47 protein-coding genes and 1 pseudogene (1 of these 48 only partly in view) are annotated in these 57,671 nt (G+C 46.6%); 26 read left to right on the top strand and 22 right to left on the bottom strand.

Annotated elements, in window-relative coordinates:
* Window positions 1-443, bottom strand: the 5' end (the start) of a protein-coding gene (yegQ, locus tag L5L91_RS05325; protein ID WP_263235830.1) for a tRNA 5-hydroxyuridine modification protein YegQ. It extends 925 nt beyond the left edge of the window; only the first 443 of its 1,368 coding nucleotides appear in the window; it begins with the start codon at window positions 441-443; its stop codon lies off the left edge, out of view.
* A gap of 328 nt (window positions 444-771) precedes the next feature.
* On the opposite strand from yegQ, the gene L5L91_RS05320 reads away from it, so the two are divergent.
* Window positions 772-1,614, top strand: coding sequence for an HDOD domain-containing protein (locus L5L91_RS05320; protein WP_131523262.1), 843 nt, complete (start codon window positions 772-774; stop codon window positions 1,612-1,614).
* A 90-nt stretch (window positions 1,615-1,704) separates the two neighbouring features.
* Window positions 1,705-3,198, top strand: coding sequence for a putative bifunctional diguanylate cyclase/phosphodiesterase (locus L5L91_RS05315; RefSeq protein ID WP_263235835.1), 1,494 nt, complete (start codon window positions 1,705-1,707; stop codon window positions 3,196-3,198).
* A 222-nt stretch (window positions 3,199-3,420) separates the two neighbouring features.
* On the opposite strand, the gene L5L91_RS05310 is transcribed toward L5L91_RS05315, so the two are convergent.
* Window positions 3,421-3,852 (bottom strand): thioesterase family protein, encoded by a 432-nt coding sequence (locus tag L5L91_RS05310; RefSeq protein ID WP_263235829.1) that lies wholly within the window; start codon window positions 3,850-3,852, stop codon window positions 3,421-3,423.
* A gap of 351 nt (window positions 3,853-4,203) precedes the next feature.
* On the opposite strand from L5L91_RS05310, the gene L5L91_RS05305 reads away from it, so the two are divergent.
* Window positions 4,204-5,184, top strand: coding sequence for a chemotaxis protein (locus L5L91_RS05305; protein WP_028761419.1), 981 nt, complete (start codon window positions 4,204-4,206; stop codon window positions 5,182-5,184).
* Between the two features lie 152 nt (window positions 5,185-5,336).
* Here the strand turns inward: L5L91_RS05305 and L5L91_RS05300 are convergent, their stop codons facing one another.
* Window positions 5,337-6,593, bottom strand: a complete 1,257-nt coding sequence (locus L5L91_RS05300) for an adenylosuccinate synthase (protein ID WP_113939327.1) — start codon at window positions 6,591-6,593, stop codon at window positions 5,337-5,339.
* A 140-nt stretch (window positions 6,594-6,733) separates the two neighbouring features.
* On the opposite strand from L5L91_RS05300, the gene L5L91_RS05295 reads away from it, so the two are divergent.
* Entirely contained in the window at window positions 6,734-7,624 is an 891-nt protein-coding gene (locus L5L91_RS05295; protein ID WP_028761417.1) for a LysR family transcriptional regulator, read from the top strand.
* 28 nt (window positions 7,625-7,652) lie between these two features.
* On the opposite strand, the gene L5L91_RS05290 is transcribed toward L5L91_RS05295, so the two are convergent.
* The gene (locus L5L91_RS05290) at window positions 7,653-8,477 is read right to left on the bottom strand and encodes a substrate-binding periplasmic protein (protein WP_263140160.1); all 825 of its coding nucleotides are present in this window, start codon (window positions 8,475-8,477) and stop codon (window positions 7,653-7,655) included.
* Window positions 8,478-8,796: 319 nt separating this feature from the next.
* On the bottom strand, window positions 8,797-9,231 hold the full coding sequence (locus L5L91_RS05285; protein WP_168822865.1) for a PACE efflux transporter: 435 nt from the start codon (window positions 9,229-9,231) through the stop codon (window positions 8,797-8,799).
* 90 nt (window positions 9,232-9,321) lie between these two features.
* On the opposite strand from L5L91_RS05285, the gene L5L91_RS05280 reads away from it, so the two are divergent.
* Window positions 9,322-10,209, top strand: a complete 888-nt coding sequence (locus tag L5L91_RS05280) for a LysR family transcriptional regulator (protein WP_263235828.1) — start codon at window positions 9,322-9,324, stop codon at window positions 10,207-10,209.
* Window positions 10,210-10,308: 99 nt separating this feature from the next.
* Here L5L91_RS05280 and L5L91_RS05275 read toward each other — a convergent pair whose 3' ends face one another.
* Entirely contained in the window at window positions 10,309-10,926 is a 618-nt protein-coding gene (locus L5L91_RS05275; RefSeq protein ID WP_198572928.1) for a TetR/AcrR family transcriptional regulator, read from the bottom strand.
* A 418-nt stretch (window positions 10,927-11,344) separates the two neighbouring features.
* Between L5L91_RS05275 and L5L91_RS05270 the strand changes: the two genes are divergently transcribed.
* The 6 genes from L5L91_RS05270 (at window position 11,345) to L5L91_RS05245 (ending at window position 20,603) form a co-directional block, all read left to right on the top strand.
* Entirely contained in the window at window positions 11,345-12,583 is a 1,239-nt protein-coding gene (locus L5L91_RS05270) for an efflux RND transporter periplasmic adaptor subunit (protein ID WP_263181186.1), read from the top strand.
* Window positions 12,584-12,596: 13 nt separating this feature from the next.
* On the top strand, window positions 12,597-15,755 hold the full coding sequence (locus L5L91_RS05265) for an efflux RND transporter permease subunit (protein ID WP_113939332.1): 3,159 nt from the start codon (window positions 12,597-12,599) through the stop codon (window positions 15,753-15,755).
* Window positions 15,756-16,198: 443 nt separating this feature from the next.
* A complete protein-coding gene (locus L5L91_RS05260; protein ID WP_263146951.1) occupies window positions 16,199-16,876 on the top strand; it encodes a methylamine utilization protein in 678 nt (225 codons plus the stop codon).
* Window positions 16,866-19,172, top strand: a complete 2,307-nt coding sequence (locus tag L5L91_RS05255) for a GGDEF domain-containing phosphodiesterase (RefSeq protein WP_263235827.1) — start codon at window positions 16,866-16,868, stop codon at window positions 19,170-19,172. Before L5L91_RS05260 ends, L5L91_RS05255 begins: the two co-directional genes overlap by 11 nt.
* Before the next feature lie 76 nt (window positions 19,173-19,248).
* Window positions 19,249-20,130: a DUF3034 family protein gene (locus L5L91_RS05250; protein ID WP_263235825.1), complete on the top strand. Its 882-nt coding sequence runs from the start codon at window positions 19,249-19,251 to the stop codon at window positions 20,128-20,130.
* Window positions 20,127-20,603, top strand: coding sequence for a group I truncated hemoglobin (locus L5L91_RS05245; protein ID WP_263235822.1), 477 nt, complete (start codon window positions 20,127-20,129; stop codon window positions 20,601-20,603). The genes L5L91_RS05250 and L5L91_RS05245 overlap by 4 nt, the downstream gene beginning before the upstream one ends.
* 112 nt (window positions 20,604-20,715) lie before the next feature.
* Here L5L91_RS05245 and L5L91_RS05240 read toward each other — a convergent pair whose 3' ends face one another.
* Both L5L91_RS05240 and L5L91_RS05235 read right to left on the bottom strand, forming a co-directional pair.
* Window positions 20,716-21,189, bottom strand: coding sequence for an NYN domain-containing protein (locus L5L91_RS05240; protein WP_006082658.1), 474 nt, complete (start codon window positions 21,187-21,189; stop codon window positions 20,716-20,718).
* A 115-nt stretch (window positions 21,190-21,304) separates the two neighbouring features.
* Window positions 21,305-22,180, bottom strand: a pseudogene (locus L5L91_RS05235) (helix-turn-helix transcriptional regulator).
* Between the two features lie 193 nt (window positions 22,181-22,373).
* Between L5L91_RS05235 and L5L91_RS05230 the strand changes: the two are divergent.
* A complete protein-coding gene (locus tag L5L91_RS05230; protein WP_168822881.1) occupies window positions 22,374-23,285 on the top strand; it encodes a DMT family transporter in 912 nt (303 codons plus the stop codon).
* A gap of 75 nt (window positions 23,286-23,360) precedes the next feature.
* On the opposite strand, the gene L5L91_RS05225 is transcribed toward L5L91_RS05230, so the two are convergent.
* The gene (locus L5L91_RS05225) at window positions 23,361-24,128 is read right to left on the bottom strand and encodes an AraC family transcriptional regulator (protein ID WP_131523569.1); all 768 of its coding nucleotides are present in this window, start codon (window positions 24,126-24,128) and stop codon (window positions 23,361-23,363) included.
* 145 nt (window positions 24,129-24,273) lie between these two features.
* On the opposite strand from L5L91_RS05225, the gene L5L91_RS05220 reads away from it, so the two are divergent.
* Window positions 24,274-25,437, top strand: a complete 1,164-nt coding sequence (locus tag L5L91_RS05220) for a multidrug effflux MFS transporter (protein ID WP_168822883.1) — start codon at window positions 24,274-24,276, stop codon at window positions 25,435-25,437.
* A gap of 79 nt (window positions 25,438-25,516) precedes the next feature.
* Here the strand turns inward: L5L91_RS05220 and L5L91_RS05215 are convergent, their stop codons facing one another.
* The 7 genes from L5L91_RS05215 to L5L91_RS05185 form a co-directional block, all read right to left on the bottom strand.
* Window positions 25,517-28,657 (bottom strand): multidrug efflux RND transporter permease subunit, encoded by a 3,141-nt coding sequence (locus L5L91_RS05215; protein ID WP_263235820.1) that lies wholly within the window; start codon window positions 28,655-28,657, stop codon window positions 25,517-25,519.
* A complete protein-coding gene (locus L5L91_RS05210; protein WP_028761398.1) occupies window positions 28,657-29,766 on the bottom strand; it encodes an efflux RND transporter periplasmic adaptor subunit in 1,110 nt (369 codons plus the stop codon). Before L5L91_RS05210 ends, L5L91_RS05215 begins: the two co-directional genes overlap by 1 nt.
* A 210-nt stretch (window positions 29,767-29,976) precedes the next feature.
* On the bottom strand, window positions 29,977-30,771 hold the full coding sequence (locus tag L5L91_RS05205; RefSeq protein WP_263235818.1) for a substrate-binding periplasmic protein: 795 nt from the start codon (window positions 30,769-30,771) through the stop codon (window positions 29,977-29,979).
* A gap of 248 nt (window positions 30,772-31,019) precedes the next feature.
* Window positions 31,020-32,222, bottom strand: a complete 1,203-nt coding sequence (locus L5L91_RS05200) for a metallophosphoesterase (protein WP_263235817.1) — start codon at window positions 32,220-32,222, stop codon at window positions 31,020-31,022.
* Window positions 32,223-32,530: 308 nt separating this feature from the next.
* Complete coding sequence (locus L5L91_RS05195) at window positions 32,531-33,001, bottom strand: nuclear transport factor 2 family protein (protein WP_263235816.1); 471 nt, start codon at window positions 32,999-33,001, stop codon at window positions 32,531-32,533.
* A gap of 2 nt (window positions 33,002-33,003) precedes the next feature.
* Entirely contained in the window at window positions 33,004-33,696 is a 693-nt protein-coding gene (locus tag L5L91_RS05190) for a DsbA family protein (RefSeq protein ID WP_263235815.1), read from the bottom strand.
* A 185-nt stretch (window positions 33,697-33,881) separates the two neighbouring features.
* Window positions 33,882-34,805: an MBL fold metallo-hydrolase gene (locus tag L5L91_RS05185; protein ID WP_263235814.1), complete on the bottom strand. Its 924-nt coding sequence runs from the start codon at window positions 34,803-34,805 to the stop codon at window positions 33,882-33,884.
* Between the two features lie 274 nt (window positions 34,806-35,079).
* Here L5L91_RS05185 and L5L91_RS05180 point away from each other — a divergent pair, with 274 nt between their 5' ends.
* Window positions 35,080-36,021: a LysR family transcriptional regulator gene (locus L5L91_RS05180; RefSeq protein WP_263235812.1), complete on the top strand. Its 942-nt coding sequence runs from the start codon at window positions 35,080-35,082 to the stop codon at window positions 36,019-36,021.
* A 152-nt stretch (window positions 36,022-36,173) separates the two neighbouring features.
* On the opposite strand, the gene ettA is transcribed toward L5L91_RS05180, so the two are convergent.
* The gene (ettA, locus tag L5L91_RS05175) at window positions 36,174-37,841 is read right to left on the bottom strand and encodes an energy-dependent translational throttle protein EttA (RefSeq protein ID WP_028761391.1); all 1,668 of its coding nucleotides are present in this window, start codon (window positions 37,839-37,841) and stop codon (window positions 36,174-36,176) included.
* Window positions 37,842-38,030: 189 nt separating this feature from the next.
* Here ettA and glyA point away from each other — a divergent pair, with 189 nt between their 5' ends.
* The 9 genes from glyA (at window position 38,031) to L5L91_RS05130 (ending at window position 45,839) form a co-directional block, all read left to right on the top strand.
* On the top strand, window positions 38,031-39,284 hold the full coding sequence (gene glyA, locus L5L91_RS05170; protein ID WP_126492529.1) for a serine hydroxymethyltransferase: 1,254 nt from the start codon (window positions 38,031-38,033) through the stop codon (window positions 39,282-39,284).
* Between the two features lie 330 nt (window positions 39,285-39,614).
* Window positions 39,615-40,064: a transcriptional regulator NrdR gene (gene nrdR / locus L5L91_RS05165; protein WP_006082643.1), complete on the top strand. Its 450-nt coding sequence runs from the start codon at window positions 39,615-39,617 to the stop codon at window positions 40,062-40,064.
* 119 nt (window positions 40,065-40,183) lie between these two features.
* Entirely contained in the window at window positions 40,184-41,362 is a 1,179-nt protein-coding gene (gene ribD / locus L5L91_RS05160; protein WP_263235811.1) for a bifunctional diaminohydroxyphosphoribosylaminopyrimidine deaminase/5-amino-6-(5-phosphoribosylamino)uracil reductase RibD, read from the top strand.
* Window positions 41,363-41,412: 50 nt separating this feature from the next.
* On the top strand, window positions 41,413-42,069 hold the full coding sequence (locus tag L5L91_RS05155) for a riboflavin synthase (protein WP_011919711.1): 657 nt from the start codon (window positions 41,413-41,415) through the stop codon (window positions 42,067-42,069).
* Between the two features lie 95 nt (window positions 42,070-42,164).
* Window positions 42,165-43,268 (top strand): bifunctional 3,4-dihydroxy-2-butanone-4-phosphate synthase/GTP cyclohydrolase II, encoded by a 1,104-nt coding sequence (gene ribBA, locus L5L91_RS05150; RefSeq protein WP_028761388.1) that lies wholly within the window; start codon window positions 42,165-42,167, stop codon window positions 43,266-43,268.
* A gap of 130 nt (window positions 43,269-43,398) precedes the next feature.
* Complete coding sequence (gene ribE, locus L5L91_RS05145; RefSeq protein WP_006082639.1) at window positions 43,399-43,878, top strand: 6,7-dimethyl-8-ribityllumazine synthase; 480 nt, start codon at window positions 43,399-43,401, stop codon at window positions 43,876-43,878.
* A gap of 11 nt (window positions 43,879-43,889) precedes the next feature.
* Window positions 43,890-44,294, top strand: coding sequence for a transcription antitermination factor NusB (nusB, locus tag L5L91_RS05140; RefSeq protein WP_006082638.1), 405 nt, complete (start codon window positions 43,890-43,892; stop codon window positions 44,292-44,294).
* Between the two features lie 78 nt (window positions 44,295-44,372).
* Window positions 44,373-45,329 (top strand): thiamine-phosphate kinase, encoded by a 957-nt coding sequence (gene thiL / locus L5L91_RS05135; protein WP_037392620.1) that lies wholly within the window; start codon window positions 44,373-44,375, stop codon window positions 45,327-45,329.
* A gap of 15 nt (window positions 45,330-45,344) precedes the next feature.
* Complete coding sequence (locus tag L5L91_RS05130; protein WP_263140216.1) at window positions 45,345-45,839, top strand: phosphatidylglycerophosphatase A; 495 nt, start codon at window positions 45,345-45,347, stop codon at window positions 45,837-45,839.
* A 153-nt stretch (window positions 45,840-45,992) separates the two neighbouring features.
* Here the strand turns inward: L5L91_RS05130 and recN are convergent, their stop codons facing one another.
* Both recN and L5L91_RS05120 read right to left on the bottom strand, forming a co-directional pair.
* A complete protein-coding gene (recN, locus tag L5L91_RS05125) occupies window positions 45,993-47,651 on the bottom strand; it encodes a DNA repair protein RecN (protein ID WP_263162017.1) in 1,659 nt (552 codons plus the stop codon).
* A 128-nt stretch (window positions 47,652-47,779) separates the two neighbouring features.
* Entirely contained in the window at window positions 47,780-48,742 is a 963-nt protein-coding gene (locus L5L91_RS05120) for an AEC family transporter (protein WP_263235810.1), read from the bottom strand.
* 290 nt (window positions 48,743-49,032) lie between these two features.
* On the opposite strand from L5L91_RS05120, the gene lldR reads away from it, so the two are divergent.
* Window positions 49,033-49,932 carry a LysR family transcriptional regulator LldR gene (lldR, locus tag L5L91_RS05115; RefSeq protein WP_105251752.1) on the top strand — a complete coding sequence of 300 codons (900 nt, stop codon included), beginning with the start codon at window positions 49,033-49,035 and terminating at the stop codon, window positions 49,930-49,932.
* Window positions 49,933-49,968: 36 nt separating this feature from the next.
* Here the strand turns inward: lldR and L5L91_RS05110 are convergent, their stop codons facing one another.
* From L5L91_RS05110 to barA, 3 genes are all read right to left on the bottom strand, one after another.
* Window positions 49,969-50,202, bottom strand: coding sequence for a DUF3319 domain-containing protein (locus L5L91_RS05110; RefSeq protein WP_131523583.1), 234 nt, complete (start codon window positions 50,200-50,202; stop codon window positions 49,969-49,971).
* 143 nt (window positions 50,203-50,345) lie between these two features.
* Window positions 50,346-50,945 (bottom strand): YjaG family protein, encoded by a 600-nt coding sequence (locus tag L5L91_RS05105; protein WP_028761381.1) that lies wholly within the window; start codon window positions 50,943-50,945, stop codon window positions 50,346-50,348.
* Window positions 50,920-53,721 (bottom strand): two-component sensor histidine kinase BarA, encoded by a 2,802-nt coding sequence (barA, locus tag L5L91_RS05100; RefSeq protein WP_263235809.1) that lies wholly within the window; start codon window positions 53,719-53,721, stop codon window positions 50,920-50,922. Before barA ends, L5L91_RS05105 begins: the two co-directional genes overlap by 26 nt.
* A 100-nt stretch (window positions 53,722-53,821) precedes the next feature.
* Here barA and rlmD point away from each other — a divergent pair, with 100 nt between their 5' ends.
* Entirely contained in the window at window positions 53,822-55,174 is a 1,353-nt protein-coding gene (gene rlmD, locus L5L91_RS05095; protein ID WP_028761379.1) for a 23S rRNA (uracil(1939)-C(5))-methyltransferase RlmD, read from the top strand.
* A 152-nt stretch (window positions 55,175-55,326) separates the two neighbouring features.
* Window positions 55,327-57,534, top strand: coding sequence for a GTP diphosphokinase (gene relA / locus L5L91_RS05090; protein WP_028761378.1), 2,208 nt, complete (start codon window positions 55,327-55,329; stop codon window positions 57,532-57,534).
* Window positions 57,535-57,671: the final 137 nt, after the last annotated feature.

Raw genomic sequence — 57,671 nt, 5'->3', positions numbered from 1 at the left:
TCATCTAAGGACAATTCGCGTGACAGGATCACGCGTTTGATGCCTTGGGTTTGCCAAAACTTTACCGAGGCCCAGTTGATGGCATTCGCTTGCACGGATAAATGCACCACTTGATCAGGAAACACTTCACGCACCATCATGATTAAACCGGGATCGGACATGATCAGTGCGTCAGGCTTCATCGCCACTACGGGTTCCATGTCCTTGATATAGGTTTTTAGCTTGGCATTGTGGGGCGCGATATTGCTCACCACATACAGCTTTTTACCGAGTGCATGGGCTTCTTCAATCCCAGTGGCAAGGTTTTCCATTTTAAAGTCATTGTTACGTACCCTTAGACTATATCTTGGCTGACCGGCATACACTGCATCTGCGCCATAGGCAAAGGCGTAGCGCATGTTCTTTAAGGTTCCAGCTGGAGACAGCAGCTCAGGTTTAAACATAATCACTCTCAAATGGGTTAATAAATGACGCGGTGCGCGGGGGCGGCATTTTACACAATGAAAGTAGGGGTATGCAAATTGCCTTAGTTAACTTTAGCAGTACTTCACATTTTACGAATATAGTGAGTTTGGCTTAGATCAACTGGAGCGGAATATTTCAACTTGAGTGATGATTGAGGTCGATGATCAAGACAGATAAGTAAGGCAAAATTGATAACGCAATCATACAAATTATTAACGTCTGCAGTTTTTTCTACGCATCTAATGACAGCCAACTGATATACTCCAACAATCCAATGTTGATGTTTACAGATTGATGGGAGTTAAGATGTCTACCGAACATCTACTGTTAGTCAGTTTATTAAAAAAACTAAAAGACGATGCCTTAGTACTACCGACCTTGCCTGAAGTGGCGATGCGGGTGCAAGAAGTGGTTGGACGCTCCGATGCGAGCCTTAAACAAGTGGCTGAAGTGATCGGTCAAGATGCCGCGATTTCTGCGCGTATTATTAAGGTCGCCAACAGCGCGTTATATAGCCGAGGCGTACCCGCTGAAAGTATCAACAGTGCGGTTTCTCGTATTGGGTTAATCCAGATTAAAAGCATTGCCACTTCGGTGGCGATGGAGCAATTATTCATTTCCACCAATGAAATGGTGTGGGAAGTCATGGATGAAGTGTGGCGTACCTCAATCGATGTAACTGCTGCGTCTTGTGCCATGCTGCAGATGTACAATAAGCGTCATTCAACCAGTCGGTTAAATTTTGATACCTTAACCTTAGCTGGACTCGTGCATAACATTGGCGCCTTACCTGTATTAACAGAAGCGGAGGCGCATCCCCATTTATTCACTAGCATTGATCAATTACGCGCGCTCGTACGTAAAATGCAAGGGCCTTTGGGTCGTGCTGTTTTGAAAAGTTGGGATTTCTCTACCGAAGTGATGGAAGTGGTTGAGCGTTGGGCTGATTTACCTTATCTACCCGATCATGTCACCTATCTTGACTTTATTCGTGCAGCGGCCTTTTATACCGGTGAATTGCGAGCGGGCACTGAACTAGAGCAACGTCTCGGTGTGTTTGTCGCCCGTGGATTACCTGTGACGACCGATGATTTAGCCAGTGATGAGTTTATGGATAAATTCCATTCAATTAGAGAAAGTTACCAATAATCGTTAGGCCTAAATGGAATTCAAATGGCGCTGATATCTTTTATCGTGTCATTTGAGAAAAAGCTTACGTGGTATGGCAGAGGCCAAGGTATGTTCGTAATCGGGTTAGTTGTCGCTTCTCTCGCTTTATTGATATTTTCATTGTATATCCTGCAGGCAAAATACAGATCTTTACGGTCGCAGCAAAAATTCTTAGCACAGCTTTGTACCCAGCTAGAGCAGCAAAAGGTTGAACGCCAAGCTTTAGACATTGGCATCGTCCCCCAAGCGTTTGCTCCTCTCTACCATACTTTAAATGAATTATTAAAGGCGTTACCGGCAAGTGTGGGCAAGGATAAGTTAACAGGACTTGTTAATCGTGTCGGCTTGAAACGTACTCTTACCGGCATGATGCCGCTGACTCAAGGGACATTAGTGCTAATTGATATTTATCGATTTCGCTATGTGAATGATCTCTTTGGTTTTGTGTTTGGCGATATCCTGCTGAAGCAATTTGCCGAACGCTTAAATAGCTTAAGTTTATCCCCGAGATTAATCGCACGCCTCAATGGTGATGAATTCTGTTTATATTACGAGCAAGCGTTGACTGAGGAGCAATTAGTCCACTTAAGAGGGCGATTGCAAGTGCCTTTTAGCATTAAGAACACACCCGTCAGCGTTAAGCTTCAAATCGGTTGTCTGTATTTACAAGAACACCACGCCGACACGAGTCAGATGTTACGTCGAGTCGATTTGGCGCTGAAGAAAGCCCGCCATTCTCGTAGCGCGATTGCTTACTATGCCCAAAATGATGATATTCGTCAGTTAAGAGAACTGAAAATTATCGATAGTTTGCCTAAAGGTTTGCAACGTAATCAAGTATATATGGTGTATCAAGCTAAACAGGATATTACTACGGGTCGATGTTTTCAGGTTGAAGCCTTGATGCGTTGGGAGCATGACGAACTCGGCATTATTTCTCCTGGAGAATTTATTCCCTTAGCCGAATATGCTGGCATGATTGATTTAGTCAGCCAATGGGCACTCGATCAGGTTTTAGCACAGCAGGCAAAATGGCGCGCGGCGGGGATACAATTGTGTGTTGCAGTTAACCTCTCGACACGGGACCTTGACAGTGAAACCTTACCCCAAGAAATTGCTGCAAGATTAGCCTATTACCAGCTCCCTCCCGAATCCTTGATGATCGAAATTACTGAAAGCACTTTAATGGCGGATTTGACTGAGGCGGTCGAGACGTTAGGAAAGATACGTGCCTTAGGGGTTAGACTTGCAATTGATGATTTTGGTACGGGTCATTCTTCCTTAGCTTATTTAAAGCATTTACCCGTTAATGAAGTCAAAATTGATAAAGCCTTTTTAAAGGATCTGGAGCAGGATAAACCATCGGAATACATCCTCGAAGCCAGTATTAATATTGCCAAAAAACTCGGTTATGAGGTAACTGTTGAAGGAATTGAAACGCTTGAGATTAGAGATAGGTTAGTGGCTATGGGGGTTGATACTATACAAGGTATGTATTACGCGAAGCCCATGAGTGCCGCCGAACTCGAAATGAACTGGGCCCAACTACATAATACAATCTAAACCTTGTGCTCATTAAAGTAAGCGCTCGTTAAATCAAATGCTCGTTAAATCAAATGCTCGTTAAATCAAATGCTCGTTAAATCAAGAGTACTAAGGCTTGCAGCCGAGCCTTAATACTGTCCAGTTATCGTTATTTGTGTTGTACTTCTTTGAGTGATTTTTGTTGCCTTTGCTGATGTCAAAATAAGCTCAGGAAATCGCGCGTACTTGTATGTAAGAGTATTAGCTTTGTTCGCTTGATGTGAAACCAAGACTTAATATGGCGATTAACTCTGCCGGCATAGGCGCTAATTGACGGGCTTGATTCATACACACCATTTCAATGGTTGCCGTAACAGCTGGCTTTTTACCTTGTGGGCGCCAAATCTCCTGTAGCCACACAGTGCGATACTTGCTCTCAAAGTAAAATTTAGTCCGTACATCGATAATATCGGCAAATTCCACCCCCTCATGGCACAGCATATCGCTACGATACACAGCAAAACCCAGTTGGTTTTGTTGCCATAATACACTTAAACGCTCAGCACCAATCACATGTTCACGGGCGCGCTCGAAGTATTTCAAAAAGTTGGGGTGATACACCACGCCAGAAAAATCAGTATCTTCATAGTAGATTTGCACTGGGAAAGAAAAGGTCGGGCTAAATTGCGGCATGGGGTACGGCTATTCTAGATAGTTTTATTGCGCAATAGTTTAGCGGCTTATCTCTTAAAACAAAACCTCTAATGCAGAGAGACAAAAGCGCTGTTAAGGGAAATGTGCAGGCTACTTTAGGTCGGCAACGGCGATGCTTAATCTGGACATGATTGACAATGTGACGACTGAAATAGTCATTAGATTCGATTATGGGACGCTTTTCTGCTTATAGATAAAATGCTTGTTACCCAAAAATATCACGCTAATCAGGCAGTAAAATCACACTATCGTGCCTAATTCATTAATCCCTTCCTATACTGATAACTGCAATCCCTTTCTTACGTTGATTTGCTAGGTTGAGAGCTTTATATGAGCGAAATTAAAAAATCAGAAATATTGACAGAGAGTGGCACAAATGAACTCGAAATTATTGAGTTTCATCTACATAAGACACTTCCCAATGGTGGCCATAAAGTGTGCCATTACGGTATTAATGTCGCCAAAGTGAGAGAAGTAATTAGGGTGCCAGAAACGTCAGATTATCCCAATGCCCAGCGGCACATGGTTGGGGTGTTCTCGCTGCGAGAAAAGTTGATCCCTTTGGTCGATCTAGCCGGTTGGCTCGGAATATCGACACCTGAGGATTTAACCCACAAAGTGGTCATAGTGACTGATTTTAATAAGATGATTAATGGGTTCTTAATCGATAGTGTTCGTAGCATCCATAGAGTGTCGTGGGAGCAAGTTGAATCGCCGAGTCAATTTTTAGAAGCGGGTGAAAATGATTGTGTCGTTGCCGTAGTGCGCCGTGATGGCATGCTCATTATGATATTGGATTTTGAGAAGATTATTGCCGATATCAATCCTGAACTGAGTATGGATAAGTACGATGTCACGCTCGATAGAAGTGTACTGATCAATGATAAAATGCTGGCGAAACGTGAAGCGAAAACGATTTTAATTGTCGATGATTCCGCTTTTATTCGTAAGATGATCGAAAATACCCTTCGTAGCGCAGGTTACAACATTATCACAGCCAAAGATGGTGGTGATGCCCTTGAAATGCTGATGGAATTTGAGAATCTTGCTGACCAAGATAATGCTTCTATTTCTGATTTTGTCAGCGCCATTATTACGGATGTTGAGATGCCTCGCATGGATGGCATGCATTTGGTGAAACGCTTAAGAGAATCCAAGGCGTATCGACAAATGCCAATTGTGATGTTTTCCTCTTTAATGAGTGAAGATAACCGCGCAAAGGCGATGGCATTAGGTGCTAACGATACCATTACTAAACCAGAAATTGGTCGTATGGTCGGTATGATAGATAAATACGTATTCGAAGAGTAATGCCATTTCATTTAGTGGCGATATTTGAATATGGGGTATTCGAGTCATCGCTATCAACGTCTTGAGTGATTCTTCAATGACAAGCCATATCAAAGTAAAAAGCCATATTCACCGAGGCGAATATGGCTTTTTTGTAGGGTAAATGTTGTTTACTAGCGGATGATCATTTGATCGCGCTCTGGTCCAACAGAAACCATGCTAACGCGTACACCCATTAAGTCTTCAATACGTTCAACATATTGTTGTGCGGCGACTGGTAGGCTTTCGAAGGTGCGACAACTAGTAATATCTTCGCTCCAGCTTTGCATTTGCTCATACACTGGGCTTAACGCAGCAGTTTGTGGCCAAATTGGGTTCTCAGTGTGTTCACCAGCATAGGCAACACAGATTTTCAGATCTTTCATGCCAGAAAGACAATCAATCTTAGTCAGGGCAATTTCGGTTGCTGCTTGTAGCTCAACACCATTACGGGTGGCAACAGCATCAAAATATCCCATGTCACGTGGACGGCCTGTCGTTGCACCAAACTCGTTAGCATTTTCGCGGAAGGCGTCTTGCTCTTCCATTGCGGTCACTAACGTGCCTGTGCCGACTGATGAGCTAAAGGCTTTCGCGACAGCAATTACGCGCTCTGGACGCAGAGCTGGTAAACCGCTGCCGATACCCGCGTAAGCCGCAGTCACGTTTGAAGATGTGGTATAAGGATATTCGCCGTAGACTAAGTCGCGGCCAGCACCTAACTGCGCTTCAAACAGTAAGCTAGCATCTTGTTTTTGTAATGCTTTTAATGGCTCTGTCACATTACAAATAAACGGACGCCAAGGTGCCGTCACTTCTAATAACCATGCGGTCATTTCGGCGGCGGTTTGATTAAAATCGCAGCTTGGATAAAGTGCTTTTAACTGTGGCAATTTCCAGTCGAGCATAAATTGAATGCGCTCTTGCAGCACTTCAGGTTGGTTTAACCAGCCGACTAAAATGCCTTTTTTCATCACGCGATCGCCATAGGCTGGTGCAATACCTTGACGGGTTGAACCATAGGCGAGGTCGCCAAGACGTTGTTCTTCTAAGGTATCTTCTAATGCATGTAGAGGTAAGCACAGGGTAGCACGGTCAGAAATGCATAATTTGACTTCAATGCCTGCCGCTTGCACTTCAGCAATTTCTACACTGAGTTTTTCAGGGCTGATCACCATGCCAGGGCCTAAAACTGCAACGCAGTTAGGGTTGAAAATGCCACTCGGTAATTGGTGTAATTTAAAGGTGCCATAGTCGTTGACGACGGTATGACCAGCGTTGTTACCACCTTGAAAGCGAATACTGGCAGCGGCATCCGCGGCTAAATAATCTACGATGCGGCCTTTGCCTTCATCACCCCAATTTGCACCCACAACCACGATCGACGGCATAACAACATCTCCTCATTGATTAAGACGCTATGCTAGACCCGTCATTTAAATAAGAGAAATTAATTATGGTTATCATCCCAATAAGAATTTCATATATCATTGGCTATCATCAACTCTAATACTTTGCAAAAGGTGACGTTATGCTCGATATCCATTGGTTAAAGACCTTCGTGACTTTAGCTGAATACAAGCATTTTGGGAAAGCGGCCACAGCGCTGCACATGACGCAGCCCAATGTTAGCTTGCATATTAAGCAGTTAGAGCAAAGCACTCGAGTCAAGTTGATTGACCGTAATCCCTTTCGATTAACGCAAGCGGGATTTCGCCTGTTAGAGAGCAGTCAGAAGACGTTAATGGAGCTGCAAATTTGTCAGGCGGATCTCAATGCGATTAATGATCTTAGTCAAGGCACATTGACCATTGCCGCCAGCGACATTATCTCGCGGTTATTGTTGATCCAGCCGTTTCAGCTTTTTAAGGCGGAGTTTCCGGGAATAGATTTCTCACTGCTCAACACAACCTCATCACAAGCCTCTGAATTGGTGAAAAATGCCGAGGCAGATTTAGGGTTTGTGATTGCGCAGAAGGAAAGTCAGCCACTGCATTTTACTGAGCTACAACAGATTAAATGGTGTGCAATCGGAGATAATTTACAGCAATGGCAGCAGGCAAAACCCTCTGTGGATACGCCCTTAGCCGAGCAACCGACGTTGATTTTATTAGGACACGATACGCGAACCCGCGAATTGTTAGATCCCGCATTGCCGTCGCTGAACTTATCGAATTACAGAATAATGGAAGTCGGCAGTGTTGACGCGCAAATCGATTGGGCAGAGGCGGGATTTGGTGTGGCTATCGTACCGGAATTTTCGGTTTACACTAAGGCGAATCTCACCACTAAAGTCACTCCTCTACCGCAATTCCCTACAACGAGTTTAGGTTATATTGTGCGCCAGAATCAGATCCTGTCGAAGGCTATTAAGCAACTGTTATATTGGGTGAATCAAGAGATCATTCGCTCGCAGCGGTAATCTATCATTCGCTCGTAGTAATAGGCGATTAGTCAGCGACTAAGAGCAGTTTGTCGTATTGGCCTGTGGCTTTTAGCTGTGATAAGCCAGCGTCGAGTTGGCTTGCTAAGGTTTGTGCTTGCGGATTTCCTTTCGAGAAGGCCAAAAAAATATCGCTGCTGTGGTTAGCAAATGCAGGAATAATCTCATCATCTACCCCCATTTTTTTCAGGTTTTCCTTGGCGACTAAGTCGAACATCAAGGCGGCATCTATGCGACCAATCAATAATAAATTGATCAGCTGTTGTTGGTTGGCGACGGTGACGATATTGAGCTGTTGCTGTTTAACTAATTTGGGAAATTCATCGCCATATTCATAGCTTTTAATCACGCCGATAACGGTGCCTTTAGGTAGCGCCCATTTATTGTCTGCAAGAATAGGTTTTTGTTTCTTTTGATAAAAAGAAGCCGTGGCGATAAATAATGGGGTGTTTCCAAAGATGAAGCGTTGCTCAGTACTGTTCTCGCGGGTGACGTTAAACACCCCATCAACTGCACCTTTTTCCGCCATCATTAAGGCGCGGGAGTAGGGCACAACTAAGCTATTCACTTCAATATGCGACTGTTTAAATGCGGCTTGGATTAAACGATGGGAAATACCTTGACCAAACTGATTGGCGAAAGGTGGCCAACTGTCTTCTGCGGCTAAGGTTATGGCTTGAGGTTGCGATTCTGCTGGTATTGCATTGCTTTCTTTAGCGAGTGCCATGTTGCAAATAATGGATACGAGCAATAAAACGATGCTAAGTATCAATGCTGACGGCAAATTTAATGCCTGCTGCATCCTGAGCCTCATTCTGTTCCCTGCACGCATTTTGCTTCCATCTCCCCGCTTAATATATGGCTTTTATAGCATAAAGAATTATATCTAGACTAATGATTTGAATATTAATTACTGATAGTTAGTCCTTTTGTGATGTTTATAGGATATTTCAACAACCTCAGTTTACTGTGTGCGGGTCTATTATTTTTATGTACTGTGTTTAAGGGGAATTTTACGTTGGGCAACACATGAACTGGCTTAGCTTTCTTGCTAAGTAGAAGAAATTGAAATGGATAATCTGCCATCAAACGAATCGCTAAATTGTTTAGTGAGGTTCGTTTGATGGTGATGTGTGTTGATCTTAGCTGCGCTATTTGACCTTAGTGGCTTGCATAGTAATCCAAGTCTTATAGGGCTGATACTTGTCATAACACCAATGGAATAGGGTGCTGTAGAAGAAGAAAAAGATCAAAAAAACCGCTTCTAAGCCCATGGCTGCCAACCAACCTATCTGTAGAAACCAGGCGATGGTCGGTATGCTAATGAAAATAAGTCCCCCTTCAAATCCAAAGGTATGCAGTATTCGGGTTTTTAAAGTGCGTTGCTCTCGATTTGCGCCAAATACCCTGTCGAATCCTAGGTTGTAGAAGTAGTTCCATACCACGGTATAAAGACTCAAAGCGATACCAACTATGACAAGTTCACTGGTTCCTTTGCCTGATATAAGGGCAGAAACGGGGATAATAATAGCGAGTGCAATCGCTTCAAAGAGTAAGGCGTTAAAGATACGTTCTGTCGTTTTCATGGCTATTTCCCATTCATTTAATGTGACTATGGCCATAATTTTATCTAGTATGGGGATAAGTTATAGTTAGGTAGTATCGGTAAAAGCGATATGTTTAGTCTCGAACAACTCGAAGCCTTTATGGAAACCGTAGAATCTGGTTCATTTTCAAATGCTGCAAGGCAACTTAAGAAAGCACAATCCGTGATTAGCCAGCATGTGATGAATCTTGAAATTGACTGTGGGGTTGAGTTATTTGACCGTTCGGGTCGTTATCCGGTATTAACGGCCGAAGGTAGTAAATTACTGCCCTACGCAAGAGCGACGATTCTTCAACATCGTAGGCTCAAATATACCGCCTTATCGCTCTTCAGTAGTCAATCTTCAGAAGTGTGCCTTGCGATGGATGAAGGCATTCCGATACAGAGAATATCTGAAATTATTCGGTTGTTAGAAGGTGATTTCCCTAATATTGAACTCGAGTTTCTCAGTGCCTCAAGCATAGATATTATCGACATGGTGCATTCGGGAAGAGCATCTACAGGATTGATTTTTAGTGAATTATCTATGCCAAGTAGTATAGATTTTGAGAGTGTTGGGGTGATTCAATTCGATCTTTATGTGGCGAGTTCGCATCCCTTAGCAAAATCAGTTGCACCGAACATGGACTCATTGCGACTGTATCGACAATTACTCATCCGCTCACGGAATACTAAAACCAGTAGTTTTCAGCAGGCGTTCAGTCCTGATGTTTGGTATGCCGATAACTATTACGTGTTATTGGAGCTCGCATTACAGGGCCATGGTTGGTGTCTGTTGCCCGAGCACATGGCGTCCAGTTCAGTTTTATCGGGTAATTTAACTCGCGTCCCCATAGAATTTGAGCAGATAGGCTGGTATGCAAACGTCGATGTGATCCAGCATCAAGATAAAAGTAGCCTGCCATTATTGAAACGACTCAGACAACTGTTTAGAGAACTCTTAGTTGGACAGAAATAAATGGTTGGACAGAAATAAAGCAAAGCATAAATAAAACCCCAGTTAAGTGAGTACTCTACTGGGGTTTAGTTTTTGTGGATCAGGATTGGTGAATCAGGATTAATTATTACGCGGAAAGTTAGCCAGCACTAGTTCGGCCACTTTGCGCAGTTCATTCGGGCAAATTCCACTGGTCGCTTGTACGGCCATACCTTGCAATACAGTGCCTATATAACGGGCAAGCAGCAAGGGATCGGCGTCAGCGGGCAAATCACCTTCATCTTTGGCGCGTTGCAGTCGTTCGCACAGGGCTATTTCTCCGTCACGGCGACGATTAATCAAAGTATCTTTAATCGCTTGTCCTGCTTCACTACAGGTGAGTGCCCCTTGAACAATCAAACATCCCTGTGGATGGCTTTTATCCACCAAAGAGCTTGCCGCACCTAGTAGCATTGACTCGATAACCTGATAGGCGGTTTTTTGTTCAAGTGCCGGGTAGAAAAACGCACAGGGGCGTTGTTCATATAATTCTATCGCCTTGAGAAATAACTGTTCTTTATTACCGAAAGCGGCATAAAGGCTAGGTTTATTAATGCCCATAGCTTGGGTGAGATCGGTTAACGATGTACCTTCAAAACCTTTGAGCCAGAAGACTTCTAAGGCTTTTGCTAATGCATCGTCAGTGTCAAAAGCTCGTGGGCGACCAACACAGGGCGTCTGGGTGACGGTTGACATCATTAGGCTCCTCAATTCTCAATTGCCCCTAGGATAGACATGGGTTTAGTCCCTGTCCAGCCACACTTGCCACCGATGACGGACTTAGGGGGATATGTCTACTTAGTCATTCAAGGTGTCACCTAAGTTCAGCATGTTATCTGCGTTAGTCAGTGTTTGCTTCAATATTCATCAAAATGCTTTGCAGTTCAAACTCGTAGCCTTTTGCCTCTGGACGCATTGCCTGCCTAGGGTAAGTGCACACTTTTAATTAAATACCGATCGGTACATAAATTTGTTGACAGCATCATTTTACGCTATATATTACCGTCCAGTACAGAATATTTTTTACCAGTCGGTATTTAATTGGTTTGGTTTGTAACACAGCTGCATGTGTGTGGTTCGAACAGCGTGAAATGCCCGCCACTTTGAGGATAGTAATATGATGAGTAACAAACCTTTACGAATAATGATGTTAACGGCTGTGGCTGCTTTCGTCCTTTCAGCTTGTGGTGAGCAAACTGCGCAGCAGGGACCTGCACCGAGTGCGCCTAAGGTGGATGTCGCTCAGGTATTACATGAGCGAGTCACCGAATGGGATGAGTTTACCGGTCGTTTACAGGCGCCAGAAAGTGTCACCCTTATCCCGCGGGTGTCGGGTTATATAGACTCAGTAAATTTTAAAGAAGGCGCCTTAGTGAAAAAAGGCGAAGTGTTATTTCGCATCGATCCAAGCGTGTTTGAAGTGGAAGTGGCCCGGTTAAAAGCAGATCTTGCTAGCGCACTCTCTGCAGAGCAACTGGCCACTAATGATTTTGAACGAGCACATAAGTTATTTGACCAAAAGGCGGTCTCGGCCGAATTACTCGATACCCGTGAGTCGAATAAACGTCAGACTGCAGCCGCAGTCGCTTCGGTGAAAGCAGCACTCATGCGCGCCGAGCTTGATTTAGCTTATACCCAAGTGCAAGCGCCGATTGATGGCCGCGTATCCTACGCTAACGTCACTGCGGGTAACTATGTCACCGCAGGGCAGAGTGTGCTGACCAGCTTAGTCTCTACCGCCAGCATGTATGCCTATTTTGATGTGGACGAGCAAACCTACCTTAAATACGTGAAGTTAACCGCGCAGAACAAACGTAACGATCCCCGTGCTGGCGATAATCCTGTTTACATGGCTTTAGCCAATGAGCGCGATTATCACCATATTGGCATGGTCGACTTTGTGGATAATGCGATGGATAAGCAGACGGGTACTATTCGAGTTCGTGCGACTTTTAACAATGAAGACAATAACCTATTGCCAGGCTTGTTTGCGCGTCTTCGTACTGCGGGCAGTGGCGCCTATGAGGGGATCTTGATTGACGATAAAGCGGTTGGCACAGATCTCAATAATAAGTTTGTGCTGGTCGTCGCTCATGATGGCACGGTCGAATATCGCGGTGTGACCTTAGGCGAAAAAGTCCAAGGACTGCGCATTGTAACCCAAGGCTTGATGGCCGATGACAAGATCGTCGTTAATGGTATGCAACGCGTACGTCCTAAGATGCAAATTGAGCCAAACATAGTGGACATGGTCGACAGCGACAAGCTCGAGGCACTGCGCCAAGCCCAGTTAATACTCGATAAAAATCAAGAGCATTTGACGGCGCAAGCGGTCGAAACGGCGAGCCGCGGTTAAGGAATAACACACTATGTTGTCGCAATTTTTCATTAAAAGACCGATATTTGCAGCCGTACTGTCATTGCTGTTTCTTATCACGGGGGCGATTGCCGTTTGGCAGTTGCCTATTACCGAATATCCAGAGGTAGTGCCACCAACGGTAGTGGTCACTGCTAATTATCCTGGCGCAAATCCTAAAGTGATTGCCGAAACTGTGGCTTCACCGTTGGAGCAGGAAATTAACGGCGTCGAAGACATGTTGTACATGTCATCGCAGGCGACGTCCGATGGACGTATGACCTTGACCATCACCTTTGCGATTGGCACGGATGTGGATAAGGCACAAACCCAAGTGCAGAGCCGAGTCGATCGCGCTATGCCCCGTCTGCCGCAGGAAGTACAACGTCTTGGTATTGTTACTGAAAAATCATCGCCAGACTTGACCATGGTGGTGCATTTGTTATCGCCGGATAACCGTTACGACATGTTGTATCTGTCTAACTATGCGGCGCTAAACGTCAAAGACGAGTTAGCACGAATTAATGGTGTCGGCGCGGTACGTTTGTTTGGCGCCGGCGAATACAGTCTGAGAATTTGGCTTGACCCGAATAAAGTCTCGGCGCTGGGTTTATCGCCCGCAGACATTATTGCCGCCGTGCGTGAGCAAAACCAACAGGCAGCAGCGGGCAGTTTAGGCGCGCAGCCCAGTGGCAGTGCTGACTTTCAACTTTTGATTAACGTTAAAGGTCGTTTAACTGAACTGTCTGAATTTGAAGATATCATTATCAAAGTTGGTCAGAATGCTGAGGTGATCCGCCTTAAAGATGTCGCGCGGGTCGAACTCGGGGCAACGAGTTATGCGCTGCGCTCTTTACTCGATAATAAGGATGCGGTCGCTATTCCTGTATTCCAAGCATCGGGCTCTAATGCGATTCAGATTTCCGACGATGTACGCGCCAAAATGGCAGAGCTGTCTAAAGGATTCCCTGAAGGACTCGAATACGAAATCGTTTACGACCCAACAGTGTTCGTGCGTGGCTCGATTGAAGCTGTGGTAAAAACCCTGCTCGAAGCCGTGTTGCTGGTGGTGTTAGTGGTGGTGCTATTCCTGCAAACTTGGCGCGCATCGATTATTCCGCTGGTGGCCGTGCCTGTGTCTTTGGTCGGTACCTTTGCCTTTATGCATCTGCTTGGTTTCTCGTTAAATGCCTTGTCGCTATTTGGGCTGGTGCTCGCCATCGGGATTGTGGTTGACGATGCCATCGTCGTGGTCGAAAACGTCGAGCGTAATATTGCCGCAGGATTAAGCCCAGTAGAGGCAACGCAAAAGGCGATGAAGGAAGTGACTGGCCCGATTGTGGCAACCACCTTAGTGCTGGCGGCGGTGTTTATTCCAACGGCCTTTATGAGCGGTTTAACCGGGCAGTTCTATAAACAGTTTGCCTTGACTATTACTATCTCGACCTTTATCTCGGCGATTAACTCACTCACTTTGAGTCCGGCATTATCGGCGCTGTTACTCAAGAGCCATGATGCACCTAAGGACGGCTTAACGCGTCTAATGGATAAGTTGTTTGGTGCTTGGTTATTTGTGCCTTTTAATCGCTTATTTAACCGTGCATCCGATGGTTATGGCTGGTTAGTGCGTAAGGTGATCCGTTTTGGCGGCATTATTGGTCTAGTGTATTTAGGCATGGTGGCGTTAACGGGTGTGCAATTTGCCAATACACCAACGGGTTATGTGCCCGGCCAAGATAAACAGTATTTAGTGGCCTTTGCTCAGTTGCCCGATGCGGCATCCCTTGAACGTACGGATAGTGTGATTAAGAAGATGTCTGAGATTGCGCTAAATCACCCCGGAGTCGCGCACTCGATTGCCTTCCCTGGCCTTAGCATCAACGGTTTTACCAATAGTCCTAACTCTGGCGTGGTGTTTGTCGCGCTCGATGATTTTGACTCGCGTACCAGTCCTGAACTGTCGGCGAATGCCATTGCAGGACAATTGAATCAGCAATTTGCTGCTATTCAAGACGCGTTTATTGCCATCTTCCCGCCGCCACCTGTGCAAGGCCTCGGCACTATAGGAGGGTTCCGTCTGCAAATTCAAGACAGAGCCAACCTTGGTTATGAGGCCTTGTATCAGGTGACCCAACAAGTGATGTACAAGGCGTGGGCCGATCCTCAGTTAGCTGGCGTTTTCTCTAGCTATCAAGTGAACGTGCCACAACTTGAACTGGATATCGATCGGACTAAAGCGAAACAGCAAGCAGTGTCGCTCGATCAAATTTTCCAGACATTACAAACCTATATGGGCTCGACCTATGTCAACGACTTCAATCGTTTCGGTCGAACCTATCAGGTGAATATGCAAGCCGACGAGGCGTTCCGTCAAAGTCCGCAGCAGATAAGTCAGCTAAAGGTGCCGAATCTGAATGGTGACATGATCCCGCTAGGTTCGTTCATCAACGTCAGCCAAAGTTCAGGCCCAGACAGAGTGATGCACTATAACGGTTTCACGACCGCTGAAATCAACGGTGGTCCAGCGCTAGGAGTGAGCACTGGCCAAGCGCAGGCGGCGATTGAGAAAATTTTGGCTGAAACCTTACCTAATGGTATGACTTATGAGTGGACCGAGCTGACCTATCAGCAAATTCTCGCGGGCAATACGGGTCTTTTGGTTTTCCCGCTGGTGATCATCTTAGTGTTTATGGTGCTAGCCGCCCAGTACGAGAGCTTAAGCTTGCCATTGGCGATTATCTTAATCATCCCAATGACCTTACTTTCAGCCCTCAGTGGTGTGCTGATTTATGGCGGGGATAATAATATCTTCACCCAAATTGGCCTGATAGTGCTGGTGGGGCTGGCGACTAAGAACGCTATCTTGATTGTCGAGTTTGCAAAGGAGAAACAAGACCATGGTATGGCACCTATGGAGGCGATATTAGAGGCAGCAAGATTACGTTTACGTCCTATCTTGATGACATCTATCGCCTTTATCATGGGAGTGGTGCCTATGGTGTTCTCCACTGGCGCGGGCGCCGAGATGCGCCAAGCCATGGGCGTGGCAGTATTCGCCGGTATGATAGGGGTGACTGTATTTGGTCTTATCCTAACGCCGCTGTTTTACTATGCCTTAGCAAAGAGAGGCGGTAAAAAAGCCGATGAGCATAAAGAGATAACAGTCGGTTAAGCTTGTTTTCTATTTGAAAAACACATGAAAGGTCTACATTGAGTAGGCCTTTTTTGTTTATTCACGGCGAGAGCGATTAGATTTGACTATCTTTAGCTGGGGTTAATTAACATTAGGTCAATTGATACTTAGTGATGGTATTCCTCGCCAGGTTAAAACTAAAACCAGAAATGAGGAATATCGTTGGTATTTTCTGGATCATCAATAAGAAACAATGAATAACTATTACCAGACCATTCTGTTAGCTTATAACTTATTGCCACTTGAGCGCGTCATTATCACAGAATGATTAGAATGGTTACTGTTTTACGACTTTTCTATATAATTTGATGATTATTCAATACATTAGTAATGTACAATGCTAGATGAATCTAGATCGTTTTTTTACGCAGAACTCAGCTAAGGTACTTGTTGGCCTTGCATCACTATGCCCGAGGTAACGGATGATTCTATATCGCGTTTTATATGCGTTAGTACTTTGCGTTTTGATCTATTTCACGCCTCAAGTCATGGCTGCTGAACTCAATATTAATGTAGTAGATCTGCAACAACAGGCCATTGCCGATACTGTCGTGGAGCTGATCCCTGCAGTGATGCCTGATAATGCAATACCTGTCGAGCATTATGAAATGTCGCAAAAAAATCGAACCTTTATTCCCTTTGTGCTGGCGGTGCCTAAAGGTGCAAAGGTTGATTTTCCCAACTTAGATCGTACTCGCCACCATGTATATTCTTTTTCAGAAGCTAAACCTTTCGAACTTAAATTGTATGTGGGTCAGGCCGAAGCGCCGATTCAGTTTGATAAACCCGGTTTGGTCGCGCTTGGCTGTAATATTCACGATTATATGCAGGCATTTATCTATGTGGCAGATAGCCCTATTGTCGCTGTGACGGACGAAAAAGGTGAGATCCAGTTTAAGGGACTTACCGCCGGTCAATATAAAGTTAAGCGCTGGCATCCATGGCAGAAGGCGGCATCAGAGCCAACGGATTTACTGATAGTTAATGGTCCTAATCAACTTAGTCTGTCCTTAGACATTGAGCGTCAAGCTAAACCGTCGGCTCCGCCGTCGGGATTTGGTCACTACGATTCTGAAGGTAAGCCATTACATGCTAAATAGTTTTCGCGCTCGGCTGATTTTAGTTTTCTTTATTGTGCTGACGTTAGTGCAATTTGCCACAGCATTTTCTGTGTTGACAGCGACCGAAAAAGATAACTTTTTACAGCAACAGAAAAGCCTCGATATTGGCGCGAATGTGTTTCTCGAAGTGTTATCGAATCGCGGTATTCAGCTCAGTCAAAGTTTGTCCGTACTCAGTGCCGATTTTGGTTTTAAGCGCGCGATTGCTACTGGTGAGCAAGAAACCATTGAGTCAGTGTTATCTAATCATGGATCTCGTATTGGTGCCGACGCCGCTGTATTGCTATCACCTAAAGGGGAGCTCTTGACCTCGAGTTTGCCCGGACTCACTCAGGATGATATTCAATCCTTATTTAATATGACCACCAGCAATCATAATGCGTTAGCTATCCTTAATTTTGATCATGCTAGCTATCAGTTTGTGCTGCAGCCGGTGAAGGCGCCGACCTTAATTGCTTGGGTTGGCATGGGTTTTTTATTGGATGAGAAGGTCGCCCAACAAGCTAAAGCTATTACGGGCATCGATGTGAGTTTTGTCAATCAGGCAACGGGCCGCACTGAAATCGCTTCAACCTTATCAGATAATGAAAAGTTAAGCGTAATTGAGCAGGCGAGCTTATTGCCTAGCTTGCTGAAAATGCCTAGTGAAAGTATTCCCGTAGATCATCTGTCTATGGGCATCAAACTTTATGATCACAACGGCAGCCAATTAGCGCTACTACATCAATCAAACCTTAAGTGGCAGCAAAGTTATCAGCAACTACGCAATAATATGCTGCTGATTTTTGCTTTGACCTTAGCACTGGCGATTGCGATTGCGATTTGGTTGTCGGGCAGTTTGACTGAACCCGTGCATCAACTTGTGAATTATGCCCGCAAAATCGGTCAAGGTAAGCAGCCTGCCAATATTCAAGGTGCGCCAGCAGAACTGCGGGTGTTGGCCAAAAGTTTGTCCTTAATGCGCGATGATATTGAAGCGCGGGAAAAGGATTTAGTCTATCAATCCCGCCACGACAGTTTGACGGGATTACTCAATCGTTTTGCGGCAAAACAGCATTTGGCGGATCTTAACGATAAGTTATCCGGTGCTATGGTGTTGTTAGATATTAAACATTTCCGCCATATCAACGATATTATTGGTTTTGCCAACGCCGATACTTTATTACTGCTTTTTGCTCGCCGCCTAGAGCAATTAGCACCGACACCGGATTTACTGGCGCGTTTAGACGGTGACTCATTTTTACTTCTGTATAGTCAAGGCATTCGCCCCGAGCACTTGTTGAAATCATTGGATATGCTGGAGTCTCCCTTTCCAATCCAAGGCTCAAACATTTCTCTTACCGTGCGGGCGGGATTACTTGAAATCGATGGTAATGGTGCTGATATCGATGTGTTAGTGCGCCGCGCCGAAATTGCCCTCAATCAAGCCTGTCTCGAAGAGCAACGCATCGTCAGTTATCGTCAAGGCGCCGATGAAAAGTATCAGCGTGAGCTGACGATTATCCGTGATTTACCTATAGGTTTAGCGCAAAACCAACTGTATTTAGTGTTCCAACCTAAAGTGGATTTACGCCTAAACCAGTGCACTGGCGCCGAGGCATTGATCCGCTGGCAACATCCTACGCTTGGGTTTGTTCCGCCCGATGAATTTATTCAACTGGCTGAAAACTCTGGCAACATTGATATTGTTAGCCAGTGGGTATTGAAGCAGGCTATTAAACAATTAGTCGCATGGCAGCAGCGGGGTATGGCGCTGAAACTGGCTATTAACCTGTCGGCCCATGATTTAGTCGATACTCGCTTACCAAATCAAATCGCCATTTTACTGAAAGATAATAATCTGCCAAGCGGTGCACTCTGTATCGAAGTCACTGAAGGCGCCGTGATGAAAGATGCACAGACAGTGGTGAGTGTATTACAGCGATTCCGTGACATGGGCGTGTCTGTTGCCATTGATGATTTTGGTACAGGTCATTCATCATTAGCCTATTTGAAAATTTTACCCGTTAATGAAGTGAAAATTGATCGCAGCTTTATCAAAGACATGCTCACGGATAGCCAAGATGTGATGATAGTCGATACGAGTATTAAATTGATCCATGGCTTAGGTTTTACCGTAGTAGCCGAAGGCGTTGAAGAACAAGAAGGTGTTGAGATATTGCGCAATCTTGATTGCGATATCATTCAAGGTTACGTGTTTTCGAAACCCTTAAAAGCGGCTGAATTTGATCTGTGGTTCGAGGCGTTTAACCATCCAAATACCTCTGATACATAAGCGCGTTTACTCAAGTCAATATGCAAAGACGCTAGACTAACGATTCATCGTCGACAGAATTAGAGCGGAGCATCAAGTGAACATTTCCATAAATGCATTGAAGTTGAATTCATTAACTTGGACTTATGTTAAGGCTTTGTCTTGCCTATTTTTACTATTGGGCACTGTTCCTACGTTTGCTGAAGGTAGCCGTGTGGTCGCGACTGGCGGCGGGACGATGATTGAAGGCAGTGCTGGCGGTGGCATAGTGCCATGGGCCGTGATCAACGGTTATGGCAGTAGCGGTGAATGGTCGGCAACGACGATGGCGACCGGTGTCTATGTCGATGATTTTACGCTGAAAGTGATCGGCGCTTCTTTGAGTTTTGATAATCGATTCGAGCTGAGCGTTGCGCGGCAAACCTTTGATTTAGATACTATGGGCGGCGAGTTAGGCCAAGATATCTTCGGCGTAAAATACAAGCTTGCCGGAGAGCTACTTTATACGGGTATGCCGCAAATTACCTTAGGTGCCCAGTATAAAAGAGTCGATGACTTTGCGATTCCTCAGGCGGTTGGGGCGCGGGATGATTGGGGTTTAGATTTGTATGTTGCTGCCAGCAAAGTATTTTTTGATGCGGTAGCGGGACGAAATGTATTACTCAATGGGACCGTGCGCGCGACCAAGGCGAATCAAACGGGTTTATTGGGTTTTGGTACCCAAGCCAATCATGATTACCAGTTTGTGTTCGAAGCCTCTGCCGCGGTATTGCTGACGGATAATGTGGCACTGGGTATCGAATATCGCCAGAAACCCGATGAGTTAGCTTTTGCCCGTGAGGATGATTGGCAAGATGTGTTTTTAGCGTGGTTTATCAATAAGCATCTTTCCGTGGTGACGGCCTATGCGAATTTGGGCAGCATTGCAGGGTTTGAAGAGCAACGGGGTTGGTACCTGTCGGTGGAGGGGGCGTTATGAGGCGTTTACGGGTGAAGTTATTACCTTTCGTCGCAGTATTTTTTTTCACTGGCTGTGCGGTGCAAACGACCGAAACCTCAGCATCACAAAATCACTTGAGTCGCCAAACCGCAAGCCAGCAAACCTTATACCAAGATTTAGGTGGTAACGCAGGCGTATCGGCGATAGTCGATGGTTTGCTGGCACGTATTGCCACAGATCCACGCATAGTGCATCACTTTCAAGAGACAGATATTGCGTTATTTCGTGAGCGTGCCATTGAACATTTCTGTCTGGTTGCCGATGGCGGCTGCGTGTATCACGGCGAAAGTATGCAGCACAGTCATAGAGGATTGAATATTACTCAAGCGGATTTCGATGCCTTAGTCGGCCATTTGATTGAATCGATGAAAGAGCAACATATTCCGCTATCTACCCGTAATGCCTTTCTAAAACGTCTCGCCCCTATGTATACGGATATTACCTATCAGTGACTTGCTTCATCTTTAAAGTAGAAGCTCAATATAGCGTCTCGACATTGTGGGGCGAAAGAGTGAATGAGTCAGATACGGTTAGCGTGATGGATAGGCGCATTCTGTCTTGTGACTAGAGCAATAACGCCTCATCTATGGGATGAAATTGAGAGGCTGCATCCCTTAAGGATTTAGCCGTCAGGGTAGGGACGCCATAGACTTGGGTTTCAACGCCATATTTTTGATGGATTTTTTGCAGCAATAAATCGAAATCGCCATCACCAGACAATAAGATCACTGTATCCACTTCACTCGCCGCTTCCATAATATCTATGGTGATCCCCACGTCCCAATCGCCTTTGGCTGAGCCATCGCTACGCTGAATAAACGGTTTTAACTTCACCTCAAAACCTATGTGCTTTAGTGCGTCTTGAAATTTCAATTGCCCATCGTCGCCCTTATGGATGGCATAAGCCACGGCCAAGGCTATGTCACCCTCATAACCTAAGTGTTGCCACAGTTTACGATAATTAAATTGGCGACCATAGGCTTCGCGGCAGGTGTAATAGATGTTTTGTACATCGACAAATAAAGCGATTTTTTTCAAGGCGTTTTCCAGCGGCTAGGGGAGTAAGGGCACTATAGCATATCGAAGCAATAGGGTTTTCAAGGATGTTAGAGTGTTGGGTTCAGCCGTCGAGATTGTGAACCCACAGCGTATGTTAGCTTCTATGGTATTTTTGATATTCGCCCGGTGACATGCCGCTGAGTTTTTTAAAGTAACGCCCCATATGACTTTGATTGGCAAAGCCATTATTGAGGGCGATCTCGGTCAATGATTGCGTTGAATGACTCAAGCTTTGTTTGACCTTTTCAATGCGCACTTGCAGCAAATACTCCTGCGGCGTCATCGCAAATTGGCATTTAAACATGCGACAAAAATGGTACTCGCTCAGTTGGGCAAGCTCGGCCAACTCAGACAAGTAAATCTGCCGATGGGAATGGCAATGAATAAACTCTTTAATTGCTTTAGCCACTTTAGGTGCGAGTCCGCCCTTAATTGGCCCCACCGACAAATTAAAGCCTGAGCTTTGCAGCAAAGTCACTAGCACAGTGTCGGTTACTTGTTCCATCATTAGATGGTGATCCCTCGTCTGCCAATCGAGCCCCGCAACTTGGTGCCGAAACAGCGCCTCCAATCTCGGATTATCGACAAAGGTCAACTCAGGTAAACGCACTTGGCGTGGATCTTTATCAAAGACTCGCACCGCCAATTTTTTAAGATGTTCATCGCTAAAATACAAATGCATAAACTGCTGCGGTTGTCCCAGTTGCCAATGGCTTTGGCAGCCTTGGGGCATAAGGCAAAACTTACTGGGCGCGCCATAGTCGGCCTTGATATCGGTTCTGTGGGTTTCGTAGCCGCCATCCAGATACATGCTCAGCGTATGTTGTGCATCGTTTTGGTAATACAGACGCTCGCCCGCATTTTGATAATTAGTGTGCCACTACAGAGCCCAAGATAAATCCTCCGTAATCGCTTGTTTACGAATACAGGTTTTGGCGGATTTATCAAAACTGATGTATTTGGGCTCCATGGGTTCCTAGTGATCTCACTGGCTAAGCATTTTGTCTTTCCAAATTATCGCACTTATGGGCGTGGCTCAACGTCCGCTCGCGATTAAAACCGCAATATCGTGTTATGGCCAACAAGATGGTGACATAAGGACGAAAGCCATCGCTGTATAGTTTGCCTCATTAAGCATTTTATGAAGGTGTAGGAGACTCATTATGGCTGCTGTGATGTATTTGCTGATGATTTTTGTGTGGGGTTTTTCGTGGATTGCCATTAAGTGGCAGCACGGTGAGGTGGCGACGGAAGTCTCGATTTTCTATCGGTTTGCGATTGCGAGTCTCTTGATGTTCACCATTGGCTTTGCCTTTAACAAGCTGCAAGCGGTAAAGCTTAGGCAGCATCCTTGGTTTGCGCTACAAGGCGTGTGTCTATTTTGTTTGAACTTTATCGCGTTTTATACCGCAACCCATTATATCGCCAGCGGTTTAACGGCGGTGATTATGGCCACTGCCCCTATTTTTAATGCGATACATGGCCGCATTTTTTACGGTACGCCCACCAGTCGTAATTTTTGGTTAGGCGTCGGTGTCGGTCTGGGGGGCATTAGCTTACTCTTTGGTGCCGATTTGCTCGCGACTCAGTGGTCACAAAATTTAGTGTGGGGCTTATTGTTTTCGCTGCTAGGTACGTGGTTTTTCTCGATTGGTAACATGATCAGTATGCGCAACTCGCGCGATAATGTGTCGCCCTTTACTTCAACAGCGTATGCCATGTGCTATGGCAGTGCGGCGTTATTGCTCATCATTTGGTTTAAAGATTTAAGTTTTAGTTTACCGCTGACAACCAGCTATCTTGGCAGCTTGTTCTACTTAGCCGTTATCGCCTCTGTGGTTGGCTTTACCGCTTATTTGATCTTGGTTGAGCGAATTGGCGCTAATGCCGCTGCGTATCTGTTGGTGATTACCCCTGTGGTGGCACTGAGCGTATCGAGCGTGTTTGAGGATTATCAGTGGACTTGGTATTCAAGCGCGGGACTTTTGCTGGTCGCGCTCGGAAACATGTTAACGCGCCGTCAAAAACCGCTTGCTTGGTTTAAGTCTTCTGCCACGCCAGCTTTGAAAGCCTAACGTCGCAGCTAGCGTCATGAAAGTGCATATGAGGCAAGGCTCGATTCGACGATTGTAAGTCAGTCGAGCCAGTACTTATTTGAAATATTGTGCTGGAGTAGTGCCGGTATATTGCTTAAAAAAGCTGATAAAGGCACTGTCGCTGGAAAATTGTAAATTAAAGCCCACCTGCGCCACCGAGGTTCCCGTTGCTAATTGTTCTATGGCCGCAAGTAAGCGCCATTGCTGGCGCCAGGCTTGATAAGCCATGCCCGTTTGTGCGCTAAAAATGCGGCTAATTGTGCGTTCACTGGCTCCGATTTCTACTGCCATATCCTTAAGATTGGCTGGCGGTTTCTGATGTTGCAGTAGTTGCGCAAGCCAGGTTGTTAAACGTTTATCCTGTGGGAGGGGTAAAGCCAGATTTTCTTCCATGGCATTGCCCAATTCTTCGCAGAGCAGCGAAAAAGCATTGTGTTGACTGCTTCTTGGTTTGTCCCAAGGCCAAAACGACATAGTGTCGATTAAGGCTTTGAGTAGTGGGTTTACATGGAAAATAGTGACCTTATCGGGCAATGAGCTGACGGTTTCTGGCTCAAAGTAGAGTGAGCGATAGGCGACGACATTATGCATTCTGACGCTGTGCTCGACACCTGCTGGCAGCCAAGCGGCTCGCGTCGGCGGTAATACCACCTGAGTCTGGGTTAGGGTGAATGTCATGCATCCTGCTGGAGCATAAAGCAGTTGTGCCTTCCTGTGGTGATGCATTCCCGAGTCGTGTTCGCCCATATTGGCGGCAATGCCAATAACCAGATTATCCAGCAGATCTGGATTAAATAGTTGTTCGGGTTGAATAAAGGCCATCTTGTCCTATTTTTGATGTTTTTTGTCTAAGTGTTGTTAATTGTCACATTTGGATTTTATCTATACTGCGCCATCTTTGACAAGTATGGAGTGACATTTCGGTAAACCAACTCATTTGTTGGAGTGCTGAAATGGACTAAAAATCATGAATATAAAACCCCCTTTAGGGCTCGCTGTGCTGCTAATGATGTTTCCGCAAATTATGGAAACCATCTATAGCCCAGCGTTACCTAATATTGCAGAACACTTTGCGGTGTCGATTGCTGGCGCATCGCAAACCTTATCTGTGTACTTTATTGCCTTTGCTATCGGCGTATTTTGCTGGGGCCGCTTAGCCGACATTATTGGTCGCCGGAAAGCTATGCTCGCGGGATTAGTGTGTTATGCCATTGGCTCAGCGTTAGCCTTGATGGTGAGCGATTTTAGCCTGTTGTTGCTGGCCCGCGTATTGTCGGCTTTTGGTGCGGCAGTGGGTTCTGTGATTACCCAAACTATGATGCGTGACAGTTATAGCGGCGAAGAATTAGCCAAAGTCTTTTCTGTGATGGGAATGTCACTTGGGATAAGCCCTGTCATCGGATTGCTATTGGGCAGTATCTTCAGTGCGTATTGGGGATATCAAGGTGTGTTTGCCGCACTCATGGTCTCTGCAATTGTGCTGCTGTTTTTGTCGGTAAAATCCTTACCCGAAACCAAACCCACACATACTCAGAAAATCGCGATAGGCGAGTTAGCGATTAAGATGCTTACCGACAGCGAGATTATTAAGAGCAGCTTGTTGGTGGCGGCGTTTAACCTAATGTGGTTTAGCTACTTTTCACTGGCGCCATTTATGTTTGAGGCGCAAGGGTTATCGACGCTCGCCTTCGGTTCCAGTGGCTTACTGTTAGGCTTTGGTGCTTTCCTTGGTAGTTATGTTAATAAAATAATGCTCGGTCGAGGCCACACCAGCGCACGACAGGTTCGCTTAGCCAGTGCTATTGCACTTGTCGGTGGATTGGGGATTTGGCTGATCCAATCGACCATTATAGGGCTGGATAATGTTTACTTTTTAGCCCCTATGCTATTGATTGTAATGGCTTACGGTATCGCAATTCCGAACATACTAAGCTCGGCTCTGGCAAACTACCGCACCTATGCGGGCTCTGCTGGCGCACTCTTCGGACTATTTTATTATATTCTGTTGGGGCTAGGTTTAGGCGGCGCGGGAATCATCCACCATTTAGGTATTGTGATTACGTTAAGTGCACTGCTTTGCGTTGGCTTAGGTTTACTTTTAGGCTTAGCCAATAAAGCAAAAAACGCTTAAGACGCAAATAAAAAAGCCAAGATAGTAAGTACCTTGGCTTTTTTTATGTAATTTCTACATTTTGTGTAGACGTGAAAAGCTAGGCTTTAGGTGCGAGTTCCTGCTGTTTTGCCGCCTCTTGTGCCGCTAACTCTTGTGCTTTAATCGCCGCTTCGAGCTTAGCTTCAACATAACCAGGAGAGTGCGTTGTGGCCGAGATTAATCGATACATGGCGGGGATCACCAGTAAGGTCACAAAGGTCGCAAACGCCATTCCGAAGAACACTACAGTACCTACAGCGATACGGCTTTCTGAGCCTGCGCCCGTCGAGAAAATTAGCGGTACAGCGCCCACTAAGGTGGTGAAGGCTGTCATTAGGATTGGCCGTAAACGACGGGATGACGCATCGATAATAGCTTTATCGAGTTCAAAGCCGCGGTCGCGCAATTGGTTGGCAAATTCGACGATAAGGATACCGTTTTTAGTCACCATACCAATTAACATGATCATGCCTATCTGGCTGTAGATGTTGATCCCTTGGCTGGTGATCAGTAGTCCTAAGAAACCACCGAATACGCCCATAGGCACAGTAAACATCACCACTAACGGGTTGATAAAGCTCTCAAACTGTGCGGCTAATACTAAGTAGGCAACCAGTAAAGCTAAACCAAATACGATAAAGATACTGCTTTGGTTTTCTTTAAAATCTTTGGATTCGCCCGTGTAACCAATCGAAATATCCTTAGGTAATAATTCAATGGCTTTAGCGTCAAGGAACTTTAAGCCTTCACCTAAGGTGTAACCTTCACTGACGTTAGCCTTGAGGGTGATCGATTTTTGCTTATTGGTGTGGCTTAATCTTTGTGCCGAGGCAATTTCTTCTATATGGGTGACAGTATCGAGAGTGACTAATTCACCCTTAGCTGACCGCATGTAGATTTGGCTCAGGTCACCGACATTGTTGAAACTGTTTTCATCACCGCGTAAATACACATCGTATTCTTCACCTCGATCAACAAAGGTCGTTTCGGTGCGTCCACCCAGCATGACTTCTAAGGTTTCCGATACTTGGTCGACACTGATCCCCAGTTCTGCGGCGCGCTCTTTATCGACAGTAACAATGAGTTCTGGCGTTGTTTCTGCGTAGTCTAAGTCAGCCCCTTCCATCATAGGGCTAGCGTTAGCCTCTTCTTTCAATATCTGCGCCCACTTAAACAGTTCGGCATAGTCCGAACCACCAAGTACAAATTGCACGGGTTCGCTCGATTGCCCTCTAAAGCCTGGCATCATAGGGCGAACCATTACATCTGGAATATCCTTTAAGGCATTGCTAATAATTCCAAGGGCTTGCTGCGCTGTCACATCGCGGTGTTCCCAATCTTCTAGCTGCATGATGACAAAGCCAGTTTGATCGCCAGCACGGCCACCAAAGGCGGGAGCTTGTACGCTGAAGGATCGCAGCACACCTTTACCTAGCAAGGGCATTAGCCTGTCTTCGACTATGTCCATGTTGGCTGTCATACGGTTATAACTGGTGCCTTCGGCGCCTTTAATAAAGGCGAACAACACGCCGCGGTCTTCCTGCGGCGCGAGCTGTGTCGGTACTTGTTGCATTAACCAAGCACTGCCGCCGATACAAGCGAGGATGACTAGCGGTGCGAGTAGACGAAATTTAATCGCTCGTGTCACGGCGACACGATAAACGCTTTCCATGCGAGCAAAGCCGCTGTCGACCCAACGATTAAAGCGATTCGGTTTGACGTTGGCTTTGAGTAATTTACTGCTCAGTACAGGCGTAAGTGTGAGTGCCACTAAGGAGGAGAACAGCACTGACACCGCCAGCATCACGGAAAACTCGGTAAATAGTAGCCCGACCATGCCCTCCATAAATGAAATTGGGAGGAATACCATCACCAGCACCGCCGTAGTGGCGATAACGGCAAAGCCCACTTCGCGAGTACCTTTGTAGGCGGCGAGTAAGGGCTCTTCGCCTTTTTCGATATGGTGGAAAATGTTCTCGACCACCACAATCGCATCATCGACCACTAGACCGATGGAGAGGATTAATGCCATCAATGTCAGTAGATTAATCGAATAACCTAGCATGTTGGCGGCGATAAATGCCGAGATCAAAGATACTGGAACCGTCACCGCTGGGATTAACGTTGCTCGCGCTTGTCCAATGAAGATATACAGCACGAGTACGACCAAGGCGCCCGTGACATAAAGTGTGCTATACACTTCGTTAATCGAGCGGTCGATAAATACGGTCGAGTCGAAGTCGACCACTAGGCTAGTGCCTTCGGGCAGGAAGTCTTGTACGCGATCAACTTCTTTATGCACTTCTTTGGCAACGAGCAGAGGGTTGGCATCGGACTGGGCAATAATGCCTAAACTGATGTTAACTATGCCGTCGCTTTTGAAGGTCGAGTTTTCGTTTTGTGCCCCAACAGCCACATCCGCCACATCTTTTAAGTAGATAGCCGTGCCATCGCTGGCGGTACGCACCACAAGATAGTCAAAATCCTTCGGCGTGTAGTACAAGCGTTTGGTACGCACCGACATCACTGTGGTGTCGTTGCGCACTTGGCCGCCGGGCGTTTCTATGTTCTCTTTACGCAGGGCGTTAATAATATCCGTTGCGGTAACATTACGTCCTGCCATTTGTTCGGGTCTGAGCTTGACGTACATGACCTTATACAAGCCGCCGGAAATGCTGATAGAACTCACGCCGCTGATTAAGCTGAATTTGTCCTCGAGTACTCGCTGGGCGTAGTCCGTTAATTGAGTGCGGTCCATCACACTCGAGCTTAAGTTCACATAGACTGAGGGTTCGCCGGAGCCATTGTCTTTTGAGACGACGGGGTCTTTTGCATCTTCTGGGAGTCTGCGTTGGGCGCGGGCCACAGCATCACGCACATCGCTGACTCCTTCGGTTAAGTTCCAACCGAGTAGGAATTTAACTGTGATACGCGAGCTACCGTTACGTGTGGTCGAGGTGATTTCGTCAATACCACTGATCCCTGTTAGCTCATCTTCTAAAGTCTTAGTGATCTGGCTTTCCATAATCGCCGCCGATGCACCCGAGTAACTGGTGCTGATGGTGACCACAGGGCTTTCGACGTCGGGCATTTCTCGTATCGACAGTTTAGTGAACGACACTATGCCGAATACACATAGCAGTAAGCTTAAAACGATGGCAACGACAGGGCGTTTAACCGAAACATCGGATAACCACATTATTTCGTCTCCGTTGCTTTAGGACCTGAAAGCTCTGTCGCACGGGCTGAAGCTTTATCATCGAGCGTGACTTCATTGATTTGCAGGCCATCGCGCATATTGACTAAGCCCTGTACCACGACTTTGTCACCTATGTTTAAACCGCTTTCGATTAAGACTTGGTTATCGATACGTGCCCCGAGTGTCACTTCTGTGCGGTGGGCAATGTGGTCGGCGCTAACTACGTATACGTAACGTTTAGTTCCTGAATATTCAAGAGCTTGTACTGGCACCATAGGTGCTGAAATCGCAGGGAAGGTGATGGTTGACGACATCATCATGCCTGGTTTTAAGCGTTTCTTCGGATTATCGAATAGCACTCGTACTTTGAGGTTTAAGGTTTCCTCATTGACGCGGGGATCGATAGCCACCATTTTGCCAGTAAAGATTTCATTCGGCCAAGCGCGACTGGTGGCTGATACTTGCATACCAATACTCAGTTGCGATAGGAAATGCTCAGGCACTTGTAAGTCGAGGCGCATGCTGGACAAATCATCTAGCGACATCAACTCAGTGCCCATGCTGACCATCTTGCCTTCGCTGAAATTAATCAGGCCAGTATTACCTGCAAAAGGCGCTATCAGCGAGTGGTAATGTAAATCTGCTTGGGCGGAAGATAAGCGTGCTTGGGCGATATCAACACTGGCTTTTTGTGCGTCAATCTCGGTTTGGGTAATGGCGTTACGGCTGATCAGTTTTTCAAATTCTTTGAGTTTACGTTTTTCATCATTGAGGAAAGCATTGGCCTCGGCGACGGCGGCTTGGGCTTTCATATCATCGAGTTCGATCAGTAACTGGCCTTTTTTCACCGCTTGGTTTGAGGTCACTGCGACTTGTTTAATCTTACCTGTGACTTGCGGTGCAATGATCACTGCACGTTCAGCCGCGAGTTTGCCGATAAGAGAGATAGATTGCGCTAATGGATATTCAATCACTTCACCCGTGACCACAGGAACGGTACGCATAAGATGTGGCGCGTTTTCGGGTTTAGCCGCTTGAAGGACATCACTAAAACTCACCGCTGTGGCGATAATCGCAAGCAGGGCAATGGCAATAATGGTTTTTTTCATTGTAATTATTATCTCGCGCAAAGGCAGTTTAAAAAGGTAATCGCTCTAATGGCGCTATTCTAGTGAATAACGTACGCCAGTTGGGTAAAAGTTTGTAAAGGTAAGCGAACGAAAATGAAAGAAATTGTGTTTTTTGAGCATTGAGCACAATTCAACGAGAGTTTTGCTGTTTTTTTGTGCTGTTATTGCTTTTTAAAAGCTGGACGGACTTTAGGGATGGACTTCAGTTCGCGTTTTTTCAATCGGCGCTTGAGTCGTTTCAACCTGAGGGTATTGGCTTAAAATTGCCGCTAATCGTCCATCGCGGCGCATACTCTCTAAACCTTGATTAAAATCTGTCACTAACTGCGGATGATCCGCCACAGCCAAAGAGATCCCTAAATGAAATACCTCAGTCGCTATGGGTTGGCCGACTTGCTCAAAGGCCCCCTCATATTCATTTGGTCCTTTTTTAATTAAATACCTCGCTAAGTTATGGCCAATCAAGACTAAGTCAATACGCTTTAAAAACAGCTTTTTGAGATTCACCTCATCCGAATTTCCTTCCTCTGTGGTGAGCCCCGCGGCGAAGATTTCTGGCGGATTAGCGTAACCGCGACCTATACCGATAGTGAAAGGTTTAAGATCTGAAAGTTGACTGAAACTCAGCGGTGAATCTTTACGTTTATAAAACACAATTTGTACGGGTTGGATAGGCGCAGAATATTGGGCCCATTGCTCGCGCTCTTTACGATACCAGAGCCCAATGATGCCATCAGCTTGGCCAGTTTTAACGAGTAAAGCCGCGCGGGCGAAGGGATAAAACTTGAGGCTGGCAGTGTAACCTTTGCGTTTAAAAGCTTCTTTGACGACTTGCGCAACGCCGCCCTGTTCAGGTAAAGCATCGGCATAAAAAGGAGGATAGTTAGTGGCGACTAATTGGAGTTCCCTGCCCGCAAATGCAGGGGGATAGAAGCTGAATAGAAACAAGCAAAAGCTAGATAATGTGAGTAATTTCTTCCCCATTTCTACTCCAGCACTTAGGTGAGTCGCACTTGGCTTGAGTATAGTCAGAGTTAATTAAAACAGGCGAACTTATGGATATTAAGATGGGTGCATGTTGAGCGCCATACGATTGAGCGTTGTGCCGATTGAGTACCATGGTGGGCGCCCATTTTACCCTTGCTCATTCATGCCTTATTTGCCCCAGCGAATTTATGGATTAAGGCGCTAGCTCATTCACGTATTGGGGCAAAAGATATTAGTGAGGCAGGTTATAGCGAAACCTGCTCACCCTGATACAAACCTCGGCGGAGTTTGCCAGCGTCGATAAGTAACAGCTCACCGGATTTACCATTCTTAATGCTGCTATCTATCGCAATGATTTTATTATGATAAAGCCCAAGTACTTGTTCCTGCGATGTGTGCCCTACGACGATATGATCGACCTTGAAATAGCTCAGTATGCTATCGATATCCGACTCTTTCAGTTCATCTTTAAAGTAGCCACGATACCAAGTTGGACCATTGGTAAAAAACAAAAAGTTGAGTAAATCGTCTTGCTTCAAATCGGCTTTTTTATCATCTAAATGCTGACGAAATAATTGGTTAGCATCGCTGATATTTAATTTACGCTCGACCCATTCAGGGCTGATGCCGCCGTGCATAAACAAGATATTATTGATTTTGACTAAGGTATGTTTGCTGCGAAGCCATTGGCCTATTTCGGTGTCTTTGTTGTAGAGCGCATCGTAGCTGCGTTTGAGTAAATCTGCCGAGACTTGATAGCGTTCGTTGACGTAGCGTAAGTCGCCGCGAAACACCATTTGCTCGTGATTGCCCATGAGTAGATGTAAGCGTCCGCCCGCAGCTTGGGCTTCTTGGTCTAAGGTATATAAAAACCACAATACTTCATTGACTTGATGACCACGGTCAAACATGTCGCCCGTCATCACCATATGACCATCACCAAAGGCCCAGTGGTTATCTTTGTCGATAATCTGATGGGCTTTTAGCAAGTTAATCATTACATCAAACTGACCGTGTACATCGCTAAGGGCGACAATTTTGCTGACATGGGTGAAGGTATCTGGCTCAACCGTGACAGTTTGTGTATGAAGGTGCGGTTGGGGTAATTCACCGCAACTGGCAGGGCGAGTTAACTGCGCCTTCGCAATCCTTGTTTGTTTAAGCTCGCTTTGGCAAATCCAATAGGCTATGTCTTTTTGAGCATCATCTAAAAATACATAAGGGCCATCGGTGACGCTGTTTTCTTGAACTTTTAGTTCTAGCTCGGCTTCACTTGCATTGGCCGTCAGTGAGATAAACGCAAGTGAGGTAAAGGGGAGTGCGGTGACAAGCCATAACAGGGGCGTGAATTTTCTCTGTTGCTTGAGTATCCATTGGCTGGCTCGGCTAAGTCGCGTCATAGATAGCGTGATTGGGTGAGCCCCGACTGGCATCGAATTGATTTGCATTAGACCGCATCCTTGTTCTTGTTTTAGTTATTCATTTTTTAATTTTAAACAGTTGAGTTGATGAGTCTTAGAACGTGCAGCTTGACGAATTCAATTTCAAGCGCTTAATCCAAACGCTTAATCGCAAGTACCTAATCTTAAGTACTTAATGTCAAGTGCTCAACCTATTGAAAACACTAAATCATACGGATAAGGCTTAACATCGGCAAGTCGTGGGGCGGGCTAAATTAAACTTGCCCGCCTCATTGTTCAGTTATTCCATCATTGCATGTCTATAGTGCATGACTGTCTTTACATGGTATTGGCAGTTACATGGCATTGACGACGGTATAACTATCAACAAACTGCTCGAAACTGACGATTTTGCCGCTGTGTATCTTCCATAAATGGGCGACTCGAGCGGTAAAATGTTTGCCCGTTTTGACATAAGTACCTGAATAAGTACCGAAGGCAAAAACCTTATCACCTTGGGCGACATAGTCTTCGATATCGACACGATAGTTATTCCATTCTTTTTCGAGGCGGGTGAACACATTGGCGGCTATCGCACTAAAACCTATGTAAGTGCCCGCATAGGGAAAACCTGCCGCCTCTGTCCAGCGTGCGTCACTCGCTAAGGCAAGCTGAAGATTTTTGGCGTTCTCGGCTGAGCTACTTCCCTCATAGGTGCTTTTTACCAGTGCAAGATTCGCATCAGCCTGTCTTGTTGTTTCGAGAAGATTTAACTGAGCAGGCTCACTCACTAAAGAGCTTGTTGGAACACCATTAAGCGTTGGCATGATTACGACTCAAACTGTGTTTCAAGATGGTTTAACCACTGGGCGGGTTGGCCATAAAAGCGGTTGATATTAATGGCGGTGATGTTGCCGTCATCATCCTCTATAGCCATTGAAGGAAAGCCTTGGGCACCCATCAGATTCAGTAATGCTCTAGATTCAACAATATGCTCATATAGCTTGTCTTCACCTTGGGCATAATGTTGCGCAAAGCCTATAGGGTCGAGCCCAAGTTCAGCGGCTAACCTTGCAAGATTACCTTCATCACTGGCGCTGTGACCATCACGGTAATGGGCCAGTTGTACTGAGTGTAGATAGGCCAAACTGTCGCCACCCATAGCATCGACTGCGAGCATGGCTTTAATCGGAGGCGCCGAGTCGAGTACGATTGTGGTATCGCGCAGCAGACCATCAAAATAGTTTTCCCCAAAAGGTTGTCCGGTTAGCTCGGCAATACGCAGATCGTGGGGCATAACATAATCGCGCCAGTTAGCATCGATTTGTTTACGTCTTGGGCCCGTGAGCATACCGCCGCCGTGGAGCTTAATGGTAAAGCCTGCTTTTGCGGCGGCATCGAGTAAAGGCGCTGCGGCATAACACCAACCACATAAAGGGTCGATAATGGCGTGCAGAGTGCGCTCTTTGGCCGTTGCTGTGCTGCTGGTTGTGCTAGTTGGATGGGTTGTTGGCTGAGTCATAGTTAAACCTTTTGGCTTAAGTTCGTCGCGACATTAGCGACTTAAGCCCTTTGAGAACATCGATTAAAATAGTTAGGTTGGTACCGTTATTTAGCTAAAAATGGCACGCAATCGCTCACGTGCCTGTCTTTAACTATTTGCACTTAAATGCTTGTATCTAATCGCCGAGATAGATATGGCTGGGCTTACATAGGCCAGGTCATTTCACCCATGTAAACTTTGGCGCTGATCTCAAGTCCTGCATCAGCTGGCATTTGTGGGTATAGTGCCAGCATCTTTTGGATTAATTCGGCTGAATCTTTCGAGGCTTTTGCCGCGATTTCAAAGGCTTTTACATATTCACGGGTAAAATCGATGGCGTGGGTATTAAATCGCGCTTCGCCTAAATAGTGCCCTGGGATCACTGTGGTCGGCAGCAGTTTTTCCATTGCATCTAAATGGGTTAACCATTCCTGACGCTCAGAGGCAGTTTGAGTGTCAGCCATCCAAACATGCGTTTTATCAAATACTTCCACGCCACCTGTAATAGTTTTTGCCGATGGCACCCACAGGAAAGTGTGTTTAGGGTGTTTATCATTAAAACCTTTGATAATCACTTGCTCGCCGTCGATAGTAAAAGTGTCACTGTGAATCGCCTTAGGTAACACTAATTCGCTTGGCGCATTATCTTTTAAAATCGGCCCCCAGTAGGCGAGTTTGCCTTCCATTGAGGCTTTAATAGCATCGACAGTGGTTTGAGTCGCGACGATTTGTGCATCGGGGAAATTCTTTTTAATCACGGCTAAGCCGAAATAGAAATCAGGATCGCTATGGCTGATATACACCTGAGTCAGCTTTTTACCGCTGGCCTTAATGGTGTCGACCAATTTTTGGGCATCGTTATTTTGAAATTGTGCATCGACTAGCATCATTTCGTGTTCGCCGCTGATAAAGCTCGATGACACGGCAAAGATGCTGTTTTCGCCCGGATTAAAATGACTCACTTGTAATGGCGCAGCATTGACCGCGCTAAGTCCCGCCAGCAACAAGGTGGCGGCTAGGCTGATTTTAGACGAGGCCTTCAATGTGGCGTTAACTGTGTTACGTATTGCATAGGTCGATGTGTTCATTTGGGGCTCACTTATAGTCACAGGGTGAAAGAGTAAAAGGTTCGATTTAGCATTCATTGATTTGCAGCTGCTGCAAAAGTGAGTTAAGTATAGGTTGCAATAATCAATAGATAAATGCGAGTATCTGCCCATGTTTGTTGCATTAATCGGACGAATAGCTGCGTGTACTATTGCATTCTTAATTACTAGTTACTTAGTTATGTGGGTACGCGAGTATGTCATTGAGCCTTCGAATGATTGAAAGTGAGTGATTGAACGAGAGTGGAGATAAATCATGGACAGACTCGAAGCGGCTAAGGTGTTTGTGACTATTGTTGAACGCGGCAGCATGATCAGCGCCGCCAATGCCTTAGATATGTCGCGTTCTATGGTGACCCGTTACTTGAGCGAAATGGAAGAATGGTCTGGTGCTAGGTTGTTGCATCGCTCGACGCGTAGCCTCAGCTTAACGCCAGCGGGTGAGCAAGTGCTGGACTATTGCCATCGGCTGCTCGAACTGGCTAACGAAGTGCCGGCGGTCAGTCATGCCGCTGTGGCGATTCCGCGAGGCTTATTGCGTATTAGCTGCTCCCAGTTTTTGGCGCATCAGATTTTAGCGCCCGTGGTACAGCAATATTTAGCCAGTTATCCGCAGGCGAGCGTGAATTTCCACGTGAGCAGCCAAACCGTCGATTTAGTCGCCGAGCGTATTGATCTGGCTATTCGCATCACCAATGAACTCGATCCCAATCTTATCGCTAGGCGCTTAGGGGAGTGTGAGTCTGTGGTGTGCGCCGCACCGAGTTATCTTGCCGCGCGCGCCGCCGTGCTGCATCCCGAGGATTTAACTCAGCATAACTGTTTAACCTATTCTTATTTTGGCGATGTGATGTGGCGCTTTTATAAAACCGATGTAGGGGCGAAACAGGCTCAAGCGCTGAACTCCGATCCTAAGTCAAACCAAGGTCAAGTATTTAACGTGCCTGTGAATGGTAATTTCAGCGCCAATGATTCTATGGTGGTGCTCAATGCCACGCTGGCTGGTGAGGGAATTGCTATGCAGCCAGTTTGGGCGGCGAAACCCTATTTAGACTCGGGTCAGCTAGTGCCTTTATTAACTGAGTTTAAACCTCAGTCCCTCGGTGTGTATGGCGTGTATCAATCCCGCAAACACATGCAACCTGCACTTAGGGTGATGATGGACATGCTGGTGGCCTACTTTGCCAGCTTGAATTGAAATAGTGTCAGTTTGAAATAGCACCTTTGAAATAGCGCCAAAGTCTACGGCACTCATAGCGTAACTGAATGCCATAAAAAAGGAGCTTAACCCTTTCGAGCTAAACTCCTCAGATTTACACTTGTCTAGATTCTAGATTCTAGATTCTAGATTTACTTTATCATGCGCTTGTATTTCAAGCGGTGTGGCTCAACCACATCGGCGCCATAGGTGTTTTTCAACCATGCCGAGTATTCTGTGTAGTTACCTTCGTAGAAGTTCACTTGGCCTTCGTCACGGTAATCCAGAATGTGGGTCGCGATACGGTCGAGGAACCAACGGTCATGCGAAATCACCATAGCGCAACCGGGGAATTCCAGAATCGCTTCTTCCAGTGCGCGCAGGGTTTCAACGTCTAAATCGTTGGTGGGTTCGTCGAGGAGTAATACGTTACCGCCCGCTTGCAGCAGTTTGGCTAAATGCACGCGGTTACGTTCACCACCAGATAAAGTACCGATGACTTTTTGCTGATCGCCACCACGGAAATTGAAGCGGCCTACATAGGCACGGCTCGGGATTTCCATGTTGTTGATACGCATGATGTCTTGACCACCGGAGATTTCTTCCCAAATGGTGTTCTTATCATTCATCGAATCGCGGAACTGCTCAACCGAGGCCAGTTGCACTGTATCACCCAGCTCAATGCTGCCGCTGTCTGGCTTTTCAGCGCCGGATAACATGCGGAACAGGGTCGATTTACCCGCGCCGTTGGCACCGATAATGCCGACGATCGCGCCCTTAGGCACAGAGAACGACAGGTTGTCGATCAATACGCGGTCACCGTAAGATTTGGTCAGGTTATTCACTTCAATAACCTTGTCACCTAAACGTGGTCCTGGCGGAATAAACAGCTCGTTGGTTTCGTTACGTTTTTGGTAATCGTTAGTGTTCAGTTCTTCAAAGCGTGCCATACGGGCTTTGCCTTTAGACTGGCGGCCTTTCGCGCCTTGACGTACCCATTCCAATTCTTTGGCAATGGTCTTTTGGCGAGCGCTTTCGGTAGCCGATTCTTGCTTTAGACGGGCATCTTTCTGCTCAAGCCATGAAGAATAGTTACCTTCCCACGGAATACCTTCACCGCGGTCGAGTTCTAAAATCCAGCCAGCGGCATTGTCGAGGAAGTACCTGTCATGGGTAATCGCGACCACAGTACCAGCATATTCCTGCAGGAAGTGCTCAAGCCAAGCCACAGATTCAGCATCCAAGTGGTTGGTTGGTTCGTCCAGTAACAGCATTTCTGGTTTTTCAAGCAGCAAGCGACAAATCGCCACGCGGCGACGTTCACCACCGGATAATACTTCGATTTTCTCATCCCAATCTGGCAGACGCAGGGCGTTGGCGGCGCGCTCAAGGACGTACTCTAAGTTATGGGCATCTTGGGCTTGAATAATGGCTTCGAGTTCGCCTTGCTCTTTTGCAAGGGCGTCGAAATCGGCATCCGGCTCGGCGTAGGCTGCGTAAACGGCATCGAGGCGAGTCAGGGCATTTTTTGCCTCTGCTACCGCTTCTTCAATCGCTTCACGTACGGTTTGATTCGGATCGAGTTTAGGTTCCTGCGGCAGGTAACCGATTTTCAATCCCGGCATTGGGCGCGCTTCGCCTTCAATTTCGGTGTCGATACCCGCCATAATGCGCAGTAGTGTCGACTTACCTGAACCGTTGAGGCCGAGTACGCCAATTTTGGCGCCGGGGAAAAAGCTTAAAGAAATATCTTTAAGGATCTGCTTCTTAGGCGGAACAATTTTACCCACCCGCAGCATGCTGTAAACAAACTGAGCCATTTTTCTCTATCTTAAGTGACTAATGATGCGGCTAATTCTACTCGATTGCGCGCCGAACTCAACTCGACAATGAGCCAAGTTCAAGCACTCTCTGCAGGAATTTCATGTTTCAAATACTGGGATTGTGACCGCGTTCCGAGTAGAATACCGCGCAACCCTACCTATAAGAATTGGCAGCTGGAGTAAGCAATGCTGAAAAAAGATATGAATATCGCAGATTATGATCCGGAACTGTTTAACGCAATTCAGAATGAAACTCTGCGTCAAGAAGAGCATATTGAGCTGATTGCTTCTGAAAACTACACCAGTCCACGCGTGATGGAAGCGCAAGGTTCACAGTTAACCAATAAGTACGCTGAAGGCTATCCAGGCAAGCGTTACTATGGTGGTTGTGAGTATGTGGACGTAGTTGAAACCTTAGCGATTGAACGTGCGAAAGAACTGTTTGGCGCAACTTACGCTAACGTACAACCTCATTCAGGTTCACAGGCAAACAGCGCGGTTTACATGGCATTGTTAAAACCTGGCGATACCGTACTGGGCATGAACTTAGCCCACGGTGGTCACTTGACCCACGGTTCACCGGTTAACTTCTCTGGCAAACTGTACAACATCATTCCTTATGGTATCGACGAGTCTGGCAAAATTGACTATGACGAGATGGAGCGTATTGCCTTAGAACATAAGCCTAAGATGATGATCGGCGGTTTCTCTGCCTATTCAGGTATCGTTGATTGGGCAAAAATGCGTGAAATCGCAGACAAAATCGGTGCTTATTTATTTGTCGACATGGCGCACGTTGCCGGTCTTATTGCTGCGGGCGTTTATCCAAACCCAGTACCACACGCGCACGTTGTGACATCTACGACCCACAAAACCTTAGCGGGTCCCCGTGGTGGCGTGATCCTATCTGCTGCTGACGATGAAGACTTGTACAAAAAGTTGAACTCTGCGGTATTCCCAGGCGGTCAAGGTGGCCCATTGATGCACGTTATCGCAGGTAAAGCGGTTGCGTTCAAAGAAGCCCTAGAGCCAGAATTTAAAGTGTACCAACAGCAAGTGGTTAATAACGCTAAAGCTATGGTTGAAGTGTTCCTTGAGCGCGGTTACAAAATCGTCTCTGGCGGAACCAGCAACCACTTAATGCTAGTTGACCTGATTGGTCGTGACTTAACGGGTAAAGAAGCCGATGCCGCTTTAGGTAGCGCTAACATTACTGTGAACAAAAACTCAGTGCCAAATGACCCACGTTCACCCTTTGTGACCTCAGGTGTGCGTATCGGTACGCCAGCCATTACGCGTCGCGGCTTTAAAGAAGCGGAATCGAAAGAGCTGACGGGCTGGATTTGTGACATCCTTGATGATGCGAACAATCCTGCTGTGATTGAACGTGTGAAAGGCCAAGTATTGGCACTTTGCGCACGTTTCCCTGTTTACGGCTAATTTGCCTATGCATCTACGCTTAGTAGATGAAGGGCCGAGATTGACCGCCGACAGACTTGATACTTATCACATCAGGTATTTAGCATCAGGCACTTAACATCAGGTATTTAGCATCAGGCACTTAACATCAGGTATTTAGCATCAGGCACTTAACATTAGGTTGTTAAGCTCAGGTAGTTAACCTCAGCCCATAAATAGGATAAAATCTCATGGCCGCATCTCGCGGCCATTTTTATTGGTAAAATCTTAGGTTTAAATCCATTGCGTTTGACTGAGATTTAACAGGTAAAGCCATTAACGCTTTACCACCATTCACTGGCAGGAGGCTCAATGCATTGTCCATTTTGTAGCGCGACAGATACTAAAGTCATCGATTCCCGATTAGTGGCAGAAGGCCACCAAGTGCGCCGTCGCCGAGAATGCACCGAATGTCATGAAAGATTTACCACCTTCGAAGGCGCCGAATTAGTTATGCCTAGGGTGATTAAGCGCGATGGTTCACGCCAACCCTTTGATGAAGAAAAACTCCAAGGTGGCATGTTGCGCGCCGTTGAAAAACGCCCCGTATCTATGGATGAAATAGAGCAAGCACTCAGCAAAATCAAGTCTACTCTGCGCGCCACTGGCGAGCGGGAAGTGCCGTCAGAAATGGTGGGTAACTTAATGATGGAGCAATTGATGAGCCTAGATAAAGTCGCCTACATTCGTTTCGCTTCTGTGTACCGCGCCTTTGAAGACGTGTCTGAATTTGGCGAAGCCATCGCCAAGCTGCAAAAGTAGTCATTGAGTTTTGTCGCCGACAAGGCAGACGTGTACGAGCGATTGGCGTGAAAGCACAAATTTAAAAGACAGGTTTGTAAGACTGGTGAAAGCCGAAACCTTTAACAACAGGGTTGAACATGAGCTTGAACATAAGTTGGTCCGTACTCGATACCCAAATGATGAGCCGCGCGATTCAATTGGCGCGCAAAGGCTTTTACACCACAAGACCCAATCCCTGTGTGGGCTGCGTTATCGTTAAAGATAATCAAATCATCGGTGAAGGTTATCATCAAAAAGCGGGTGAACCCCACGCCGAAGTGCATGCGCTACGTATGGCTGGCGAACGCGCCCGCGGCGCAACGGCCTATGTCACTTTAGAGCCCTGCAGCCATTATGGCCGCACGCCGCCCTGCGCCTTGGCGCTGATCAATATTGGCGTTAAACGTGTAGTAGTGGCGGTGGAAGATCCTAATCCGCAAGTAGGTGGTCGTGGCATTCAAATGCTGCGCGACGCCGGCATTGAAGTGGATGTGGGATTACATCGCGATGAAGCCTATGCCTTGAATTTAGGCTTTATGAAGCGTATGGAATCAGGTTTACCCAGAGTCACTGTCAAATTGGCTGCGAGTCTTGATGGTAAAACCGCGCTGTCTAACGGTGTGTCTAAATGGATAACTAGTCCAGAATCTCGCCGCGACGTGCAGCGATTACGTTTACGTTCTTGTGCACTGGTCACGGGAATTGAAACCATACTGGCGGACGATCCCTCACTCAATGTGCGTTATCAGGAACTTGGCAGCTTAAAAGACAGTGTAACCGAGGCGCAATTACTGCAGCCATTAAGAGTCATACTCGATAGTCACGCCCGTTTGCCGTTATCTGCTGCATGTTTGGCTATTGTATCGCCGATACTCTTGGTCTCGACCGTGGCTTATCCCGCAGAGTTTCAAGCACAATTGCCCTCCCATGTGAGTTGCCTCCTGTTACCTGCAATTGAAGGTCGCGTCTCATTGCCTGAACTATTAAGCTATTTAGGCCAAAGCTGTAATCACGTGTTGGTGGAAGCGGGTGCAACCTTAGCGGGCGCATTTTTAGCAGAGGGGCTGGCCGATGAGTTAGTGCTATATCAAGCGATGAAAATCCTCGGTGGGCATGGGCGTAATTTGCTGCAATTGCCCGATTATCAAACCATGGCACACATTCCTGCACTCACTTTGGTCGATGAGCGCAAATTAGGGCCAGATACCCGTTTAACCTTGAGCGTTAAGCTTGATACCTCTTTATCTAAATCGAATTGGAGCAAGATAACCGTTTAACCTTGAGTCTTATGCCTTATTACTTCTTTATTTAATTAAGTGAGTTAACCATGTTTACTGGGATTATTGAAGCCGTTGGCACCCTGCGCAAACTGGAGCGTAAAGGCGATGATATTCGCCTTACCGTCGCGAGCGGCAAACTGGATTTAACCGATGTGCGTTTAGGCGACAGTATTGCCACCAATGGCGTATGCTTAACGGTTGTGCAGCAACTAGCCGACGGTTATGTGGCTGATGTTTCAGCCGAAACAGTGAGTCTAACCGGGTTTGCCAACTATAAAGTGGGCACTAAGGTGAATCTTGAAAAGGCCGTTACTCCCACCACGCGTTTAGGTGGCCATATGGTCAGCGGCCATGTGGACGGTATTGCAACGGTTGAGCAACGCTTAGTGCGTGGGCAAGCCATCGAGTTTTGGTTAGCCGCACCCGCAGAGCTTGGGCGTTACATAGCCCACAAAGGTTCCATTACCATTGACGGCGTGAGTCTGACGGTGAACGAAGTGGACGGCAGTCGATTCCGCTTGACCATAGTGCCCCATACCGCAGGTGAAACCACCTTAATCGACCTGCAAGCGGGCGATAAGGTGAATATCGAAGTAGATTTAATCGCCCGTTATCTTGAACGCTTGATGAATTATGATGGCAAGGACAGCAAGAGCGGTGGCGTCACCATGGAAATGTTAGCCCGTGCCGGCTTTGTGCGTTAGTGCACAGGAGCAGATTATTTAACTTAAGCTTATCGGCAGCTTAGGTTATTTAGGTATAGAATTTCATAATAACAGCAAAATCATAAGGTCCTACAATGGCGCTGCACAGTATAGAAGAGATCATCGAAGATATTCGTCAAGGCAAAATGGTTATTTTGATGGATGACGAAGACAGAGAAAACGAAGGTGATTTGATCATGGCGGCCGAAATGGTCACGCCAGAAGCGATTAACTTTATGGCGAAATATGGCCGTGGGCTGATTTGCCAGACCATGACTAAAGCCCGTTGCCAGCAGTTAAACTTGCCTTTAATGGTGACGAATAATAACGCCCAGTTCTCGACTAACTTTACGGTTTCTATTGAAGCGGCGGAAGGTGTGACTACCGGTATTTCGGCCCACGATCGCGCTGTAACGGTGAAAGCGGCTGTGGCTAAAGAGGCTAAAGCGTCTGATTTAGTGCAACCAGGGCATATCTTCCCGTTAATGGCACAGGACGGCGGCGTATTAACCCGCGCAGGCCACACTGAAGCTGGCTGTGATTTAGCCCGTCTTGCGGGACTTGAGCCATCGGGCGTTATCGTTGAAATTTTGAACGAAGACGGCACTATGGCACGTCGCCCAGATTTGGAGATTTTCTCCGAGTTGCATGGCATCAAAATCGGCACTATCGCGGCTTTAATCGAGTATCGCAACACCAAAGAAACCACGGTTGTGCGTGAAGCTAAATGCAAATTACCGACCCGTTTCGGTGAGTTCGACATGGTGACCTTCAGAGACACTATCGACAATCAACTGCACTTTGCCTTAGTCAAAGGTGAGGTGAAAGAAGATTGTTTGGTGCGCGTGCATTTGCAAAATACCTTCAACGATTTACTCCACTCAGAGCGCGATCAGCAACGCAGCTGGCCACTCGAAAAGGCGATGGAGCGTATTTCTGCAGAAGGTGGTGTATTGGTTTTACTCGGTAATCAAGAACATCCCTGTGAAATCCTTTCTAAGGTGAAAGCCTTTGAAGCTGAAGATCAAGGCCAAGCGCCTGCTTCTGCAAAATGGCAGGGGACGTCGCGCCGTGTGGGTGTGGGTTCGCAAATTCTCGCCAGCCTTGGTGTGACTAAGATGCGCCTGCTCAGCTCGCCTAAACGCTACCACTCACTTTCAGGCTTTGGCCTTGAAGTGACTGAGTATGTGGCGGACTGAAACCCAAAGTTACACTGAAGTAAAATTAACAATTTCTGATAATTTGCATAGGGCTCTGGGCAATTGGCTGTGATATCATGTCGCCACTTTTCGCCCCGAGCTGGGTGCTTTAGCTAAATTAGGTAAGATAATGAACGTAGTTCAAGGTAATATCGAAGCGAAAAATGCCAAAGTTGCGATTGTAATTTCGCGTTTCAACAGCTTTTTAGTTGAGAGCTTGCTTGAAGGTGCACTTGACACGCTGAAACGTTTTGGCCAAGTCAGCGACGACAATATCACTGTTGTCCGTGTACCAGGTGCGGTTGAGTTGCCGCTAGCTGCGCGTCGCGTAGCTGCCAGTGGTAAATTCGACGGTATTATCGCATTAGGTGCGGTGATCCGTGGTGGTACTCCTCATTTTGATTTTGTTGCAGGCGAATGTAATAAAGGTCTAGCTCAAGTTGCTTTAGAATTTGATCTGCCTGTTGCTTTCGGTGTTTTGACCACTGATACCATTGAACAAGCGATTGAACGTTCAGGTACCAAAGCGGGTAACAAAGGCGGCGAAGCTGCTCTAAGCCTGCTTGAAATGGTCAATGTTCTGCAAGAACTTGAACAACAGTTGTTATAGTAGGAAAAATAATGAAGCCTTCTGAGCGCCGCAAGGCCCGCCGTTTAGCCGTTCAAGCCATTTATTCATGGCAACTAAGCGGGAATAATATTGCCGATGTCGAGCATGAGTTTTTAACTGAACAAAGTCTCGACGGTGTTGATGTAGCTTATTTTCGTGAGCTATTTTCAGGCGTTGCAACGAAGAAAACCCAATTGGATGAGCTGATCATCCCGCATCTGGAACGCCCGATTGATGAAGTGTCTCCAGTAGAGAAAGCCATAGTTCGTTTAGCGACCTATGAGCTGACTTTCCGTAAAGATGTGCCATATAAGGTCGCGATTAACGAAGCGATTGAGTTGGCAAAAGCTTTCGGTGCGGACGAGAGTCATAAGTTTGTGAACGGACTGCTCGACAAACTGGTTGCACGCAAGTAATAAAGACAAACGGTATCTTAGGATACCGTTTTTCATTGCTAACAAAGGTGGCCGATGTAAGTCGTGCCAAACTGTACAGTGAAAGAATTCCAATTAATTGAATGTTATTTTAGCAACCGCGGCCCCACTCGCCGTGATGTGAAGCTTGGCATCGGTGACGATTGCGCTTTAGTGCAACCTGCAGAAAACAAGTCGATTGCTATCTCCTGTGACACCTTAGTCGAAAATGTCCATTTCTTCCCCGATATGCCTCCCGCTGCCTTAGGTTACAAAGCTTTAGCGGTAAATTTATCTGATCTGGCTGCCATGGGCGCTGAACCCGCGTGGATGACGCTTGCCTTGACGCTACCCGAAGTCGATGAAACTTGGCTCAGTGGTTTTAGCGAAGGTTTATTTGAAGCGGCCGATTACTATGGCATCGCCTTAATTGGCGGCGATACGACTCGTGGCCCACGGGCGATTAATATCACAGTGCACGGCCAAGTCCCACAGGGTAAGGCACTCACTCGTCATGGTGCTAAAGCGGGTGATTGGATTTATGTCACGGGCACGCTCGGAGATTCGGCCTTAGGTCTGGATATCATTCGAGGCGCGCAACAGGCTAGAGCCGAGCATAAAGAATTCCTGATTAATCGCCATTATCGTCCAACACCAAGAGTTTTAGCGGGCCAAGCTTTGCGTTCGCTTGCCTCCAGTGCTATCGACCTTTCCGACGGGTTTATCTCGGATATCGGTCATGTGCTTAAGGCTTCGGCAGTCGGTGCTGTGGTGGACGTTAATTGCATCCCGCTTTCACGCGCGATGCAAGATACCGTCAGCGAGGAGCATGCCTTAGGTTATGCGCTAACTGGGGGCGAAGATTATGAACTGCTGTTCACCGTTCCTGAGGCGCAAAAAGGCGCGCTTGAGACGGCATTAAGCCATGCAGGAGCAAAGTTTGTTCGCGTAGGACAAATTTGTGCAGGCAGTAAGCTCAAGTTGCAACTCAATGGTGAGCCGTTTACGCCGCCGTATCACGGTTTCGAGCATTTTTAAGCGAAGAGCATGTTAATGAAATGGTTGTCAAAGGATCAGGTGCTAACGCGCCTGTCATTAAAAAATCCTGTCCACTTTTTGGCACTCGGTTTTGGTAGCGGACTCGCCGCTAAAGCGCCTGGTACTTTCGGTACCTTAGCAGCCATTCCCCTCTATTTATTGATGGCGCCATTACCGCTCACTTGGTATATCGGCTTAACTTTATTGAGCGCATTTGCGGGATTTTATATCTGCGGTAAAGCCGCTCAAGATATGGGGGTACACGATCACGGTGCGATTGTGTGGGATGAAGTGGTTGGGCTACTGATCACTATGATAGCGGCACCAGCAGGTTGGGGTTGGTTGTTAGTCGGCTTTGGTCTATTTCGCTTTTTCGACATCATCAAACCTTGGCCTATTCGATGGCTCGATGCCAAAGTTCATGGTGGCTTTGGCATTATGATTGACGATGTGTTAGCGGGCGTGTTTTCATTTATTTGTCTGCAAGGGCTAGTCTGGTGTGTTAGCTAACATTATCGTTAACCTAACATGATAGTTAACCCGGCATGTTAGTTAACATCTCCAACAACTAACCCTTAGTTTTTGATATGGCCCCTTAGCTTGTGATCTAGAGTGTGTAGATTCAAGCGTTTAGCTACCTCATTCGTTATCTAAACCATACTACTATTGCAGCAGTTCCCTTGCGTTCGCGAGGGTATTGCTGGTGATAGTATCGCCACCTAACAGTCTTGCAAGCTCTTGGATACGCTGCTCACGATCGAGCGATTTCATTGTGGTCTCAGTACTGCCTGCCTTATTAAATTTATCGACGAACATGTGTTGATGACCATTGCCCGCAACTTGCGGCAAGTGAGTCACGCACAGTACTTGGGTCGATTCCCCTAAGCTGCGTAACATGCGGCCCACCACTGCTGCGGTGGGGCCGGAAATCCCGACATCCACCTCATCGAAAATTAATGTCGGTGTGGCAACTTTCTTCGCGGTAATCACTTGGATCCCTAGCCCTATCCGTGAGAGCTCACCGCCAGACGCGACTTTCGAAATCGGTTGCAAAGGTTGGCCAGGGTTAGTGGTTACCATAAATTCGATATTGTCACTGCCATTGGCTGACATTTGCTCGGGGTGGAAATTGACTTCGATCGTAAATTTACCCTTAGGCATATTCAGTTCGTGGATTGACTGAGTCACCAGTTTGTCGAGTTCTTTAGCATAGCGGGCACGGCTTTGGCTGAGCTTTTGCGCATTGCTAAGATAAGCGGCTCTACTTGCCTCGACTTGAATCTGAATTTCTTCAAGTTTACTTTCATCACTGTCTAAGGTGCTTAGCTCAGCCTTTAATGCTAAATGATGCTCGGCCAGTTTATTCGGGCTAACATGATGCTTACGCGCCAGTTGCATGGCTTTTGATAGCCGTTCTTCTAAATAGGCAAAGTGGGTTGGATCGAGTTCAAGTTTACTCAAATAGTGCTGTAATTCGCCTGCACTTTCTTGCACTTGGATTAAGGCATCATTGAGCATAGTGTTGATATTGCTTAATGCGGGATCGTAGCTTTGCAGATCTTCGGCGAGGGAAACGACTCGGTTGAGTAGCGACTCTATATTGTTCTCTTCGCCCTCTGTGAGTATATCTAAGCTCGCCTGACAGGTATCAATCAACTCAGTGCCATTAGCCAGACGTTTGTGCTCTTGCTCAATCTCATCGAACTCATCAACTTTAAGATCAAACTCATCGAGTTCTTCTACTTGATATTGCACTAATTGCTTACGGGCAATACGTTCATGCTGGGAGGCTTCGAGTTGTTTTAGATCGGCCTCAATTTGCTTGCAGCGTTGAAAGCTAGCGGCAACCGTATCTATAAGCAATCTGTGGTTGGCATAACTGTCGAGCAGGGTGAGTTGATGTTCACTTTTTAACATTGCATGGTGCGCATGTTGACCGTGAATACCGATAAGCAACTGACCCAGTAATTTTAGCTGCGTCAGCGGCACTGGATTCCCATTGATGTAGGCGCGTGAACGGCCATCGCTACCAATAGTCCGACGTAGAATGCACTCATCATCGAGTTCAAGATCGTTATCTTCTAACCAACGTTTTGCCAGTGGAATATCATCCAAGGAAAAGCGGGCGCTGACCTCGGTTTTATTGGCTCCGGGACGAACACTGCTGGCATCGGCGCGATTGCCTAGGCATAGGCCTAGCGCATCGATGGCAATCGATTTACCTGCACCGGTTTCACCTGTGATGCTGGTCATACCGGGGCGAAAATCCAGTTCTAAAAAACGGACGATAGCGAAGTTATTAATGCTGAGTTGGCAAAGCATAGTGAATTCCTGTCGAAAAACATACCAAACCACTGTATTGATAAACAGTATATACTGATTTTATATACAGTAAAGTGGCTTGGGTGAATAATCGGCATTAGTGGCAGTAAATATTTTTAATTAACTGATTATGCATAGGTTCTTACTAAGCTTTCTAAGATAGGTAAACTGAAGAAAGTGACTAAGGTGCCAAATAGAATGCCTTGAGCACTGGTAGAAGCCTGAGTGTTATAACGCTGGGCAAGTAAGTACACGCTAGCCGCGGTGGGCAGTGCGCTCAAGATCACGCCCATGATCAGGTAGTCACCATTTACGCCAAAACGCTTAAGCATAAAGTAGACGAGTGTCGGTTGGATAGCCAGCTTGAAGAGGTTGATAAGGCTCAATTCGATAAAATTCTTGGGGCTAAATACGCTGCTATCTTTCTGGTAGCGCATTGCTTTGGCGAGTACCATGCCGATAGCAAATAGGGCGCAGGGGCTTGAGGTATTGCCTATTTGCTGGATCATTAGCGCCAGCCCTGACGGCAGTTTTATCTCTAGCGCCGAAATGCCGACGCCAATTAAGCTACCAATAACGATAGGGTTTTTACCTACCGCCATCGCCATTATGACTAAGGCGTGGTGTTGTCTTTGGGTGTTAGTGGCCAGTTCCATCGAGACTAAGGCGACGGCAAACATCAGCACGGATAATAAGCTGGCAATCGCGGCGGCGACTAAGGCACTTTGTTGCTGCGGAAAGAGGATGATGAGCAGTGGAATACCAATAAATGCCGTATTACCAAAGGTGGCATTGAGGGCTCGAATAGCGGCAACCGCATGCTGTTTAGGGTTAGCGATCAGCGATAGCCCAAGGCAGACAAGATAAGTGATTACCATAGCTGTGCTGTAGCCTGCAATAAATCCCCATTGCAAAATCTCGTCAATCGGCTGCTGGGCGAGGGCGATAAGCATGATCGCAGGGAACGCAATATAGTAGACATATTGGTTTAGCACTTGATCCGTATCGACGGGCAAGAGTTTTAGTTTTTGCACTAGTGTACCGAGCAACATGATCCCGAAGACGGCAAACAGAGGGGTTAAAATGGTCATTTCCCTCACTCATCCTTACGATTAAATTTGAATAAACTCGCCCACCGTCGTCATTTTACTGTTGCTATGATTCTTGGTGGCCAGAGTTACAGCACTTGCTTCTTTTTATGTCACTTTAGAGCCAGATTTAGCGCCAGCGCAGTAAAACTCGCCACAAAATAACATACCATTTCAATCTAAGGCTATTGCGCTATGGTCGTATAAGTGAATAATTCAATGTTTAAAACACAATCACTTAGTGAATTTAGCGTTTTAACGTCAATACCCAATATGTGAAATTAGGATATGCAATGAGTGATGATTTAGGCGCTGAACTACAACTTGTCTATCTTTTTGTGCATTTAGTCAATGCGGGCAGTTTTTCGCAGGCGGCGAAAGAGCTCGATATGCCCATCGCCACTGTGAGCCGCAAGTTAGCGAAGTTGGAAGAGAAGCTCGATAAACAGCTTTTTATGCGCAGCACCCGCAAGTTGCGACTGACAGAGGAAGGGCTGGCGCTCTTTCAACGCTACCAGAGTGTGGTTGCTCAATTTGATGAACTAAGTGGTTTAGGCAGTGATAAACCCGAGGGAACTTTGCGCATCGCCGCGCCGATTTCGATTATTTCCATTGTGTTTATTCAAGCATTGAATGAGTTTGGCCGTTTGTATCCTGATATCCGTTTGCACATTTCCCAGAGTAATGAGTTAGTGGATTTGATCGACAAAGGCATAGATGTGGCGATTGTTGGCGGTGCTCAGCCTGATTCTTCTTGGGTGTCGAGTACCTTAGGCGAGCTCGACTATTGCCTGTTTGCCACACCAGAATATTTGGCTCAGGCACCTAAACTTGAGCATCCCGATGATCTTGAAGCCCATCAACTGATAAAAGTCTGGCCGCTGTTTAATTGGCATTTAAAGCATCCAAGCGGCGAGTCTTTTTATTTTAATGGCCCGACTAAGCTCACCCTCACGGATTTACACGGAGCGATTCAGGCGACCTTAGGCCATGGCGGGATCTTGTATGGTCCTGAACTATTTGTAAAACAGCAGATTAAAGAGGGAAAACTCAAAGTATTACTGCCTGAATGGATTGGCGAACAGAGGCGAATTTCGATTTTATATCATCAGCGCAGCCAGCAGCCGCTAAAGGTAAGAGTCTTTATTGAGTTTATGCAGTCAAAGGCGCCAGAGTTATTCTCTATGCGTTGATTTAACCGAGTTATTCTTTAATAAGGGAACTGATTTTTAGCGTCTTTTAGGTTTTACGGTGTTTTTGCTCATGGTGTTTTGAGTTTGTTTTGCGTCTTGCAGGCTGGAGCGTGTCGCGGGCAGTATGCCGAGTTCTAAGAAGTATCCCACTAAACGCCGTAGTTCAAATAAAGAACCGATACGCTGTTGATCTTTGATGGTCAGTTTCCAACTGTCGGTTCGTCCTTCGCTATTGGTTAAGATAAATCCTTGATAAACAATCTTTCTCATTGGAATAACTCAATCTTTATTGATGCTATTTATAGCAACTGGATATCTTTGACGGGATTCGTTGGTGAGGGTGTAAAACGATGATCCCTTTCTTATTCTGCATGGATAATAGGTGCTTGAGTAACCCCAAGCACCCCCATCAATTAAGCGACGCTGATACCGATATTTGATACGCCAGCTTCGATAATGTCTTTGCGTAAGCCTTTGACCAGTTCCGCTGTGATCTTCGGATTTTCTTCAATAATTTCCAGCAGAGAATTTTGTAATTCTTTCTCTTCTTCCATGACTTCATGGGCGAAAACGAAATCATCTAATGCTTCATCCACCAAATCGACATCGCTGATCGCTTCGATGTAGTTAGCCACTGTGCTGGATGATAATTTGCTGATATTGACTATGTCTTCTTCAATTTTGCCTTGAATCGCACCCAGTAAGGTCGATATGGCGACCACAGCATCCATGGCAGGATAGACGCCATAGGCTTCAAAATCAGCAGGATCTGGGGTGTTATCTTCCAGGCGTTGCAGATGCACATCGACATTGAATTTGAGCTTGGAGTCGTACTGGGATTGCCACAACAGTTCTAATGCGGTACTCAACACAGTAGGATCGCCAAACTCACAGACTTCGGAAAACAGTTGATAGTTGGGCAACATACGTTGGCAAAGTGCAGTGGCAAAGAGTTGTTTTTGTGGCAGTGTTAACGCCTTGAGACGTTTAAAGAAGCCCGTTTTTTTGGTCATCTGTTATTTCCGCTGATAGCTGTGATATCACTTGATTTGCCGCAGATTCTACCTTAGTTAACTCATCAAGTAACTCTAGTATTTCGGGTTCGAGATCTTCAACCGATGTTTCACGTTTTAGTGCCGATTCAATTTCTTGGCATAACCTTTGGGTTGTTGGCACGCCGCAGTAGCAGCTCGCACCATGCAGCTTATGGATAGTACTGAGCATGATTGGGTGATCGTTTTGACTTAGCGCCGTTTGAATCGTCGCCACGGTTTGCGGCAATGAGTCGAGCAACATTCTGAGCATATCTAAGGCGAGATCGGCCTTGTGATTGGCTTGGGTTAAGCATAAATCCCAGTTCAGCGTATGCAGGTCAAAATGGGTGAACTTAGGTCGAGTGATCCAGCGATGAATAATGTCTTTGAGCGCCGCTTCATCAATAGGTTTAGGTAAATATCCGTCCATACCACTGCCTAAAATCAGTTCGCGTTCTTCGGCAATGGCATGGGCTGTCACGGCAATTATCGGCGTGTTGCGGTTCATCGAGCCTTGGCGAATTTGCTTCGTGGCGCTAATGCCATCTGTGCCAGGCATTTGGATATCCATAAAGATCAAGTCGAAGGTGCGAGTCTTCGCCTGTTTAACTGCCTCATCACCGCAGTTGACGGCAACCACAGTCGTCACTAATTCGCTGAGTAAAGTATCAATCAGTTTTAAGTTGGCAAAGTTATCATCTACCGCTAGCACGGTTAAGGATTGGCGAGCTACCGGTGTGGATATTGTCGCAGGGGCTATGATGTCGTACTCCATCGGTGGATAGAGTAAGTTGCGCGCAAGCTGATGCTCACTGACGGGCAGAGACAAGACCACATCGGCATTCGGGCGAATAAATTGGGTTAAGGCATCCTGTTCTTGACAATCGTATAGCACTATAAGGCAATCTGTTTTGGTCTTCGCTAAGTTTAGTGTACTTACCAGTTGTGCTGAATCGCTAAACCCATGGCAACTCAAGAGAACATAGTCGTATGGCGCTTCAGCCGTGGTGAGCGTAGTCAACAAGCTTGGGATATGCTGATGATGGGTGACTTTTGTATCCCATTGATTCAATTGGCGGCTTAATACTGCGTGGGTGAGTACTCGCGGTTCGTAAAACAGTATAGTTTTGTCTTTGAGTTTTTCGAGCGGCAGTGAGTCACCGATTTGGAATTGACCTAAGCCGAGCGGCAAACTGAACCAGAAGTTTGAGCCTTTTTCTGGGGATGAAGTAAAGCCGATTTGGCCGCCCATTTGATTCACTAAACGTTTAGTGATCACTAAACCTAAGCCGGTGCCACCAAAGCGGCGCGAAATCGACGAGTCTGCTTGGCCAAAGGCTTGGAATAAAAAGTCCTGTTGGCTTTCATCGATACCAATACCTGTGTCGACCACATCACAGCGCAGTACCACTTGTTCATCCGACTGGCTCTGCAGTTCGATTTTGACCATCACGCTGCCAGAGTCAGTGAATTTAATCGCGTTACCAACCAAGTTATTGATGATTTGGCATACGCGCATGGCATCGCCATTGACATTGTCGGGCACGTTGGGGGCGATATCGACGACGAGTTCTAGGCCTTTGGCCTGGGCGCTGCCGGAGATCAAGGTAATAGTATCGCTTATGGTTTCCCTAAGGCCGAAGGGCATGTTTTCTAACACCATTTTACCGGCTTCGAGTTTAGAAAAGTCGAGAATGTCGTTGATGATACCCAGCAGGTTAGTGGCGCTGCGTTCTATGGTCTTGATGTAATCGACTTGGCTCGAATGCAATGGTGTTTTGACTAATTGCCGCGCAAAACCGATAACACCATTGAGTGGCGTACGTAACTCGTGGGACATATTCGCTAAGAATTCAGATTTAATTCGGCTGGCTTCTAGGGCGCGTTTTTTAGCTAAATCCAGCTCGACGTTTTGGATTTCAATCTGCTCTAAGGTTTCCCGCAGATCCGACGTTGCTTGGTCGATATTTTGCTGCATCTCATCATGGTATTCTGACAACGAACCTGCCATGGCATTGATGCCGCGTTTGAGTAAGTCCAGCTCACCAATCAAGTTGCCATCTAAGCGGGCGTCTAATTTACCTTCACGGATTTTAGCGACGACGCGCACCATTTCAGTAATGGGCTGAGTGACGTTTTTCACTAGCCGGAAAGTAAATAGCAGGTTTAACTGCACGCCGATCAACACGATAATAAAGGCGGCGACTGCGGCTCTATGTTGCTCTAACAAGGCGCGTTCTTTATTGATTATTATCGAGATATAACCTAAAAGATGACCATCATCTGTCTGGATATCGTAATTAGCGGGAGCAGCAATGGGGCCTGTGGCAAAAATGGGCGTCCGTAAAATAAGGCTGTCGTCCACATGTTCAATTTCGGTTTTATGCAGCGTGTTGAGGGCTTCTTTGTAGCGCATAATCTCAAAGTCTTTGTGATAGTGGGAGGTCACAAAGAGTTGATTATTAGCATCGAAAATCGCGATGGATTTTACTAAGGTGGATTTGTTGAGCTGCGCCGCCGCGAGTAAGCGTTTGGTCGCCTCGCGATCATTCGCCACTAAGCCGATCTCACTGGCAATCGACAGGGGCTCTATAATATTGCTGCCCTGTTCGACGAGCGTATCTTCGAGCTCATAAAAACGGTTTATGGTAAAGTAGCTGCCCAGAAGGATACCGACCAAGATTGTTGGCGCGAGCGCCAGCACAAGAACCCAAGAACGTAGGCTGTATTTGGTCATGTTGTTGACAGGGTTCATAGCAGCGGCGGTGTTTCCTGTGACAGAGACTAAGATAATTTTATAAGACTGCCAGAAAGAGGGCGGTCTTTGCCAGTATTTTATTGATTTAGAGGCCGAAATGGCGCAATTTTTTAAAGCAAAACCAAATAGTTCCAAACAGTTGTCGGCTAAGTTATCGCTGAGCGTAGAACAGCTCGATCACTTAGGTGCTGGTATAGCACAACATCAAGGTAAAGTCGTGTTTATCCCTGGCGCTTTGCCCGATGAAACCGTGACGGTACAGCTCACCGAGCAAAAGAAAAATTATGCCCGTGCCAAGTTGATTAAAGTCGATTCATCAAGTCCTGAGCGCGTCGAGCCTGAGTGTCCACACTACCACACCTGCGGCGGCTGCGACTTACAGCATATGTCATTATCGGGTCAGCGTGAGCATAAAGAAGCCGCGTTGCTGGATATTATGGCTAAGTTTGCTGGCACTGAAGGCGGTGCTTTATCGCCCGCACTCACGGGGGAAGGTTGGCATTATCGTCGCCGCGCCCGTCTTGCAACTTTATTTGATAAAAATACCAAGCACTTAAGTTTAGGCTTTCGCGCCGCCAGTAGCAGTAATGTGGTGCCAATCAGTCAATGTCTGGTGTTAGCTAAGCCGTTATCGGACTTGATCGTACCCTTTGCTAAGTTGCTGAACCAATTGTCGGCTAAAGCCAGCTTAGGTCATCTTGAGTTAATTGCCGCCGATAATGGTCACTTCGCTGTGCTGCGTATCACTAAGGCGCTAAACGATAAAGATCTCGCTAAGTTGTCAGTCTTTGCTGAGCTGCATCAGATCCATATTTGTCTGCAGGACAACGAAGGGCAATTCCAAGGCGTCGGCGCTGAGTTAGTGTTACCTGTTTATCAATTGCTAGATGAAAATGCGCAGTCGGATGCGGTGAGCTTAAGTTTCACCCCTGGTAACTTTGTGCAAGTGAACGGACAGATTAACAAGGCCATGGTCGCTCAAGCGATGGATTGGTTAGCGCCAGCACCTGATGAGCGCATTTTGGATTTGTTCTGCGGCATGGGTAATTTCAGTTTGCCCTTAGCGAAAATGGGCGCGGATGTGATTGGCGTCGAAGGGGTTGCCGAAATGGTGACTCAGGCACGGGTGAACGCGAAAGCTAACAATCTGGATAAACTGACCTTTTACCACGGCGATTTAAGTGCGGATTTATCCCTTGAGCCTTGGATGGGCAAGATTGATAAATTACTGCTTGATCCCGCTCGTGCGGGGGCATTTGAAAGCTTGCAATGGCTAAAGAAAATGAAGCCGCGCAAAGTCGTGTATGTATCTTGTAATCCTGCGAGCTTGGCTCGCGATAGCGCTGTACTGTTAGAGCGCGGTTACCGATTACAGCAATTGGGACTTATCGACATGTTCCCACAAACACACCATATCGAAGCCATGGCACTGTTTGAATTAACCAAGTAATTTGCGCTGGCAAAGTAAGCAAAGCGTTTGAATAACGTAAAAAATGTGATTATTACGTCGGTTGGGTTTGACAAGTTCGCGCCAATGCTGAAGATAGGAGAGCTGAAGTGGTGCCCACTTTCTCTCTGAGCACGGATAAGGAAATAAATTAGATGGTCTCTGTTCGCGAAGCGCACTTTAATGATCCCGATTTTCACTTAGAAGATTGGGTAGCTCGCTATGTCGGTCATGCCGATGAAGCGCAGATGCTGCTCTCTTTGATAGGGCAGATTGACGCCTTACCAGCCAAGAGTCCTGCGGCGAAGAGAGAACTGCTCGAACGTGCTCGAGAGATGATCGAAATCCTCGCACCGCTAAACATGGACATTGAAACCCTGCAGGCGGCAATTTTGTTTGTGGTGCTCGATGCTGGGTTATTGACCGAAGAAGCCATCCAAGAGAAATTTGGTGAGCCGCTGGCGCGTTTAGTCGCGAGTGTCGTGACCATGAACGCGATTGGCGCCTTGAAAATCAATCCTAATAGTCGTTCAACCGAGCCGCAAATCGACAATATCCGCCGCATGTTATTGGCTATGGTTGAAGATGTGCGCGCTGTGGTGATTAAGCTTGCCGAGCGTGTGTGTTTACTACGGGCGGTGAAAAATGCCGACGAAGAAACTCGCGTGCTGCTGGCCCGTGAAATTGCCGATATTTACGCGCCGCTGGCTAACCGTTTGGGTATTGGTCAATTAAAGTGGGAGCTGGAAGATATTTCTTTCCGCTACCTGCATCCAGATACCTATAAAGACATTGCTAAGCAATTAGATGGCAAACGACTGGATCGTGAAGTTTTTATCGACAAGTTTGTCAGTCAGTTGCAACAAAGATTAGATGAAGATCAAATTCGCGCTAAGGTCTACGGCCGGCCGAAACATATCTACAGTATTTGGCGCAAGATGAAGGGCAAGCACCTCAAATTTGATGAGTTGTTTGACGTGCGCGCCGTGCGTATCGTGACTGAACGTCTGCAGGATTGTTATGGCGCGTTAGGTGTGGTGCATACGCTTTGGCACCATATTCCTCGGGAATTTGACGACTATGTCGCTAACCCAAAACCTAACGGTTATCAATCGATTCATACGGTGGTGGTGGGGCCTGAGGGCAAAACCGTTGAAATTCAAATTCGTACCCAAGACATGCATGAAGATGCAGAGCTGGGTGTGGCCGCGCACTGGAAATACAAAGAAGGCAATCATTCCGGTAAGCAAAGCGGCTACGAAGAAAAAATTAACTGGCTGCGTAAAATTCTGCAATGGCAGGAAGACGTGGTCGAAAGTGGCAACTTGGTCGAAGAAGTGCGCAGCCAAGTGTTTGAAGACAGAGTCTATGTGTTCACCCCAAGCGGTGAAGTTGTCGACTTGCCACTGGGCTCAACCGTGCTCGACTTTGCCTATTACATTCACTCCCAAGTGGGACATAAATGTATTGGTGCTAAGGTCGATGGCCGTATTGTGCCGTTCACCTATCAGGTTGAAACGGGCGAGCGTATCGAGATCATCACCTCGAAACAGCCCAACCCTAAGCGTGACTGGCTTAACCCTAACTTAGGTTATATCCGTACCTCGCGGGCGCGTTCGAAAATTCAGCATTGGTTTAAGCAGCAGGACAGAGACAAGAATATTGTCGCCGGCAAAGAAATGCTCGAATCCGAACTGGCGCGGGTGAGCCTTAAAATTAAAGACGCGGCCATTGCGGTCGAGCGCTTTAATATGGCGAGCATGGATGACTTACTGGCGGCAATTGGCGGCGGTGATGTGCGTCTGCATCAAGTGGTTAACCATATTCAAAGCCGTCTGCGACTCGACGAAGTGTCAGAAGAAGATGCCGTCGAAGAATTAGTCAAGAAAGGCCAACATAAGCCGACCTCCAGTGGCCGTGGTCAGGTTGAAGTCAACGGTGTGGGTAACTTGCTTAACCATATCGCCCGTTGTTGTCAGCCAGTTCCCGGCGATGAGATCTTAGGTTTTATCACTAAGGGCCGTGGCATTTCTGTGCATCGCGCTGATTGTGAACAAGTTAAAGAGTTAATGCGGGTTCACCCAGAGCGCGGTGTCGATGTGGTCTGGGGCGAAAATTACTCCGGCGGTTATCGCATGCGTCTGCGGGTATTAGCGCACGATCGCAGTGGTTTATTGCGCGACTTAACCTCAGTGCTGGCGGCCGAAAAATCCAATGTACTGGCCATGAGTTCGTCATCGGATACTAAAAACCAGACCGCCGCGATTGAGTTGGAACTGGAGCTTTATAACCTCGATGGTTTATCGCGAGTGTTATCGAAACTGACCCAAGTCGATAGTGTGATCGAGGCAAGACGACTTTAGGTTTTGCAACGCCTTTCGAAGCAGTAAGTATCTAGAAGCCATCTAGAAGCTAGAAAGAAAGTAATTAAGGATTAGGGCGGCAGGGTGAATTTCACCTGCCGCCTTTTCATTTGGCTTATTTTTTATGGAAATTGAGC

The organism is Shewanella sp. SM55 (assembly GCF_025654025.1).
Lineage (GTDB): Bacteria > Pseudomonadota > Gammaproteobacteria > Enterobacterales > Shewanellaceae > Shewanella > Shewanella oncorhynchi.
Note: the sequence above shows the minus strand (reverse complement) of the source record. Positions and strands in the feature narration are given on the sequence as shown.

Bases quoted from the DNA above. Each gene is read 5' to 3' on its own strand.
- L5L91_RS05320 (WP_131523262.1), top strand. From the start codon at position 772: ATGTCTACCGAACATCTACTGTTAGTCAGTTTATTAAAAAAACTAAAA.
- L5L91_RS05315 (WP_263235835.1), top strand. From the start codon at position 1,705: ATGTTCGTAATCGGGTTAGTTGTCGCTTCTCTCGCTTTATTGATATTT.
- L5L91_RS05310 (WP_263235829.1), bottom strand. From the start codon at position 3,852: ATGCCGCAATTTAGCCCGACCTTTTCTTTCCCAGTGCAAATCTACTAT.
- L5L91_RS05305 (WP_028761419.1), top strand. From the start codon at position 4,204: ATGAGCGAAATTAAAAAATCAGAAATATTGACAGAGAGTGGCACAAAT.
- L5L91_RS05300 (WP_113939327.1), bottom strand. From the start codon at position 6,593: ATGCCGTCGATCGTGGTTGTGGGTGCAAATTGGGGTGATGAAGGCAAA.
- L5L91_RS05295 (WP_028761417.1), top strand. From the start codon at position 6,734: ATGCTCGATATCCATTGGTTAAAGACCTTCGTGACTTTAGCTGAATAC.
- L5L91_RS05290 (WP_263140160.1), bottom strand. From the start codon at position 8,477: ATGCGTGCAGGGAACAGAATGAGGCTCAGGATGCAGCAGGCATTAAAT.
- L5L91_RS05285 (WP_168822865.1), bottom strand. From the start codon at position 9,231: ATGAAAACGACAGAACGTATCTTTAACGCCTTACTCTTTGAAGCGATT.
- L5L91_RS05280 (WP_263235828.1), top strand. From the start codon at position 9,322: ATGTTTAGTCTCGAACAACTCGAAGCCTTTATGGAAACCGTAGAATCT.
- L5L91_RS05275 (WP_198572928.1), bottom strand. From the start codon at position 10,926: ATGATGTCAACCGTCACCCAGACGCCCTGTGTTGGTCGCCCACGAGCT.
- L5L91_RS05270 (WP_263181186.1), top strand. From the start codon at position 11,345: ATGATGAGTAACAAACCTTTACGAATAATGATGTTAACGGCTGTGGCT.
- L5L91_RS05265 (WP_113939332.1), top strand. From the start codon at position 12,597: ATGTTGTCGCAATTTTTCATTAAAAGACCGATATTTGCAGCCGTACTG.
- L5L91_RS05260 (WP_263146951.1), top strand. From the start codon at position 16,199: ATGATTCTATATCGCGTTTTATATGCGTTAGTACTTTGCGTTTTGATC.
- L5L91_RS05255 (WP_263235827.1), top strand. From the start codon at position 16,866: ATGCTAAATAGTTTTCGCGCTCGGCTGATTTTAGTTTTCTTTATTGTG.
- L5L91_RS05245 (WP_263235822.1), top strand. From the start codon at position 20,127: ATGAGGCGTTTACGGGTGAAGTTATTACCTTTCGTCGCAGTATTTTTT.
- L5L91_RS05230 (WP_168822881.1), top strand. From the start codon at position 22,374: ATGGCTGCTGTGATGTATTTGCTGATGATTTTTGTGTGGGGTTTTTCG.
- L5L91_RS05225 (WP_131523569.1), bottom strand. From the start codon at position 24,128: ATGGCCTTTATTCAACCCGAACAACTATTTAATCCAGATCTGCTGGAT.
- L5L91_RS05220 (WP_168822883.1), top strand. From the start codon at position 24,274: ATGAATATAAAACCCCCTTTAGGGCTCGCTGTGCTGCTAATGATGTTT.
- L5L91_RS05215 (WP_263235820.1), bottom strand. From the start codon at position 28,657: ATGTGGTTATCCGATGTTTCGGTTAAACGCCCTGTCGTTGCCATCGTT.
- L5L91_RS05210 (WP_028761398.1), bottom strand. From the start codon at position 29,766: ATGAAAAAAACCATTATTGCCATTGCCCTGCTTGCGATTATCGCCACA.
- L5L91_RS05205 (WP_263235818.1), bottom strand. From the start codon at position 30,771: ATGGGGAAGAAATTACTCACATTATCTAGCTTTTGCTTGTTTCTATTC.
- L5L91_RS05200 (WP_263235817.1), bottom strand. From the start codon at position 32,222: ATGCAAATCAATTCGATGCCAGTCGGGGCTCACCCAATCACGCTATCT.
- L5L91_RS05195 (WP_263235816.1), bottom strand. From the start codon at position 33,001: ATGCCAACGCTTAATGGTGTTCCAACAAGCTCTTTAGTGAGTGAGCCT.
- L5L91_RS05190 (WP_263235815.1), bottom strand. From the start codon at position 33,696: ATGACTCAGCCAACAACCCATCCAACTAGCACAACCAGCAGCACAGCA.
- L5L91_RS05185 (WP_263235814.1), bottom strand. From the start codon at position 34,805: ATGAACACATCGACCTATGCAATACGTAACACAGTTAACGCCACATTG.
- L5L91_RS05180 (WP_263235812.1), top strand. From the start codon at position 35,080: ATGGACAGACTCGAAGCGGCTAAGGTGTTTGTGACTATTGTTGAACGC.
- ettA (WP_028761391.1), bottom strand. From the start codon at position 37,841: ATGGCTCAGTTTGTTTACAGCATGCTGCGGGTGGGTAAAATTGTTCCG.
- glyA (WP_126492529.1), top strand. From the start codon at position 38,031: ATGCTGAAAAAAGATATGAATATCGCAGATTATGATCCGGAACTGTTT.
- nrdR (WP_006082643.1), top strand. From the start codon at position 39,615: ATGCATTGTCCATTTTGTAGCGCGACAGATACTAAAGTCATCGATTCC.
- ribD (WP_263235811.1), top strand. From the start codon at position 40,184: ATGAGCTTGAACATAAGTTGGTCCGTACTCGATACCCAAATGATGAGC.
- L5L91_RS05155 (WP_011919711.1), top strand. From the start codon at position 41,413: ATGTTTACTGGGATTATTGAAGCCGTTGGCACCCTGCGCAAACTGGAG.
- ribBA (WP_028761388.1), top strand. From the start codon at position 42,165: ATGGCGCTGCACAGTATAGAAGAGATCATCGAAGATATTCGTCAAGGC.
- ribE (WP_006082639.1), top strand. From the start codon at position 43,399: ATGAACGTAGTTCAAGGTAATATCGAAGCGAAAAATGCCAAAGTTGCG.
- nusB (WP_006082638.1), top strand. From the start codon at position 43,890: ATGAAGCCTTCTGAGCGCCGCAAGGCCCGCCGTTTAGCCGTTCAAGCC.
- L5L91_RS05130 (WP_263140216.1), top strand. From the start codon at position 45,345: ATGAAATGGTTGTCAAAGGATCAGGTGCTAACGCGCCTGTCATTAAAA.
- recN (WP_263162017.1), bottom strand. From the start codon at position 47,651: ATGCTTTGCCAACTCAGCATTAATAACTTCGCTATCGTCCGTTTTTTA.
- L5L91_RS05120 (WP_263235810.1), bottom strand. From the start codon at position 48,742: ATGACCATTTTAACCCCTCTGTTTGCCGTCTTCGGGATCATGTTGCTC.
- lldR (WP_105251752.1), top strand. From the start codon at position 49,033: ATGAGTGATGATTTAGGCGCTGAACTACAACTTGTCTATCTTTTTGTG.
- L5L91_RS05110 (WP_131523583.1), bottom strand. From the start codon at position 50,202: ATGAGAAAGATTGTTTATCAAGGATTTATCTTAACCAATAGCGAAGGA.
- L5L91_RS05105 (WP_028761381.1), bottom strand. From the start codon at position 50,945: ATGACCAAAAAAACGGGCTTCTTTAAACGTCTCAAGGCGTTAACACTG.
- barA (WP_263235809.1), bottom strand. From the start codon at position 53,721: ATGAACCCTGTCAACAACATGACCAAATACAGCCTACGTTCTTGGGTT.
- rlmD (WP_028761379.1), top strand. From the start codon at position 53,822: ATGGCGCAATTTTTTAAAGCAAAACCAAATAGTTCCAAACAGTTGTCG.
- relA (WP_028761378.1), top strand. From the start codon at position 55,327: ATGGTCTCTGTTCGCGAAGCGCACTTTAATGATCCCGATTTTCACTTA.